Source organism: Rhodoferax sp. ZS1R25 (assembly GCF_056521335.1).
In genome coordinates this window covers 2,193,519-2,251,189 of the sequence record NZ_JBWMAZ010000001.1, presented here as the reverse complement: position 1 = coordinate 2,251,189, position 57,671 = coordinate 2,193,519, and the positions used below count along the sequence as shown (strand labels likewise).

Annotated in this window: 48 protein-coding genes (2 of these 48 cut by a window edge); 19 read left to right on the top strand and 29 right to left on the bottom strand. The window is 60.2% G+C overall.

The features are described 5' to 3' along the window. On the bottom strand, positions 1-1,089 hold the beginning of the coding sequence (dnaE, locus tag AC097R_RS10700; protein WP_479598060.1) for a DNA polymerase III subunit alpha. Its footprint begins 2,478 nt before the window's first position; 1,089 of the gene's 3,567 nt are visible here — the first part of the coding sequence; the start codon lies at positions 1,087-1,089; its stop codon lies beyond the left edge, outside the window. Positions 1,090-1,217: 128 nt separating this feature from the next. Here dnaE and AC097R_RS10695 point away from each other — a divergent pair, with 128 nt between their 5' ends. Both AC097R_RS10695 and AC097R_RS10690 read left to right on the top strand, forming a co-directional pair. Beyond that, positions 1,218-1,634: a hypothetical protein gene (locus AC097R_RS10695; protein ID WP_479598059.1), complete on the top strand. Its 417-nt coding sequence runs from the start codon at positions 1,218-1,220 to the stop codon at positions 1,632-1,634. A 46-nt stretch (positions 1,635-1,680) separates the two neighbouring features. Continuing rightward, complete coding sequence (locus tag AC097R_RS10690) at positions 1,681-2,439, top strand: sulfurtransferase (protein ID WP_479598058.1); 759 nt, start codon at positions 1,681-1,683, stop codon at positions 2,437-2,439. Here the strand turns inward: AC097R_RS10690 and AC097R_RS10685 are convergent. From AC097R_RS10685 to AC097R_RS10665, 5 genes are all read right to left on the bottom strand, one after another. After that, the gene (locus AC097R_RS10685; protein ID WP_479598057.1) at positions 2,436-3,257 is read right to left on the bottom strand and encodes a DUF2145 domain-containing protein; all 822 of its coding nucleotides are present in this window, start codon (positions 3,255-3,257) and stop codon (positions 2,436-2,438) included. The two genes, AC097R_RS10690 and AC097R_RS10685, sit on opposite strands and share 4 nt — an antisense overlap. Beyond that, complete coding sequence (locus AC097R_RS10680) at positions 3,254-3,655, bottom strand: hypothetical protein (RefSeq protein WP_479598056.1); 402 nt, start codon at positions 3,653-3,655, stop codon at positions 3,254-3,256. Before AC097R_RS10680 ends, AC097R_RS10685 begins: the two co-directional genes overlap by 4 nt. A gap of 165 nt (positions 3,656-3,820) precedes the next feature. Continuing rightward, positions 3,821-4,372: a flavodoxin family protein gene (locus tag AC097R_RS10675; RefSeq protein WP_479598055.1), complete on the bottom strand. Its 552-nt coding sequence runs from the start codon at positions 4,370-4,372 to the stop codon at positions 3,821-3,823. 63 nt (positions 4,373-4,435) lie between these two features. Then, positions 4,436-4,846: a DoxX family protein gene (locus tag AC097R_RS10670; protein ID WP_479598054.1), complete on the bottom strand. Its 411-nt coding sequence runs from the start codon at positions 4,844-4,846 to the stop codon at positions 4,436-4,438. A 33-nt stretch (positions 4,847-4,879) separates the two neighbouring features. Then, entirely contained in the window at positions 4,880-5,581 is a 702-nt protein-coding gene (locus AC097R_RS10665) for a pirin family protein (protein ID WP_479598053.1), read from the bottom strand. Positions 5,582-5,700: 119 nt separating this feature from the next. Here AC097R_RS10665 and AC097R_RS10660 point away from each other — a divergent pair, with 119 nt between their 5' ends. From AC097R_RS10660 to gluQRS, 3 genes are read left to right on the top strand one after another with little or no spacing between them, the layout of a single operon-like run. Next, entirely contained in the window at positions 5,701-6,642 is a 942-nt protein-coding gene (locus AC097R_RS10660) for a LysR family transcriptional regulator (RefSeq protein ID WP_479598052.1), read from the top strand. 60 nt (positions 6,643-6,702) lie between these two features. Continuing rightward, positions 6,703-7,746, top strand: coding sequence for an NAD(P)/FAD-dependent oxidoreductase (locus AC097R_RS10655; protein WP_479598051.1), 1,044 nt, complete (start codon positions 6,703-6,705; stop codon positions 7,744-7,746). Beyond that, a complete protein-coding gene (gene gluQRS / locus AC097R_RS10650; protein ID WP_479598050.1) occupies positions 7,743-8,639 on the top strand; it encodes a tRNA glutamyl-Q(34) synthetase GluQRS in 897 nt (298 codons plus the stop codon). Before AC097R_RS10655 ends, gluQRS begins: the two co-directional genes overlap by 4 nt. Here the strand turns inward: gluQRS and AC097R_RS10645 are convergent. The 6 genes from AC097R_RS10645 to AC097R_RS10620 are packed head-to-tail and all read right to left on the bottom strand — an operon-like array spanning position 8,619 to position 13,279. Next, positions 8,619-10,832 carry a diguanylate cyclase domain-containing protein gene (locus AC097R_RS10645; RefSeq protein ID WP_479598049.1) on the bottom strand — a complete coding sequence of 738 codons (2,214 nt, stop codon included), beginning with the start codon at positions 10,830-10,832 and terminating at the stop codon, positions 8,619-8,621. The two genes, gluQRS and AC097R_RS10645, sit on opposite strands and share 21 nt — an antisense overlap. A gap of 7 nt (positions 10,833-10,839) precedes the next feature. Next, positions 10,840-11,403, bottom strand: coding sequence for an NADPH-dependent FMN reductase (locus tag AC097R_RS10640; RefSeq protein ID WP_479598048.1), 564 nt, complete (start codon positions 11,401-11,403; stop codon positions 10,840-10,842). Further along, entirely contained in the window at positions 11,403-12,044 is a 642-nt protein-coding gene (locus AC097R_RS10635; RefSeq protein WP_479598047.1) for a glutathione S-transferase family protein, read from the bottom strand. Before AC097R_RS10635 ends, AC097R_RS10640 begins: the two co-directional genes overlap by 1 nt. Before the next feature lie 14 nt (positions 12,045-12,058). Next, positions 12,059-12,490 (bottom strand): GNAT family N-acetyltransferase, encoded by a 432-nt coding sequence (locus AC097R_RS10630; protein ID WP_479598046.1) that lies wholly within the window; start codon positions 12,488-12,490, stop codon positions 12,059-12,061. A gap of 9 nt (positions 12,491-12,499) precedes the next feature. After that, on the bottom strand, positions 12,500-12,886 hold the full coding sequence (locus AC097R_RS10625) for a VOC family protein (protein WP_479598045.1): 387 nt from the start codon (positions 12,884-12,886) through the stop codon (positions 12,500-12,502). A 24-nt stretch (positions 12,887-12,910) separates the two neighbouring features. After that, positions 12,911-13,279, bottom strand: a complete 369-nt coding sequence (locus tag AC097R_RS10620; RefSeq protein ID WP_479598044.1) for a hypothetical protein — start codon at positions 13,277-13,279, stop codon at positions 12,911-12,913. A 137-nt stretch (positions 13,280-13,416) separates the two neighbouring features. Between AC097R_RS10620 and trmB the strand changes: the two genes are divergently transcribed. The 3 genes from trmB to AC097R_RS10605 all read left to right on the top strand — a co-directional run bounded on the left by trmB (position 13,417) and on the right by AC097R_RS10605 (position 16,856). Continuing rightward, on the top strand, positions 13,417-14,211 hold the full coding sequence (gene trmB, locus AC097R_RS10615; protein WP_479598043.1) for a tRNA (guanosine(46)-N7)-methyltransferase TrmB: 795 nt from the start codon (positions 13,417-13,419) through the stop codon (positions 14,209-14,211). A 10-nt stretch (positions 14,212-14,221) separates the two neighbouring features. Next, the gene (locus AC097R_RS10610; RefSeq protein ID WP_479598042.1) at positions 14,222-15,151 is read left to right on the top strand and encodes a pseudouridine synthase; all 930 of its coding nucleotides are present in this window, start codon (positions 14,222-14,224) and stop codon (positions 15,149-15,151) included. Between the two features lie 112 nt (positions 15,152-15,263). Further along, positions 15,264-16,856 (top strand): EAL domain-containing protein, encoded by a 1,593-nt coding sequence (locus AC097R_RS10605; protein WP_479598041.1) that lies wholly within the window; start codon positions 15,264-15,266, stop codon positions 16,854-16,856. Here AC097R_RS10605 and AC097R_RS10600 read toward each other — a convergent pair. From AC097R_RS10600 to AC097R_RS10585, 4 genes are read right to left on the bottom strand one after another with little or no spacing between them, the layout of a single operon-like run. Then, positions 16,853-17,956 carry a rhomboid family intramembrane serine protease gene (locus AC097R_RS10600; RefSeq protein WP_479598040.1) on the bottom strand — a complete coding sequence of 368 codons (1,104 nt, stop codon included), beginning with the start codon at positions 17,954-17,956 and terminating at the stop codon, positions 16,853-16,855. The genes AC097R_RS10605 and AC097R_RS10600 overlap by 4 nt on opposite strands. Before the next feature lie 13 nt (positions 17,957-17,969). Continuing rightward, positions 17,970-18,977, bottom strand: a complete 1,008-nt coding sequence (locus AC097R_RS10595) for a TIGR03790 family protein (RefSeq protein WP_479598039.1) — start codon at positions 18,975-18,977, stop codon at positions 17,970-17,972. 16 nt (positions 18,978-18,993) lie between these two features. Next, on the bottom strand, positions 18,994-20,736 hold the full coding sequence (pabB, locus tag AC097R_RS10590) for an aminodeoxychorismate synthase component I (protein WP_479598038.1): 1,743 nt from the start codon (positions 20,734-20,736) through the stop codon (positions 18,994-18,996). A gap of 31 nt (positions 20,737-20,767) precedes the next feature. Continuing rightward, the gene (locus AC097R_RS10585; protein WP_479598037.1) at positions 20,768-21,919 is read right to left on the bottom strand and encodes a transglutaminase-like domain-containing protein; all 1,152 of its coding nucleotides are present in this window, start codon (positions 21,917-21,919) and stop codon (positions 20,768-20,770) included. 127 nt (positions 21,920-22,046) lie between these two features. Between AC097R_RS10585 and dinG the strand changes: the two genes are divergently transcribed. Further along, a complete protein-coding gene (gene dinG / locus AC097R_RS10580) occupies positions 22,047-24,203 on the top strand; it encodes an ATP-dependent DNA helicase DinG (protein WP_479598036.1) in 2,157 nt (718 codons plus the stop codon). Between the two features lie 460 nt (positions 24,204-24,663). Beyond that, the gene (locus AC097R_RS10575) at positions 24,664-24,954 is read left to right on the top strand and encodes a hypothetical protein (protein WP_479598035.1); all 291 of its coding nucleotides are present in this window, start codon (positions 24,664-24,666) and stop codon (positions 24,952-24,954) included. Positions 24,955-25,118: 164 nt separating this feature from the next. On the opposite strand, the gene AC097R_RS10570 is transcribed toward AC097R_RS10575, so the two are convergent. Then, positions 25,119-25,607, bottom strand: coding sequence for an Lrp/AsnC family transcriptional regulator (locus AC097R_RS10570; protein WP_479598034.1), 489 nt, complete (start codon positions 25,605-25,607; stop codon positions 25,119-25,121). A 109-nt stretch (positions 25,608-25,716) separates the two neighbouring features. Here AC097R_RS10570 and AC097R_RS10565 point away from each other — a divergent pair, with 109 nt between their 5' ends. Continuing rightward, positions 25,717-26,691: a threonine ammonia-lyase gene (locus AC097R_RS10565; RefSeq protein ID WP_479598033.1), complete on the top strand. Its 975-nt coding sequence runs from the start codon at positions 25,717-25,719 to the stop codon at positions 26,689-26,691. A gap of 117 nt (positions 26,692-26,808) precedes the next feature. Here the strand turns inward: AC097R_RS10565 and AC097R_RS10560 are convergent, their stop codons facing one another. The 7 genes from AC097R_RS10560 to AC097R_RS10530 form a co-directional block, all read right to left on the bottom strand. Further along, positions 26,809-27,663 (bottom strand): DUF6159 family protein, encoded by an 855-nt coding sequence (locus AC097R_RS10560; protein WP_479598032.1) that lies wholly within the window; start codon positions 27,661-27,663, stop codon positions 26,809-26,811. Between the two features lie 110 nt (positions 27,664-27,773). After that, positions 27,774-30,104 (bottom strand): hypothetical protein, encoded by a 2,331-nt coding sequence (locus tag AC097R_RS10555; protein WP_479598031.1) that lies wholly within the window; start codon positions 30,102-30,104, stop codon positions 27,774-27,776. A 101-nt stretch (positions 30,105-30,205) separates the two neighbouring features. Continuing rightward, on the bottom strand, positions 30,206-39,136 hold the full coding sequence (locus tag AC097R_RS10550; protein WP_479598030.1) for a VCBS domain-containing protein: 8,931 nt from the start codon (positions 39,134-39,136) through the stop codon (positions 30,206-30,208). Positions 39,137-39,194: 58 nt separating this feature from the next. After that, the gene (locus tag AC097R_RS10545; RefSeq protein WP_479598029.1) at positions 39,195-39,995 is read right to left on the bottom strand and encodes a hypothetical protein; all 801 of its coding nucleotides are present in this window, start codon (positions 39,993-39,995) and stop codon (positions 39,195-39,197) included. A 182-nt stretch (positions 39,996-40,177) separates the two neighbouring features. Next, the gene (locus AC097R_RS10540) at positions 40,178-40,648 is read right to left on the bottom strand and encodes an N-acetyltransferase family protein (protein ID WP_479598028.1); all 471 of its coding nucleotides are present in this window, start codon (positions 40,646-40,648) and stop codon (positions 40,178-40,180) included. A gap of 40 nt (positions 40,649-40,688) precedes the next feature. Further along, on the bottom strand, positions 40,689-42,122 hold the full coding sequence (locus AC097R_RS10535; RefSeq protein ID WP_479598027.1) for an HlyD family type I secretion periplasmic adaptor subunit: 1,434 nt from the start codon (positions 42,120-42,122) through the stop codon (positions 40,689-40,691). After that, positions 42,119-44,371, bottom strand: coding sequence for a type I secretion system permease/ATPase (locus tag AC097R_RS10530; protein ID WP_479598026.1), 2,253 nt, complete (start codon positions 44,369-44,371; stop codon positions 42,119-42,121). Before AC097R_RS10530 ends, AC097R_RS10535 begins: the two co-directional genes overlap by 4 nt. A 182-nt stretch (positions 44,372-44,553) precedes the next feature. On the opposite strand from AC097R_RS10530, the gene AC097R_RS10525 reads away from it, so the two are divergent. The 3 genes from AC097R_RS10525 (at position 44,554) to AC097R_RS10515 (ending at position 47,796) form a co-directional block, all read left to right on the top strand. Further along, positions 44,554-45,219 carry a response regulator transcription factor gene (locus tag AC097R_RS10525; protein ID WP_479598025.1) on the top strand — a complete coding sequence of 222 codons (666 nt, stop codon included), beginning with the start codon at positions 44,554-44,556 and terminating at the stop codon, positions 45,217-45,219. Continuing rightward, entirely contained in the window at positions 45,216-47,135 is a 1,920-nt protein-coding gene (locus AC097R_RS10520) for a sensor histidine kinase (RefSeq protein ID WP_479598024.1), read from the top strand. Before AC097R_RS10525 ends, AC097R_RS10520 begins: the two co-directional genes overlap by 4 nt. A 247-nt stretch (positions 47,136-47,382) precedes the next feature. Then, positions 47,383-47,796: a hypothetical protein gene (locus AC097R_RS10515; protein WP_479598023.1), complete on the top strand. Its 414-nt coding sequence runs from the start codon at positions 47,383-47,385 to the stop codon at positions 47,794-47,796. A gap of 169 nt (positions 47,797-47,965) precedes the next feature. On the opposite strand, the gene AC097R_RS10510 is transcribed toward AC097R_RS10515, so the two are convergent. Beyond that, a complete protein-coding gene (locus tag AC097R_RS10510; protein ID WP_479598022.1) occupies positions 47,966-48,298 on the bottom strand; it encodes a single-stranded DNA-binding protein in 333 nt (110 codons plus the stop codon). Positions 48,299-48,362: 64 nt separating this feature from the next. On the opposite strand from AC097R_RS10510, the gene bioA reads away from it, so the two are divergent. Genes bioA through AC097R_RS10495 form a run of 3 tightly spaced genes read left to right on the top strand, consistent with a single transcriptional unit; the run spans position 48,363 to position 51,617 of the window. Beyond that, positions 48,363-49,745 (top strand): adenosylmethionine--8-amino-7-oxononanoate transaminase, encoded by a 1,383-nt coding sequence (bioA, locus tag AC097R_RS10505; RefSeq protein ID WP_479598021.1) that lies wholly within the window; start codon positions 48,363-48,365, stop codon positions 49,743-49,745. Next, positions 49,735-50,412 carry a dethiobiotin synthase gene (gene bioD, locus AC097R_RS10500; protein ID WP_479598020.1) on the top strand — a complete coding sequence of 226 codons (678 nt, stop codon included), beginning with the start codon at positions 49,735-49,737 and terminating at the stop codon, positions 50,410-50,412. The genes bioA and bioD overlap by 11 nt, the downstream gene beginning before the upstream one ends. Then, positions 50,409-51,617, top strand: a complete 1,209-nt coding sequence (locus AC097R_RS10495; protein ID WP_479598019.1) for an aminotransferase class I/II-fold pyridoxal phosphate-dependent enzyme — start codon at positions 50,409-50,411, stop codon at positions 51,615-51,617. Before bioD ends, AC097R_RS10495 begins: the two co-directional genes overlap by 4 nt. Here AC097R_RS10495 and bioB read toward each other — a convergent pair. Together bioB and AC097R_RS10485 are read right to left on the bottom strand one after the other, a co-directional pair. After that, complete coding sequence (gene bioB, locus AC097R_RS10490; RefSeq protein ID WP_479598018.1) at positions 51,614-52,645, bottom strand: biotin synthase BioB; 1,032 nt, start codon at positions 52,643-52,645, stop codon at positions 51,614-51,616. The genes AC097R_RS10495 and bioB overlap by 4 nt on opposite strands. Positions 52,646-52,727: 82 nt before the next feature. Next, complete coding sequence (locus tag AC097R_RS10485) at positions 52,728-53,504, bottom strand: ferredoxin--NADP reductase (protein ID WP_479598017.1); 777 nt, start codon at positions 53,502-53,504, stop codon at positions 52,728-52,730. Between the two features lie 135 nt (positions 53,505-53,639). On the opposite strand from AC097R_RS10485, the gene AC097R_RS10480 reads away from it, so the two are divergent. Further along, positions 53,640-54,005, top strand: coding sequence for a thioredoxin family protein (locus tag AC097R_RS10480; protein ID WP_479598016.1), 366 nt, complete (start codon positions 53,640-53,642; stop codon positions 54,003-54,005). Here AC097R_RS10480 and AC097R_RS10475 read toward each other — a convergent pair. After that, positions 53,984-54,538, bottom strand: coding sequence for a TlpA family protein disulfide reductase (locus tag AC097R_RS10475; RefSeq protein WP_479598015.1), 555 nt, complete (start codon positions 54,536-54,538; stop codon positions 53,984-53,986). The two genes, AC097R_RS10480 and AC097R_RS10475, sit on opposite strands and share 22 nt — an antisense overlap. 83 nt (positions 54,539-54,621) lie before the next feature. Further along, on the bottom strand, positions 54,622-57,273 hold the full coding sequence (alaS, locus tag AC097R_RS10470; protein ID WP_479598014.1) for an alanine--tRNA ligase: 2,652 nt from the start codon (positions 57,271-57,273) through the stop codon (positions 54,622-54,624). A 133-nt stretch (positions 57,274-57,406) separates the two neighbouring features. Between alaS and AC097R_RS10465 the strand changes: the two genes are divergently transcribed. After that, on the top strand, positions 57,407-57,671 hold the beginning of the coding sequence (locus AC097R_RS10465) for a GntR family transcriptional regulator (RefSeq protein ID WP_479598013.1). The gene runs 488 nt beyond the window's last position; the window shows 265 of its 753 coding nt (coding positions 1-265); it begins with the start codon at positions 57,407-57,409; its stop codon lies off the right edge, out of view.

Below are 57,671 nucleotides of genomic sequence, written 5' to 3'. Positions count from 1 at the left end.
GCCCGGCCCCACGGGGCAGCCATTGTTCTTGGCCCAGTTGATGAAGTCCCCCACGATCAAAAAGTACCCGGGAAAGCCCATCTTCAGGATGGTGCCGATCTCAAACTCCAGACGCGCCACATAGCGCGGCATCTCGGCCTCGCGCTTGGCCGCGTCGGGGTACAGGTGCGCCATGCGGTCCTTGAGACCCTCAAACGAGGCATAGCGGAAATACTCTTCCGGCGTCATGCGCTGGCCATTGACCAGGGGCGTGGGGAACTCGGGCAAATAGTTCTTGCCCAGCACCAGCGTCAGGCTGCAGCGCTTGGCAATCTCCAGCGTGTTGGCAATGGCCGAGGGAATGTCGGCAAATAACTCCTCCATCTGCGCAGCGCTCTTGAAGTACTGCTCACGCGTGAAGCGGCGCACCCGCTTGGGGTTGCTCAGGATCTCGCCATCGGCAATACAGACACGCGCCTCGTGCGCCTCAAAGTCATCGGGTTCGGTGAACTGGATCGGGTGGGTCGCGACCACGGGCAGCATCATGCGTGCGGCCAGTTGCACCGCGGCGACCACATGGGACTCGTCGTCGGTGCGGCCTGCGCGCTGCAGCTCCAGGTAAAAGCGGTGCGGGAACACGCTGGCCAGTTGCATGGCGGCCTCGTACGCGCGGGCCGTGTCGCCCTGCACCAGCGCCTGGCCCACCGGGCCGGCCTGCGCACCGGCCAGGCAGATCAGGCCTTCGTGCAATTCCTTGAGCCAGGCCATCTTCACCACGGCCTGGTTCTTCACCACGTTTTGCGTAAAGGCGCGCGCAATCAGCTCCGAGATGTTCAGGTAGCCCTGCTTGTTCTGCACCAACAGGATGACGCGGGACACCGCTGTGGGGTCCGTGCCCAGGCCTTCGAGAATGACTTCCGCACCGATCAAAGGCTTGACGCCCTTGCCACGCGCGGCCTTGTAGAACTTGATCGCGCCGAACAGGTTGTTCAGATCGGTGATGGCCAGTGCCGGCTGGCTGTCCTTGGTGGCCACCTTGACCACATCGTCGATGCGGTTGGTGGAGTCGACAACAGAGAACTCGGTGTGAAGGCGCAGGTGGATAAACATGGCTTCATTGTAGTTTTGCAGGCCCACCCATTGGCAGGGCAACCCCCTCTTGCATCCATAATGCGGAACAGGAGACCTCAAATAAATGCGGACCCGAGCCGCTGTTTTCTGTTATCGGAGCAATGTGTATGGCCGCACCCCTTTTCAGGCCCCACGGATCCGCGCAAGTGGAGCTTGCCGACGCCATCCTTACCGTGCACATGCGTGGCGACTGGAACGCAGAAATGCGAAACCAGACCAACCAGGCCATGATGGCGCATGTGCCCACGCTGAATGCCACCGGCCCCTGGGCCATCATCAATTACCTGCACGACACACTGGTCTACAGCGAGGAGATTTACACCAGCACGCGCCAAGCCTATTTGTCGCGTTCGCCAGAATCCAAGCTGGCAGCCATTGCCTTTGTCGTCGGACCGGAAGTAGAAGGCGTAACCCTGATGCGCCCCAAGCTTGAAACCCTGCTGACAGGCATCATCACCTCGCGCGTCTTCACCGACCCGGCAGACGCCCGACAGTGGCTGTTGGCGCAATTGCAAGGCGGCTGAACTCACCGCTGGGCGGCCCACGGTCGGACAAACTTAAAATCGGGGGGTGAACACCATCCTGAACATTTCTAGCTACAAGTTTGTTTCCATCACCGATGCACCCGCATTGCGTGAAGTGCTGCTGGCGCGGGCCACGGCGCTCAAGCTCAAGGGCACCATCCTGCTGGCCGAAGAAGGCATCAACATGTTCCTGGCCGGGCCGGCCGACGATGTACGCGGCTTCGTAGCCCAACTGCACACCGATGCCCGCTTTGCCGACATCGCGCCCAAAGAAAGCTGGTCGGACACGCAGCCGTTCAAAAAGATGCTGGTCAAGGTCAAGGGCGAGATCATCCGCATGAACCACCCCGCCATCCAGCCCGCCCAGGGCCGCGCACCGGCCGTGGCCCCTGCCACCGTGAAGCGCTGGTTGGACCAGGGCCATGACGACGCGGGCCGCCCCGTGGTGACGCTGGACACGCGCAATGACTTTGAGGTGGACGAGGGCACGTTCGACGGCGCCATCGACTGGCGCATCACCAAATTCACCGAGTTTCCTGAGGCGCTGCGCAGCCACCTGGACGACCTGAAAGACAAGACCGTGGTGAGCTTTTGCACGGGCGGTATTCGCTGTGAAAAAGCCGCCATCCTGATGCGCGAAGAAGGGCTGGAGCACGTCTACCAGCTCGAAGGTGGCATCCTCAAGTACTTTGAAGAAACCGATGGCAGCCACTACCGCGGCGGCTGCTTTGTGTTTGACGAGCGACGCGCGCTGGGCGTGGACCTGCAGACCGTGGGTCTGCAGGCCGAAGAGCCCCTCCCCTAGCGCTGCGTCATCAGCGGTTTGTCTACTAGGCCGGCGCGGGACATCCAGGCAAACACCGAATCCACCGTCACGGTTTCAATGCGGTCGGCAAAGCGTTTGTCATTGGGGTGGTCGTCAAAGGCCACATTGGCCTTGGTCATGCGGGCCCCCAGGCGCGTGAGTGCAGTAATGATCAGCGTGCTGGGCTGGTAGCCTTGCTGCTGCAGCCAGCTCTGAGCCTGCGGCCGGTCGGATACCGGAGTCTTGCTGTCGGCCGTTATGGCTAGGGCAAAGGTTTCCAATGCCCACTGGTTGGACTGCTGGTACTTCTGCGACCAGGGATAGCTCACCATGCTGTAGGCCGTGTGGTGCAGTCGCAGCGCGCGCGATTCGTCTAGCAACACCTCCAGTAGGCGCTGCTGCACTGCCTCGGTAGGCACCAGCCACGCAGCTTCGTACTGCCACAGGTCGTCCATGAAAAACTCGCCCAACCCCTGGCGGTAAATCGCCGAGTCGGCGGTACCGCACTGGTTGAGCTTGTGCAGCACGCGCCACACGTGGCCGCCCTGCCCGTCGGGCTGCTGGTAAACAAAGCCCAGGTGCGAATAGCGGATGCCATACTTGCTGAGGTCCTGTCCTGCGCGTGCCATCACCACTACCTTGGCACCACTGGCGTCCAGCGTTTTGAGGGTGCGGTACGCCAAGCCCAGCGAGCGCTCCACTGTTTCGGCCTTCATGTCCTGCGGTTCGTTGCGAGGGCGGCCAGCCTTGGCCGGGGCTAGTACACCGAGCCACAACGCGACCACCACGGCTACGCTACCCGCGGTGCGGCACCTCATCGGCTCACACGCTCGTTATGCAACAGGGCTTTGCCAATTTCATTGGGGATAAAGGCGATCACCGTGCCCGCCACCGAGAGCACCACACCCGCACTGATGACGCTGACCGTGACCGCGGTGCCCACCGCAGTGGATACCCCGCCGGCTACCTTACCCGACACATCCACACTGGTGCGGGCGCCGTCTGACACGCGCTCCAGCAGGTAGACAGTGCCCTTAGCAGAAGCCTCCACGCCCTTGACCACCAACACTGTACCGGCCGCAGACAAGGCAACTGGCACGGCCACACCAGCCCCTGCACTGGCCCCCACCACCGACGCCACAGGCATAGTCGACACGGCGCTCAGTGCCGATGCATCGGTCTGCGCTTGGACATGCAATGGGGCTGAAGACCCCATGTATATTGCGCAAGCCGCTAGCAAAGAGATAGCACGACGGTGTTGCATAAGAGGAAAATTTCGGGTTACCGGCAAAAGTGCCGCAACCATCTTATCAAGCCATATGAGGACACCCAGGCATGTGCCACCGCACCGAGCCTGGGTTTTCAAAGGCGCGAAAGCCGTTTAACCGCGCTTGCCAGCCAGCGCAGCAATGCGCTCGCCGTACTTGCGTCCGGTTTCCAGATCACCGGCGTTCATCTCGTCGGCGCTGGCATCACCCGGGGTTTGGGCAATTGGGCCAGCGTTGGAGGCCAGGTAATTCAGGTCGGCGCGCTGCGAACCCTTGTGGTTGTTGTATGCCATGCCGGTGCCCGCCCACAGGCCACCGTGCTGCATGGCCAAGGTCATGAAGTAGTGCAGTGTGGAGTGCTTGTCGCCGTCCACGTTGGCGCTGTTGGTGAAGCCGCCAAAGATCTTGTCTTTCCAGGCCTGTACATACCAGGGCTTGCTGGAGGCATCGGCAAACTTCTTGAACTGCCAGCTCACGCTGCCCATGTAGGTGGGCGAGCCAAAGATGATTGCGTCGGCCGCGGCCAAAGTGTCCCAAGCGGCTTCGGGCACATTGCCTTCGGCGTCAATGGTGATCAGGTCCGCACCAGCGCCCTGTGCCACCGACTGCGCCAGGCGCTGCGTGTGACCGTAACCCGAATGAAATACCACTGCTACTTTTGCCATCTCAAAGCTCCTAAAGGAAGGTGAAAAACACAGACCCGCGGAGGGCGGGCCTGATGGAAACGATTACTTGCCGCGCTTGGCGTCCAGGCTCAAGGCGCCGGGGCCAAAAGCTGCCACGGCCAGCAGGCCACCAGCAATCGCGATGTTCTTCATGAACATGATCTGGGTGACCATCATCTGGTCTGCGGGGACGGACCAATAGGCATGGAAGAACACACCAGCGGCCAGGGTGAACACCGCCAGCACCAAGGCGGCGATACGGGCCTGGAAGCCCAGCAACAGCGCAATGCCGCCGCCGGCTTCGGCCAGGATGGCGAGCACCGCGCCGACTGCGGGCAGTGGCAGACCGACCGAGCCGATGTAGCCCACGGTGCCGGCAAAGCCTGCAATCTTGCTGATGCCAGCGGGCACAAACAGGGCAGCCAGCAAAATGCGCGCGGCCAGGGCCAGGGGGTTTTGGAATTTGTCGAACATGAGGATCTCCTTCGTTGGTTAAAAAACTAAAAATCAGGCTTCCAGGTCAAACACCAAGACTTCGGCGTTAGCGCCCTGGGCCAGGGTAATACGGCTTTCGCCCTCCAGCAGCGCCGCATCACCTGTGGTGAGTTTGGCACCGTTGACTTCTACCCCGCCGCGCAGCACCTGTACATAGGCTTTGCGGGTGGGGTCCAGGGCCAGTTCGGCGCTCTCTGCACCATCGAACAGACCGCTATACAGCTTGGCATCCGCGTGGATCAGCACGCTGTTATCCGCACCGTCTGGCGACGCCACCAGCCGCAGCTTGCCCTGCTTCTCGGCAAGGTCAAAGCTCTTTTGCTCGTAGCTGGGAGCAATACCGCGCACATTTGGTTCAATCCAAATCTGGAAGAAATGCGTAGTCTCACCTTCGGCGTGGTTGAACTCGCTGTGCTGCACCCCGCTGCCGGCGCTCATGCGTTGCACGTCACCGGGTGGGATGCCCTTGACGTTGCCCATGCTGTCCTTGTGCGCCAGGTTGCCAGACATCACGTAGCTGATGATTTCCATGTCGCGGTGGCCGTGGGTGCCAAAGCCGGTGCCGGGGGCAATGCGGTCTTCATTGATCACCCGCAGGTTGCCCCAGCCCATGTGGGCGGGGTCGTAGTAGCCGGCGAACGAAAAGCTATGGAAAGACTTCAACCAGCCATGGTCGGCGTGGCCACGGTCCTGGGATTTGCGTAAGGTCAACATACGATGTCCTTTCTCTGTGTGTCTTGCTGATAGGTTCAACTTTAGGCCTCGGCGGGGTCTTTTCCATCCATGCTGTTTGATGGCATCATTCAAACCAATTCAACTTAAAGGCAGGCTTCATGCAAAACGCCCGCGACTTCCTGACCCCCGACGCGCTCTCCATGCTGCAGTCCATTGCCGCTGCCGGCAGCTTTGCCGCGGCCGCGCGCGAGATGGGCATGGTGCCCAGCGCCCTGACCTACCGGGTACGCCAGATTGAGGACGCGCTGGACGTGCTGCTGTACGACCGCAGCTCGCGCCAAGCCAAGCTCACTGAGGCAGGGGCCGAACTGCTGCGCGAAGGCGCGCGCCTGCTCGAAGAGATTGACGCCGTAGCGAACCGCGTCAAGCGTGTGGCCACGGGGTGGGAGCCGCAGCTCACCATTGCCATAGACACCGTCATCTCCAAGCCCACCATGATGGAGCTGTGCGAGAGCTTTTTCAGCCAGTCCCCGCCCACGCGCATCCGCATCCGCGAAGAAACGCTGTCGGGCACGTTGGAGGCCCTAACCCGCGGCCAAGCCGACCTGGCCATTGGCGTGGGCCCCGACTCGGCACGCACCGCGGGTGTGCACAGCAAGCCACTGGGTCACATTACCTTTGTCTACGCCGTGGCGCCGCACCACCCACTGGCCAGCGCCCCCGAGCCACTGAGCGACGATGTGATCCAGAAGCACCGCGCCGTGGCCGTGGCCGACTCCATCAGCCGCGGCTCGGGCCAGACCTTCGGCCTGCTCAGCGGGCAAGATGTTTTCACCGTGCCCACCATGCACGCCAAGCTGGATGCGCAGCTACGCGGCCTGGGCGGCGGCAACCTGCCGCGCTGCATGGCCAACAGCTATATCGACACCGGCCGCCTGGTCGTCAAGCGCACGGAACGTGCCCAGCGCCAGGTGCCGCTGCACTACGCCTGGCGCCTGAGCAAAACCACGCAACAGGGCAACGCGCTGCAGTGGTGGCTGAGCCAGCTGGAAAGCCCGGCCACACGCAACGCGCTACTTGAAGAACACCGCAGCGCGTAAGCCAGCGGGGCCCGGCCAGCGTGTATAAAGAGACCACTACAACTAATGGAGACTGCGCCCATGACCACATCGCAACACATCGCTATCGTGGGCGCCGGCATGGCCGGTATCGCTTGCGCACGCACACTGGTGCAAGCAGGCCACCGGGTGACAGTGTTTGACAAAAGCCAGGGTTTGGGCGGACGCATGTCCACACGCAGCAGCGCATTTGGCACCTTTGACCATGGCGCGCAGTACTTCACCGTGCGCGATGCACGCTTTGAGCTGGCCCTGCAGACCACGCCAGGCCTGTGCCGCCCCTGGAGCGCCAACACCGTGCGCGTGCTGGACTCGCACGGCCGCGTAGCCGCTGCTGGCCTGCCAGCGCGCGAATCGCATTGGGTGCCCACCCCGGGCATGAACGCCCTGGTCAGCGCATGGGCCAAGCCCCTCACCGTGGCTGGCAACGTGGAACTGCAGGCCAAGGTCACGGCCATCGAGCCCGATGCCCTGCACAAAAACCAATGGCAGCTGCGCACCACCGGTGCTGACGACAGCAGCCATGTCTATAGCGGCTTTGACGCCGTGGTGCTGGCCATTCCCCACCCCCAGGCACAAGAGCTGCTGTCCTCCACCCCCAAGGGCGTGGCCTTGGCCAAGAAGACAGCCAAGGTGTCGGTGGCGCCCTGCTGGACGCTGATGCTGGCCTACCCCCAGGCTGTGCAGCCGGGTCTGACCACGCTGGGGCCCCAGTGGAACGCCGCGCGCAGCACCCACCACCGCATCGCCTGGCTGGCGCGCGAGTCCAGCAAACCCGGTCGCGGCCGCGTGGAACGTTGGACCGTGCAGGCCAGTGCAGCCTGGTCGCAAGAGCATTTGCAGGACGACGCCCCCCGCGTGCAGGCCAAGCTGATCAAGGCGTTTTCCGAGATCACCGGCATCCGTGCCGAACCGGCCCACGTGGACGTGCACCGCTGGATGTACGCCAAAACCGAAAAGGCCCTGGGCCAAAGCCACCTGTGGGACGCCAAGGCTGGCCTGGGGGTGTGTGGCGACTGGTGCATAGGCCATCGGGTAGAAGATGCGTTTGTGTCAGGCTTGGAGCTGGCACTCGCGATGGCGTGAGCGACCGTTTGATCTACCGGGGGCGCTTTGCGCCCTCCCCCACGGGCCCGCTGCATGCGGGCTCGCTTGTTGCGGCACTGGCCAGTTGGCTGGATGCACGGGCACATGGGGGCGAGTGGCTGGTGCGCATCGAAGATGTAGACACACCGCGTTGTGTGCCCGGCGCTGACCAGACCCTCTTGCAGCAGCTGGCCGCCTGCGGCCTGCACCCGGACGAAGCCCCTGTGTGGCAAAGCCAGCGCAGCCACCTGTACCAGCACGCACTGGACCAACTGGTAGCCGCAGGCCTGGCCTACCCTTGTGCCTGCTCCCGCAAAGACATTGAACTGGCGCTGGCCGCCCAAGGCAGCGGCAAGCCACGCCATGGCGAACTGGTCTACCCCGGCACCTGCCGCGACGGGCTGCACGGCAAAGCGGGCCGTGCTTGGCGCCTGCGCACCGGTGAGGTGATCGACTGGAGCGACCGCCGCCTGGGCCCGCAAAGCCAGGACGTGGCGCAGGAGGTGGGCGACTTCGTGCTCAAACGCGCCGACGGCCTGTGGGCCTACCAGCTGGCCGTGGTGGTGGACGACGCGGCGCAGGGCATCAGCGATGTAGTGCGTGGCGAAGACCTAGCCGACAACACCGCGCGGCAGATTTTGCTGCAGCGTGCGCTGGGCCTGCCCACGCCGCGCTACCTGCACACCCCGCTGGTGCTAGGCCCCAATGGTGAAAAACTCAGTAAACAAAACGGCGCACAGGCGCTGGACACGGCTACCCCACAAGCGGCCTTGTACGCACTGCAGCAGGCAGCGCAAAGGCTGGCATTACCCGCGATCGGCGCCTCTGCCAGCATGGGCGACTGCCTGGCGCAGTGGGTCCAGGCCTGGCGCTCAGTCCAGGTCCGCGGCTAAGGTCTCAGACCAATCCGGCCGGATGTCGGAGCGCCGTTTTTTCATGTGCGCCTTGGACTGGTACATGCGCTGATCGGCCTCGGCAATGCAGTGATCCAGCGAAACGTCTGACCTGTGGCGCATGGCGTGCCCCATGGCGGCGCTGGGTTGGCCCCACTCGCCCGGGGCGGCGGGGTGGCTGGTTTGCGTGCAGCGCTCGCGCAGTCGATCCAGGTCCTGCAGCACCTGGGCTTCCCCGGTGGCGGGCAGCACCATCAAAAACTCATCGCCACCAATGCGGAAGAAATGCCCCTGGGGCCATTGCTGACGAACCAGGTCTGCAAACATCACCAGCAAGGCATCGCCCGCGGCATGGCCGAAGCTGTCGTTCACGCGCTTGAGGTTGTTCAGGTCAGCCACAACGATGGCCTGCGGGTAGGTGGCCGGAATGTCCTGGTCTGCCTTGTGGCTGAAGTAGTTGCGGTTGTGAAAACCCGTCAGGGTGTCGGTGTACAGAAAGTGTTCGCGCTCGGTCAGAAACTGCGTACGCGCCTTCTGCTCGGCCAGCTTGCGCACCACTTTGATGACCACCAGCAAAATGCCCACCAGTGCCACCAGCAGCCCGGCCACCAACAAGATCAATTGCCGGTTCGCCTCGTTGCGCAGGGCGGGAACGCTCTGGATGCCGGCGTACTTCGCGTCCTCAAAACGGATCAGCGGAATCACCTTGTCCATGATGGAGGCCAGCTCGGGCTCGCGGCGGCTGACGCCGAAGTAGACAAAGGAGTCCTTGGAGGTGTTGCCCCGCTTGACCACATCGTTGTAGCCCAGGCCATTGATGTAGAACTCCACCACCGTGGGGTTCTCGATCATGTAGGCCACCTCGCCACTGCGTACCAGGCGCAGCGATTCCATGATGTCGGCGGTGCGCACCATCTGCGTGTTCTTCAGGTTCTTGCGCAGGTATTCCTCGTGCCAGAAGCCGTCGATCACGGCCACCTTCTTCCCGTCCAGGCCATACACGTCCTGCACCGGCGGGCTGCTCTTCAGGCCCACAATGATGTCGCGCTCCGTGCTGATGGCGTGGGGGAAGATGAAGTCTTTCAGGCGGTCTTCCGTCTTGGCCATGTCCAGCACGTCCACGCCGCCGGTGCGCGCCTTCTCCATGATCTCGGCAAACGAACCACTCACCACCTTGAAGCGAATGCCCACCGTATCGCCAATGCGCTTGAGCATCTCGCCGGCAATGCCGCGGTATTCGCCGTTCTCGTAGTAATCAAACGGCAGGTAGTCTTCGGCGACGCCCACCACTGCGGTACCACTCTTTTCCAGCCAGCGCAGCTCCGCCTCGCTGAGCCGCAAGATCTTGCGGTTGTACAGGCGCTGCGCGCTGTCCTTCATCCCGTGGATCGCCGCTTCGCGTTGCGCAATGTAGTGGTCCAGCAGGCCGCCCAGCACCTGCTGGTCCTTGGCCACGGCCATGGTCATGTCGGAGCTGATGGTGCGCAGCTCTGCCACCAGGGCCAGCTTGGGGTGGGCGTACAAAAACTCATACTCCAGCCCGCCGCCCGCCGTTACAAAGCCATCCACCTGGCCACTCTCCAGGGCCAACAGCCCCTTCTCCTGCTCGTCAAATTCGACGGTTCGCACGTGGATATTGGGGAACTCGCGGGGCAGTTGCTCAATAACAAAGTCGTTGCGGATGAAGCCAACCCGCTTGCCATCCAGATCGCCTAGCGTTTGCACGGCCGAGTCATTGCGAGCGAATACGGTGTAGGGGTACTTCCAGACCGGGCGGGTGAACCGCATGATGCGTTCGCGCTCGGGCGTGGGGTTGGCGCCGTAGAGAATGTCGATGTCCCCCGCCACAAACCGGCTGTAGGCATCGTCCCAGCCCTTCACCTGGGCGGGCACCACGCGCAGCCCCAGTTGGTCCTGCATGTCCTTGAGCAGCGCATGCAGCAAGCCGATACGGTTGCCGCGGAACTCAAAGCTGTCCATGCCCGCAAACGGGTCAAAACCCACGGTGTACGTCTTGCCCCGGTGGGCCGCCAGCCACGCCTGCTGCTCCATGCTCAGCTGCAGGCCCTTGGGCGGTGCCGCCTGCGCCAGCCCCGCGACGACGCAAGCCAACACCAACAGCACTCCCAGGCGTAAAGCTGCGCGGCAACACTGGCGCAGGCGATTCAGCAACATGGTGGTGTCTTCCAACATAGAGCAGTTATAGCGGATGCCTGGCCGGTGCGCCTACCGGGTCTGCCCTGCGCGCCACTACCGCATCCGCCAGCGCCAGCACCGCTGCCTGAATCGCCGCAGCAATGGCAGGCGTGGCCACCATCCCGTCTTCGTCCAACTTCGCCCCCACCAAAGGCAGCGTGATGGAGGCCGGCTCCACGATGACCGCGGCCATGGTGGTCAGCACCTCGCGCAACGCGGCGTCGGCATGGCGGGCGCGTGGTGACGCGTTAAGCACAGCCACCGGCTTGTAGGCAAAGGGCTCAAAGCTCACCAGCCAGTCCAGCGCGTTCTTGATGGCGCCCGTCATGCCGTGGGCGTATTCGGGGCTGGCGATCAGCAGCGCATCGGCTTGCGCCACGCGGGCGCGGAACTGTTGCACCACCGCGGGCGGATCATCCTCCAGATCGGGGTTGAACAGCGGCAGCGCACCCAGGCCGGGGCACCACGGGACCTCGATCCCGGCAGGCGCCAGCCGCGCTGCCGCGCGCAGCAGCGCCGAGTTGATAGACACGGCCCGCAGGCTGCCCGATACCGCCAGCAGTTGCATTACCACTTAGGGAGAATGCGATCGCCAGGCATCAGCTCGTACGGCGCCACCCAGCCCGGCAATGCCTTCATGCGCTGCACCCAGGCGCCCACATGGGGGTAGCGCGTGTGCAGGTCCAGGCCGTTTTCTTCCTCGGGGTAGAAGGCGTAGCCGCTGAGCGAAAAGTCGGCAATGGTGGGCGCGTTGCCCACCATGAAAGGCGTCTTGGCCAGGTGCTTGTTGACGATGTCAAACGCCACCTCCAACCGACCTTTGAGCCAAGCCATGACCGCCGGGTCGGGCGCCACGGGGCCAAACGATTTGCTGAAGCGGTAGCTGGCGAAGTAACTCGTGAACTTGTGGTTGTCGAACAGAATCCAGCGCAGCACCTCCAGCTTCTCCTCGGGCGTGGTGCCACCAAAGGCGCCGTGCTTGTCGGCCAAGTAGGTAAGGATGGCTCCGGACTGCGTGATGCGGCGTGCGCCGTCTTCCAGAATCGGCGCCTCACCCATTTCGTTGGTGGACTCGCGCCAGGCGGGGTCGCGCGAGGCGCCGTTCATGAAGTCCAGAAACACCGGCTCGTAGGCCTGGCCCAGGGCGCGCAGAAAGAACGCGACCTTGAAACTGTTGCCCGACTGGGCGAAGCAATGCAATTTGTACATAGGAGAAGTGAAGTTCAGGTTTCGTCGAGATAGCCGCGCTGCGCGGCCAGCGGCTGGTCCGCAAAGATGGCCATGGCCGTGCGCATGCGCCAAAAGCCAAACCGGCGGTAGAAAGGCTCTTTGCCCGGCACCGCATACAGAATGATCTTCTTGTGCCCGCGCGACAACTCTACCAGCCGCGCAACGATCTGCTGGCCCAGCCCCGTGCCCTGGTGGCTCGGCAGAAGGGCCACATCGCACAGGTAGGCGCAGTCCACGCCATCGGCGAGTACCCGCCCTACGCCCACCAGTGCTTCGCCGTCATACACAAAGCAGCGGAACATGCTGTTGCCAAATGTCACCTTCAGATCGGCCGGGGCCTTGTGGCCCAGCGGGGCGGCCAGGTACAGCGCAGATAGCTCTTCCCAGTTGACATCGGCAATGGAATCGGACCAGACAAGGGACACGCGGCGCTCCTAAGGTTGACGGGCGTAACTCACGGTGAGGATCTCCCACTGGTGTCCATCGGGCTCGTTCCAGTAGACCATGCGACCACCGTAGGCCGTGTTGATGCGCTCGTCCATGGGGCCCTGCACCGTGCTGCGAAACGGAATGCCCGCCGCCTGAATGCGCCCCAAGATGGCATCGAACTCCGCCTCCCCCACGCGAAAGCAAAAGTGGTAGATCGGAAACTCTTCGTCGGTTTGGATGAAATCCAGCGTGAGCCCGTCGTTCACAAACACCGGCGAGAACGGGCCCAGACCGGTGGCAGACCAGGGCACGTCCAGCAGCTCGGCCAGGCGCCGGGCGGAGTTGACGGCATCGTGCGAGGGCACGATGGTGTGGTCCAGCTCTATGGACATGGCACGCTCCTCTGAACGTTTACATCACTGGGGGATGACACATTGCACGCTTGCCGCGGGCACGCATGCACCGGAGCAGGTGGCTTTGCCGTAGCGGTCCAGCGCAGCCGCGCCCCTTGGAGACGTGGCGCAGAAAATGTCGCCACGCTCATCGCGCACACAGGCACCAGGCCCGCAGACCACCTCGCCGTAGCGGTCGGCCTGAATGCCCCCACCAGGCGTGGAGCAAATGACATCCCCTGTGCGGTTGAGCAGGCACTTTGCGTCCGGCTGCGGGCAGACCATGCGGCCATCCCGTGCCGGAATGCAGCCGGCATTCGCGTCCTGTGCCCACGCGGCATTGCCGCAGGCCAGCAGCAAACACAAGGTTGCAATGTTGGAAAACAGGGTCATGGGGTTCCTCCGCAAGTCGCATCCAGTGGGCAGGCCACTGCCCTGCTCCACTTTACACACACACCACCCAAGCGCAGCGAAAGGGGTGCCAGCCCCGCCCTCCCTACAATGCACCCCTGACTTTCTTCCTGCCGACCATGACATCGCCTATCCCCGACCTCCCCGAATCTCCAGATACTGCCGCCAACACCAGCAGCAGTGCTGCGGCCAAACCCTTCATGCGCACCATCAAGAGCTTTGTGAAGCGCGCGGGTCGCATGGGCAGTGGGCAGATCAAGGCGGTGGAGGAGCTGGGGCCGAAATTTCTCTTTCCCTACCAGCCAAATGCTATCGATTTCGAAGCTGCTTTCGCAGGCGCGGCGGGGGCTAGCGGCCCAAATGATGCCAAACGCCCGGTGGTACTGGAAATTGGCTTTGGCATGGGCGAAGCCACCGCCCAAATTGCGCTGACCCTGCCCGACACCAATTTTTTGTGCTGCGAAGTGCATGAGGCCGGTGTGGGCGCCCTGCTCAAGCGCATTGGCGAAAACAACATCCCCAACATCCGCATCTGCAACCACGATGCGGTGGAGGTGATCGACCACATGCTGCCCCTGGGCAGCCTGGATGGCGTGCACATCTTCTTCCCCGACCCTTGGCACAAGACCAAGCACAACAAGCGCCGCCTGATCCAGAGCCCGCTGGTGGCCAAGCTGGCCGCGCGCCTGAAGCCCGGTGGCTACCTGCACGCCGCCACCGACTGGGAACCCTATGCCCAGCAGATTTTGGAAGTGCTGAGCGCCGAGCCCAAGCTCAAAAACCGCGCCTTGGCCGCCAACCCTGAGCTAGCTGGCTACGCACCCAAGCCGCACTACCGCCCACTCACCAAGTTCGAGAACCGCGGCATCAAGCTGGGCCACGGCGTGTGGGACGTGGTGTTCGAGCGCATCTAGTTTCACCGGCATGGCGCGCCCCCGGCCCAACGCCCCACCCACGCGCAACGGGGTAGGCGCCAGCAGCGTGGTGCTGCCCGAGGGGCCCTGGCCCACGGTGCTCGAATTTCTGGTGCAGCGCTTCCCCGGTATCACGCATGCCCAATGGCTGGAGCGCCTGCAGGACGGTGACGTGGTGGACGACCAGGGCCTGACGTTGGAGCCGGAAACCCCTTACTCCGCCAAACGCAGGCTCTATTACTACCGCGCACTGGAGGCCGAGCCGCCCATTCCCTTTGACGAAGTGGTGCTGTGGCAGGACGCGCACCTGCTGGTGGTGGACAAGCCGCACTTTCTGCCGGTTATGCCCTCGGGCAAATACCTGCAGGAAACCGTACTTGTGCGCCTGAAGAACCGGCTGGGCCTGCACGACCTGACGCCCATCCACCGCATTGACCGCGACACGGCCGGGCTGGTGCTGTTCTCCATCAACCCCGCCACGCGCGACGCCTACCACGCGCTGTTTCGCGACCGGGTAGTGGCCAAAACCTACGAGTGCATCGCGCCCGCCAACCCCGCCCTGCCCTGGCCCATCCACCGGGAGAGCCGCATCGCCGTGTCGTCCCACTTCATGCAGCAGACCGAAGTGGAGGGCCCGGTGAACGCCATCACCGACATCACGCCGCTGGAAACCCTGGGGCGATGGGCCCGCTACCAGCTGCAGCCGCTGACCGGCCAGCGCCACCAACTGCGCGTGCACATGGCGGCGCTGGGCCTGCCCCTGCTGTTTGACGGCATGTACCCCACGCTCACGCCCGAGGACGCCACCGACTACGCGCGCCCGCTACAGCTGCTGGCCCAGCATATTGCCTTCACCGACCCGCTGAGCGGCGAGGCGCGCAGCTTTGCCAGCCAACGCACACTGCTACCTTTGGAAAATTTACAAGAAATAGGCCTCTAGCCCCCGTGAAATATGTGCAAGCAGCTCCTAAAACAATAGCGACACACAAGCCCCACCGCGGGCAGTACACTGCGGCAGCGCATTGCATGTTCCTTCTGGCTGTGAGGTGCCCTTGAACAAGAAGTTGACCATCACCATGGCAGTCGTCGCTGGCCTGTTGGCCGGGGCGGTGCCCATTGTGGTGTCACTGCACCTCGCCCAGACGCAGAGCCTGCAAGCCGAACAAGAGCACATGCTGGGTTACGCGCGCGACGTGCTGCTACGGTCCGAGCGCACCACGCGCCAGGCCTACAGCGGCATTGACCGCCTAGTGCAAGCCCGTGGCCCAGACCCCTGCTCTCCTTCCCAGATTGCCCTGATGGGTGAGATCGACCTGGTGTCAGCCTCCATCCAGACCATGGCCTATATCGAAGACGGCCGTCTGGTCTGCACCGCGCTGGGCAAGCTGCCTCATAGCCTGCCGATGGAGTCCGAACAAAAGGCCGTCATCAAGGAAGGCGTCACGCTGTACACCAAGGTGAAGCTGCCGTTTGCACCGGGTGTCACCTTCATCGTGCTGGAGCGCGCAGGCTATGCCGCCGTCATCCACGAGGCCATCACGCTGGACATCCCCACCAACCCGGCCAACGTGTCGCTGGCCACCTACTCGCCGCGCGCGCGCAGCATCCGCTCCGCCCGCGGCTTTGTGCGCCAGGAATGGATAGAGCGGCCCCGCCCCGATGGAGAGACCACCTTCATGGCCGATGGCTACCTGGTGGCGCTGGTGGAGTCCAGCCGCTTTTCCACCGTCACCATGGCCGCCGTGCCGCTGACCCAGTTGCATGAGCGCACGGTAGCGGCCGCCAAAAACCTAGTGCCGCTGGGCATTGCTGCAGGGCTGGCGCTGGCGTTTCTGGTGCTGCTGGCCACACGCCAGCAAATGGCCCTGCCCGCGCTCATCCGTGCAGGGCTGAGGCGCAACGAGTTTTTTCTGCTCTACCAACCCATCGTCGATCTGCAGACCCAGCAGTGCGTAGGAGCAGAGGCGCTGGTGCGCTGGCGCCGCAGGGACGGCAGCATCACGCCACCGGACCGCTTCATTCCCGTGGCCGAAGAGTCTGGCCTGATTCAGTCCCTTACCCAGCGCGTGCTCACGCTGTGCGCCCATGACCTCAAAGACCTGCTGCAGCGCCACCCTGGGTTTCATATGGGCGTGAACCTGTCGTCGGCCGATCTGCAGTCGGCCGACACCGTGGTGCACCTGCGTGCGCTGATGCAGTCCACGGGTGCCGGGCCACAGCAGCTGGTGATGGAGGCCACCGAACGCGGGCTGATGAACGCCGAGCAAGTGCGCAGCGTCATCCACGACATCCGCGCGCTGGGCATGGAGGTGGCGGTGGACGACTTTGGCACCGGCTACTCCAGCCTGTCCTACCTGGGCACGTTTGAGCTGGATTACCTGAAGATCGACAAGTCCTTTGTGGACACCCTGGGCACCGACGCAGCCACCAGCCATGTGGCCATGCACATCATCGACATGGCCAAAAGCCTGAACCTCAAAATGATTGCCGAAGGCGTAGAAACCGCAGAACAGGCCGACCTGCTGCGCGCACGCGGCGTGCAGTTCGCCCAAGGCTGGCTGTTTGGCAAACCCATGCCCATGGCCGAACTGGCCAAGCGGTTGACGCAACAGACACCTCCGCCCGCGCCGCCACCCTCCGCTTAGTTCTCTGCCTTCTTGGGCGTTTTTGCCTTCTTCAACGCGTCTGCAATGGCCTGGGGGTCGCCACTGCGCAGCTCTTGCGACAGGGCCCGTGCCGCTTCGGCCCGCTGTGCGGCATACGCCTGCAGGGTTTCCAGCGTTTTGGCAGACGGTGCAGCACCGCCCGGCGTGGCCGCGGCCAGCTCGTCAAAGCTGCGCTGGTAGCCGGCGGCCACCTCCGCGTCAATGCGGCCCGCCAATTGCTCAAACGACTGACCGTTGCCAGACCCACTCTGCAGCAGACTGCCCCAGCGCTGGCTGATGCGCTGGTCTTCCTGCAAAAACTCGGCAATCGATTCGCGCGCCTTGAGTTCCTCGCCAAACAGGTAAGCTGGCGCCGGCAGCTTCCAGACCAACCCGGCTACGACCAGCACCAAGGCAATGGCTGCACCCCATTGCAACCGCCGTGTGGGCGGGCTGTTGGTGGTCCAAGGCTGTGCCAGCAGGCTGCCGATCAGCGCACCCGCCACGAACCCACCGCCGTGCGCGGCGTTGTTGATGCTCGGTATCACCTGCCCCAGGCCCAGCATGACCCCGGAGAACAGCAAGGCACCGCCGAACAGCCATTTGAATTCGGCCGCCTCCACCTGCCTGCGTTCGCGCCACAAGAAGGCGAGCAAAGCCCCGTACAAGCTGAACACGGCGCCCGATGCACCGCCAGACACGGCCTGGTTCCCCTGCACTACCAGGGGCAACAAATTACCCAGAATGCCGCTGCCCAGGTACAGCAACAGCAACCGCCAAGGCCCCAGCAAGCGTTCCATCAGACGGCCCGCGTCCCACAGCGCCCACATGTTGACCGCCAGATGCACCACACCCCGGTGCACAAACATGGCCGTCACCATGCGCCACCACTGCCCGTCCTGCGTCGCCGGCCCAAAGTTGGCGCCCCAGGCCAATTGCACCTCGTTGGGCGAATGCCACCAGCCCGCACCAGCCAGCAACATGGCCAGAAACACCAGCACGTTGACAGCCACCAGGGTGGTCACCATGGGCACCGTGCGCGCAGGGCTGCGCATCAGGTCGGTCAGGGCCTGTGAGCGGGGGGAGGCAGGCTGGGTCATCAATACGGGCCCATCATCGCCCAAACGGGGCCGCCAATGGCTCCCCGACAAACACGCCCTGGGCGGGCCAGGCCACGCTGCGCCAGTAGGCTTCCAGCGCACTGGCACCCTGGGCGTAGTGCGCCAGCAGCAAGGCGGGGTTGGGAAACTTCTGCAGGTGGTTGCAGGGCTCACTCACCGTGCCATAGCTGGCCGTGGCGCCGGCTTCCAGCCAGTCCAGCGCGCTCATCTGGCCCTGCGCGTGGAGCAGCTGCCCACCAAATGACGTGAGGTGGTCCGCCAGTGCGCCGGGCAGCCAGGCGATGCGCGCCATGTGCTCCTCACGCACCGTGCCGGTTTGGTAGACGATGACACGGGGCAAGGGCTCGGCTTGGCTGCTGTCCACCCGATCGATCTGCAGGCCCACGGTGGGCACCACAGCCGCTGCAGGAAACAGCGGTGCGCGTACATTGCGCGCCTTGTCGGGGGTGGACACAAACACCGCATGGGCCAGTGGCACGCCGCGCTTGCCCAGCTGCTGATCGGCGGCCAGGCCACGGTCTATCAGTGCCTTGGCGCTCTCCACGCTTCGGGCAGCCAGCAGCATGGAGGGCCGCAGGCCTTCTTCCGTCTGCGCGGGAGTGAGCACCCGGTTGAACAGCGGTGAGGGCTTGCTCGGGGCACAGCTGTTTTTGCACACCTCGGGGTCAAAGCCCAGGGTGACGGCAGCGGTGATGCCATTGCACTCCACCGCATAGGGCTGGGCCCAGGCCAGTAGCAAGGCCCGCGTCTTGCCACCAAAGGCGGCCTTCAGCTGCGCTTGCAGCGGCTCAAACTCGGCGGCACTGAGCACGGGCTTTACGGGCAGGTCCACAACCACCACCTGGCTGGCGTCCAGGCCCCGCTGGCGCACATAGTAGTCGCCGACCGCCACCGAATACGGGTCGGCCTGGTTGATCACCAGCCCCAGGTCGGCGGACACCAAGCGCTTGGGCCCCTGGCCCACCGCCTGTGCGCATACGCTGGCACCGATCAGCAGCAAGATCGCGCAAAGAGCCTTACGGGGCCACCAGCTCAGCATCCAGCCACCCCCGCAAACTGTTGACAAAGGCCAGGCCCTGCGCACGCTGCAAGTCCTCCACCCGCACCACGGCCTCGGTCAGGCGGCCGCTTTGCAGATGCGCAGCGCGGCCGATGCCGGGCAGCAGACCACTGGAGAGCGGGGGAGTGACCCAGCGGCCCTCCAGCAGCACGGCGATGTTGCCGCGCGTGCACTCAGTCACCTCGCCCTGGGCGTTGAATAGCAGGGTGTCAAACACGGTGGCGTCTGCGGGCGTGAACGCGTCATAGTGGGCGCGGCGTGTGGTTTTGAAGCGCACGAACTCGCCGTGTGCCTCTGCCAGCGGTGTGTTGGCCAGTTGCAGCCGCACGGGCTGCGGCGTATCCGGCATCGCAAAAGCCTGGGCCTGAAAGTGCCCGCTAGCCGGCAACAGCAAGCGCACACGGTGCACGCCCTTGGGGTGCGTGGCCGCCAGGGCTTGCAGCGCCTGCAGCGCACGCGCCCGGTCCCAGGGCGTGGCAAAGTGCTGGGCCCCACCGGCCATGCGGTTCAGGTGCCAATCGACATGGTGCAGCACGCCCTCGCGCAGCGCCAGCGTTTCGAGCAGTTCAAACGGCTGGCTGGCGCGCTCCAGAAACATGCGTTTGCTGCGCCACTCATTCCACTCACCCTCAGCCTGCGCATCAAAGGTAATACCGCTGCCAATGCCACAGCGGGCCGCGTCACCCTGCACGGTGACCGTGCGAATCGCCACGTTGAAGGTGGCGTGGCCGCCTGGCCGCACCACGCCCACGGCGCCGCAGTACACACCGCGCTGCGCGGGCTCCAGTGCCTTGATCATGCGCATGGCCTGCACCTTGGGCGCACCGGTGATGGAGCCACAGGGGAACAGCACCTTGAACACATCGAGCAGCGTGGTGCCAAGGCGCGTCCTCGCTTCCACGTCTGAAGTCATTTGCCATACGGTGGGCAACGCCTCCAGGTGGAACAGGCGTGGCACCTGCACGCTGTGCGGCTGCGCAATGCGTGAAAGGTCGTTGCGGATCAGGTCCACGATCATCACGTTCTCAGCCCGCTCCTTGGGCGTGTTGCGCAGGTTCGCGGCGTTGGCCGCGTCGTCTACGGGTGTGGCGCCGCGCGCCGCCGTGCCCTTCATGGGGCGGCTGAGGATGCGATCGCCATCCCAGTCAAAAAATAGCTCAGGCGAAACCGACAGCACCTGCTCAGAGCCCGCATTGATGAAGGCGCTGTAGGCGCGTGGCTGGGCGCGGCGCAGCGCCTGGAAATAGGCCAGTGCGCTGCCCGCAAACTGCGCTTGCAGCGGCGCGGTGTAGTTGACTTGGTAGAGCTCGCCCGCCGCAATCGCGCGGTGGATCTCGGCCATGTTGTGGTCGAACACCGTGCGCTCCACGCCGGCGTTCCACACAACCTCCGGTTCGGCATCGTGGCCTGTGGGAACTTCTGGCAACGGCTGCGCGTGCACCCCAAACCAGGCCAGCGGACCATCAGCCGCATGCACCTGCAGCGCTGCGTCAAACGCGGGCGCTGCCTCGTAACGTACATAGCCTACGCACCAGCGCCCCTGGCGGCTCAGCGCATCCACCTGGGCCAGCACCGCAGCCACCTCGTCCACCGCATGCGCCACCAGCACCTGATCGGGTTCACCAAACGCCAGCCGCAGCGGTTCTGCGCCGGGGTTGTGCGGGTCACCAAAGTCAATCAGGGCATGAGGATGGGGCATAGGCAAAGTGTGGGGCCAGTCTTCAAACCGCTCAGGCCGCGATTTCCTTGGCGCTGATCTGGTACTTGAAGTCGTCGGGAGCGTACGAGTCCAGGCGACCAGCAGCCGTCTCGGCCGCGGGGTACATGAAGAAGCCCAGCTTGGGCCCCTTGGACTGGGGCAGCACCACATCGTGCGCCACGTTGTAGGCCATCCAGTTACCTTCCCAGCCGCCAAACAGGCCCTTGTTCACCGGGGCTACCAGCGGGTTTTTGGCGGTCTTGATCCACTCGGGGGTTTCCTGGCGCATCACCTTGGCCACGTCGGCCGGATCCATGCCCACCCAGCCATGGCCTTTGAGGTACACCTCGGCACGGCAGTGCTGCGCACCCTTGAGGCTGGCGGAATTGCCGCCCAGCTCGCGGTAGCCAAAGGCGCTGGGCGCCACGCGCAGGCCGTACACATCGCGTGCGGGAATGCCCACGGCGCGGCACAGGCCCACAAAGAGCGCGTTCAGGTCGGCGCACTTGCCGCCCAGGTTGTTGGTTTCGAGCATGGTCTTGATGTCGCCTTCGCCGCAGCCGCGTACCTTGGGTTCGCGGTAGGTGTTGGTGACGATCCAGTCGAACAGCATTTGCACCTTCTCCACGTCGGTCTTCGCGCCGCGCGTGGCTTCTAAGGCCGTGCTGCGCACAATGCCGTCGGTAGGCAGCAGGTCGGTGGGCTGGGTCCAGTATTTCAGCGTGGCGGCGTCTTCGGCCACAGCCCCTTTGCGCGCCCAGTCCTGCTTGCGGTTTTGCGTCTGGATCCGGCTGGTCAGCTCCACATAGGGCTTGGCCTCGTTCTCGGCAAATTCCACATAGAGCATGCGCGCACCGGTGGCATTGTCGTCCTCGATGCGGGCCGTGCCATTGCTGCTGTAACTGCTTTCCAGCGATTTTTGCCAATCGCTGTTGACCGAAGGCATCGGCAACCACAAGCGCGTGCCGCCCTGGGGCTTGGCAATGTCCACGCGGGTGGTGACCTCAAAGGTGCGCCAGGCGCCAGGGATGGGGGAAAACTGGCGCTCGGCCGTGCTGGCCGATTGTGCAAAATTGATAGCAGGCAGCGCAGTGCTGGCGAGGGCTACAGCCGAATTCTTGATAAAAGTACGACGCGAAGCCTCGCGGGAGGCCACAGGGGCAGCAGAAGTGACGGGGGTCATACAGAGATCTCCGGGTGAATGAAAAGGCAGCGCGTACGGCGTAACACAAAGTACCCCGCGGTGGCGCAGGCCCGATTATCCCTGCTGCCTGTATATTCAGCCCTCCTCCGCGCTGAAGGTCCCCCGTTTGTCCGACTTTTCCTCCCTGCCGCCCGCCAGCGCCGCCCTGGCCCAGCACGCCTTGCACGCTTTCGAAAAAGTGGTGGGGAGCACCACGGGCTTTCGCAGCCGGCCCGGCCAACACCAGATGGCCCAGACCGTGGCCGCTACCTTGGCACAAGCAGATATTGGCGAACACCCCAACCCGACCAAGGCCATCGCCGTCATCCAGGCCGGAACCGGCGTGGGCAAGAGCGCGGCCTATGCGTCTACTGCCATCGCCATGGCGTTGGAGCGCAAGACGCGCGTCATCATCAGCACCGCCACCGTGGCACTGCAAGAGCAACTGATGACCAAGGACTTACCGGCCCTGGCACGCAGCATGGACCAGCCTTTTGCCTACGCGCTGGCCAAGGGCCGCGGGCGTTATGTCTGCAAGGTGAAGCTGGAACGACTGGTGGGCAGCGGCGCGGCCGAGGACGACATGTTTGACGACGACATGCCGCAACCCAAGGTGTCTGCGCTGTCGCAAGAGGCCATCGAGGAACGCCGCCAATCCCTCTACGAAAGCATGGCCCACAAGCTGGCCGTAGTGAGCTGGGACGGCGACCGCGACACCCTGGCCGACACGCCAGACCCGCGTGACTGGTCGGCCGTGGCCGCCGAGCGCCACACCTGCACCGCGCGCCACTGCCCGCGCTACAAGGAGTGCAGTTACTACAACGCGCGCACCAAGCTGGCCGAAGCGAATGTCATCGTCGCCAACCACGACCTGGTGCTGGCCAGCCTGGGCATGAAGACCCTGCCCGACCTGGACAACTGCTTGGTGGTGTTTGACGAAGGCCACCACCTGTCCGCCGTCGCCCTGGACCAGTTCTCCAACGCCATGGACCTGAGCAATCTGCGCTGGCTGGACAAACTGCCCAAGGCCATGAACGAGGTGGCTGGCAAGCTGGCCCTGCACATTGGTGAAGACGTGCAAACGGTGACCAGCCAGCTCAAGGGCGCGCTGACCACGCTAGCCCGCCTGGCCATGGACCTGGTGTGGGCCCACACCGGCCAGAACGCGCGCGGCGAAGGCAACGACGGCACGCTGCGGTTTGCCAACGGCGTGCTGCCCGAAGCATTGCATGAACCGGTGACGCAAATCCACGCGCAGGCGAATGGCCTGTCTAAAGCGCTGGAAGCCCTGGGTGTGGATGTGAAGGCCATCGCCAAAGACGATCCCAGCCAAGCCGTGCTGTGCGCCCAGCTCTACGCCCAGTTGGGTGGTCTGGCACCACGTCTGGGCAGCTTGGTGTCCACTGCCAACCTGCTGCTGGAGCATGGCGAGCAGCCGCTGGCCAAATGGCTGCAGGCCGAGAGCGAAAACGGCTACCTGACCGTGACCGCGCACGCCTGCCCCATCGTGCCGGGCGATCTGCTACGCCAGTTTTTGTGGAGCCAAGTACGTGGTGCCATCGTCACCAGTGCCTCACTCACCAGTTGCGGCAGTTTTGACTACTTCCTCAAGGAAGCGGGCTTGTCCAACAAGGCGTATGTGACTGCGCTGGAAGTCGCCAGCCCCTTCAACTACAGCGCCCAGGGCAGCCTGACCGTAGTGCACACCCAGGCTGACCCCAAACACGCTGACGCCTATACGGCCGAGATGGTGCGCGCGCTCATGGACGACATCGAGCAGGTCAATCGCGGTGCGCTGGTGCTGTTCACCAGCCGCGCCCAGATGCGCGCCGCCACCGACGCCCTGCCCGGCCATTTGATGGACATGGTGCTGGTGCAGGGTACCCAGTCGCGCACACGCCTGCTGGCCGCGCACGCCGAACGTGTGGAGAGCGGCATGCCCTCGGTGCTGTTTGGCCTGCAAAGCTTTGGCGAAGGGCTGGACCTGCCCGGTGCGCTGTGTGAAACAGTGTTTATTGCCAAGCTGCCGTTTGCCCCACCCAGCGACCCCGTGGACGAGGCGCGCGCCGAATGGCTGCGCAGCGTGGGGCGTGACCCGTTCAACGAACTGGTGATTCCCGCCACGGGCGTGAAGCTGCTGCAGTGGACAGGCCGCGCCATCCGCACCGAGGAAGACCGCGCACAGGTCATTTGCTATGACAAGCGCCTCACGCAAACCAGCTATGGCAAGCGCATGCTGGCCGGGTTGCCTGCGTACAAACTGGGGATTCGAGGGGTCGGGTGACCGCATTGGGATTGCACAGAAAGAGCAAGGCAGGAGTCGGGCCAAAGCGGGCTTCCAACTGTGTGCGCTACCACACGGTTTTAGTCCATTTTGTGGCATATCTTGCGAGAACGCCGGGATCATCGTGCTTTAGTTCTTCCACTCCACCAACTCGGGAATACGCACCGCCACATCCCCGGACATCGTCCTCAACCATCCTTACTGCAAGCTTGGAGAAAATTGTGAACTTATCCAACCTCTCCATTGGTCGCCGATTCACGTTGGTATTTGCTTCGGTCATTGGTGTCTTCCTGCTAGTGGGCTGCAACCAGGAAAAGTCGCACTGTTCATTGATGGCCTGTTGAATGTGACTGATGCGGACAGGAAGCGCATCGAGTACGTGGTGTTTGGCCGGTGATGTGCCAGAATTTCTTGTGTTCCAAGATGCACGTAGAGGCCCATCGTCAAATGGAGGAAGTTCATGAGTCAAGACTTTGGTCGTGAAGTGCCAGCTCTCCATATGCAAACGGCACATCGAGAGGCAATCAAGTACATGGTCGTCATAGCAGCTGCGGAGGGCCCGATTGCCAAGCTGCTTCTTGCCAACCGAGAGCAGACGGCGGAGTTGGACGCCAATACCGAGGAGGCAACGTCAATGACCAATGGGCTGACTGCTTTGGTCGGCGCTACCGGACCAGAGTGGGACCATGCGCTGTCAGGCCATAGCGCAGCGGAACGCGCCGCCGCGAAGGTCTATACATTTAAGGCGTAAGGTCGTTCCGGTCAGACGGATAGCAGAACGCGGGGAGATATCGCGTGCTGATATGTTCAGCGAATGTGTTGCATCTTTTTGAAATGCAATGAAAGCAACTGTCCAGAACTCTTTCGAACAAGTTATTAGGGGGAGCTGAAAGCTACTGTTTTGACTACAGAAACTCACTTTTGTGTAGACGGGTCGCCCGAGGATTGGATTGCCAGCGGGCCGTGGCGCTTGTGCGCATCTAGCACAATGTGTGTGGTGAAACTGCGTATATTCGGATCATGCAACAGGCACTGGTTGCAAAAGGCATCGTATGCAGCGAGGTCAGTGACGACCACGATCAGCACATAGTCGACGGCCCCAGCCACACCGTAGCATTGCTGCACTTCATCGAGCTTACCCACTTTGTCACGAAAGGCTTGCGTAGCCCGCGCGGATTCATCCAATAAATCAACGTGCACGATGGCAGTTAAGCCCAGCCCAAGCGCTCGGCAATCCAGCTCAGCGGTCTCGGCCACGATCACACCCTCCTCACGCATGCGCTTCAGACGCCGTTGTACGGCTGCTGCAGAAAGACCGACCTTGGCACCAATTTGTTCACCAGGCATACGCGTCTCCCGCTGGTAAAGATCAAGGATTTGGCGATCGAAGGCGTCAAGAGTCATGGTGGTGTGCGGTAAGGCCGCAATGAAGCGGACCAGAATGCGGCGAAACATTGAATTGATTGCAAAGAAATGCGGCTGGGAAAATAGGCCGACTCTACATACTTTGCCCATGACCATTATTCAACAATCCCATCGAATCTCTCTGAACAACATTGCGCGAGCAGCCACCTTGATTGACCCTATTTTTCGTAATAGTCCGCAATTCGAATGCGAGCCGTTAAATGACGTCCTAGGTGCATCGATACTGCTGAAAGTGGAGACTCAGAATCCACTGCGCTCGTTCAAGGGACGTGGTGCTGACTTTTATGTGCAAGAGAACGCAGCCAAGATCGCTGGCCACAAGCTCGTATGCGCCACGGCAGGAAACTGGGGTCAAGCATTGGCCTATGTGTGTCGTGCACGCGGGCTTCCACTGGTGGTGTATTGCGCAACCACAGCCAATGCGCTCAAGGTTGAACGCATGCGCGCCATGGGTGCGGAGGTGCGTCTGTACAGCGAAGACTTTGACGCCGCCAAGGAAGAGGCAAAACGTTTTAGCAAAACCAACGATGCGGTTTTCGTAGAAGATGGTCTTGAAGTGAGCATCTCCGAAGGAGCTGGCACGATCGCCCGAGAACTGTTGCAGACCCAGTCTGCGCGCATCGACACCCTGCTGATTCCACTTGGTAACGGCGCTTTACTCAACGGAATGGCCCGTTGGGTCAAAGCAAATGCGCCACAGGTACGCGTAATAGGCATTTGTGCGGAGGGCGCCGACTCCATGGCAGTTTCATGGCAACAAAGTCGGGTGATTGAGCGCACTTCTGTACATACCATCGCTGATGGCATAGCCGTACGCCGCCCAGTGCCGGAAGCCCTGCAGGATATGAATGGCTTAGTCGACGAGGTGCTATTGGTCAACGAAGATTCCATCAAGCAGGCAATGCGCCAACTGTTTCAGCACGCTGGGTTGCTTGTGGAGCCTGCGGGTGCGGTTGGCGTCGCGGCCGTCCTCGAACACGCAGGCCTACGCTCCCAACGTTTGGCTACGGTGCTATGCGGCAGCAACCTCACTCCAGATCGGATGGAACGCTGGCTCTTTTGACTGGCAACAGACCCTGAATCGATCCGGAAGTTGCAGACACTTTTAAGCATAGCTCCATCGCCGAAAGCGGACTCACGCCAATGCCCACAATTGGCACATAGAAGTCCACAGATAAAGTTATTTTTTTGGCACAAATGCTCCCTGCATGGAAGTGGAGTTGAACCCGTCTGGCATTGGCAGTCCCGTTGCAAAGCGATAAAGGGCGGCAGCATAAATGCCTCCCAGCGCTGTCTGTACCAATGCGGCAAAAATCAGAGCAATCACAGTTGCGAAGACCATGAGCAAGACCAAAGCGCCGCTGCCAATCTTCACAGCAACCAAGGTCAACAATAGGCCAAACACAATAATCAGAAAATGGATCAGCCAAAAGGCGGCGCCGATGCCAGCTTGGCCGATGATGTTTTCACCCCAAGTCTTCTTAAGAATGGTGGCGCTCTCCTTCACGGCCTCCAGCGGACCGGTGTCACGAACGACGAGGACTGGAACGACTAAATAAGTGGCCACCGTCCAGCCTGCGCCCAGAAAGCCAGCAATGATCTTGCCGACAAAGCCGATACGCTCCTGGATAAAACGCAATACAACGCCAACCGTTGCGGCGAGAACGGCGTAGCCCAGAATGCTGCCGAACTTCGAACGCGCCAACCGCAGTCCATCGCTCACCGTTGGTTGCCCACCATCAAAGCGGATCATCGCAGCACCTACCAGGGCCGCATTAAAAAAGAAGATTACAAAATACAAGCTGACGTAGAACAAAAATGCGGTGGCATACGTCAGCGTTGAAATCGTGGATTGCTTGGCATCAGGCATGCCATCCAGAGCGCTGATCCCGAACAAAGGGAGTGCAAAAGAGGCTATGACCAAGATTGCAGCGACGGCTGAAACCAAGGGGAACAGCAGAAGCTGACGATCTTTCTTGAGTACAGCCCAACTGGCCTTGATCAATTGCCAACTGCGTGAAATGCGACTGAACATGCGATTCCTTCAATGGAAAGTAAAAGGAGTCACCCTGGCAGGTGACAAGAGGAAACAATGAAAGCGTTGCCTGATTTTCTAACGCAAATACCCAGAGAAATCGATGGAATCTACCGTCTTTGCCCAGTGAAGTTTCCACTGGCTGGAGTCACTGCAGAGTCCATATATGTCCCGCTGACGGTGACAGCCAATGCATTGAAGGTACCTTGCAGTCCACCCGTTGCCCACGTAACGGTGAAACCACCTGTTGCAGGTGCCCCGATGGACAATGTACAGGCGAAAGTCACAGGTGTCCCACCTCCATTTGCACAGCTGTAGGTGCCATCTGCGTTCAGTGTCAGCGTGGGGCCTGAGCCGGTAGCTGCTAGCGACAAGTCCCATTTGCCTTCGAAGGATCCTGCGGAAGTGGCCACCGGCACATTCACGTCCACGGTGGGGATGCCCAATTGCGTGAACAGCGCGTTGGCAGCCACCAGGTTGAAGCGCGCTGTGTTGCTTGTGGACAGCTTTTCTTGGTAGCCGAAGTAGATTTTTCCTCCACGCTCCACCAGGATCTGCGAATAAGTCATGGGGGCCATCTGTGCAGGAAGCTTGTTGAAGCTCAGCACCCGCGCATCTCCCAATGTCGTGATGGTGTACGACCCTGTCCCAATCACCGTGCAATTGCGCGAAGCACCGGTATCAAAGCGCTCCTTGCAGGCGTAGTAAGTCGTTGGGTTTGTCCCCGTGCCCTTGAAAGCGACGCGGAATCGCGTGTTGCCACTGTAGAAGCCAGGGGCAGTCCCAGTATTCAGCGCCACCGTTCCCAACTTGCCAATGCCGACACTGCTGTTGGACCAAGACTCGTTGGGGACATCCGATGTGTAAGTCGACCCACCATAAGAGAAGCTGGCTTGCGCAAATACGCAAGGGGTTCCCGGATTGGCTTGGATCAGACTCTCTAAGGTGGTGCTATTGGTGCCATTGGTACTGGAATACTCGGCAGAAGTGCAACCCGGTACCGTGCCGGTGTTAACGCTTTGGCTGAACTGGGCGACTACATTGCTCAACCCCACTGGGCTGCTGCTGCCAGGATAATAGGCATACGCCTGCGCTGTCGAGGTTCCCGTCTGGTAATACAGCATGGAGTTGGCTGGGAACGTAGTTGCGCCCAGGACCGTAGCGGCATTCGCAATCGTCACATTGGTATAGCCAGTGTCCCGGATCTTGTTGTAGACGCTGAGCATAGTTTGCCCGGCAATATCAAAGGCCGCGCGGTTGCTCTTTCCAACCTCTCTGCTGTGGCAATAGTTGTAGGTGGTGTTCCCCAAGGCGTCGCGCACTGAGCTAATGTTCTCGTTGTTCACTGGACACGCTACCCAGGCGCTGCCGTCCCAGCTGAGATCGGACTGGCGCGTTGGGTCTTTGCCGAAGCCCCAGCTAGCCAAAGTGCCAGAGCTTGCACGCAGGTGGCGCTCCACATAGCGAACAGTGTTGTTGACGTCGGGCGTGTACTGCGCCATGGACCCAGTCATCGCCCGCACCAGATAATTGGCCGTGTCGGTAAACGAGAAGGAAGACAAGCTGAGTGTGGCGGCTGGTGCACTGACCGTGGGCGGCGTACTCAGGTTGGTCTGGTTATTGATCGCAATGAACGTAGGCATACCCGTCGGGGTTAAGCCTGATGCAGTGATCACATTGTTCATCTGCGTCAACAGCGCGGCTTCTTTGGCCGTGGGATTGGCGGCGCCTGTTACGGACGAATCATTCATCGCTACGACCAAGCTGGGAAGCAAGTCCAGAATCTTCTTCTGAATGGCCGCATCTAACCTGGCCTTGGTGATCGTGCTTCCGTCGGTTGCGGTGGTCCCCAGAACGCTTGCCACGGCTGTGGACTGTTGCTGGGTAGAGATCACCAATGCCCGAGCAATCGTCGCTGGATTTGTGGTTCCGTCGGTAGGCGCCGTAGCTTGGGTGTAATCCTGGAATACAGACGCGCTCACCCCAATCGCGGACTGAATGTTTGCAGCCGCATCGCTCGTGCTTGCGCCCGTACTCACCACGGTCTGTTGGACCAGGGTAGTCAACGGGCTAACCACACTGGGTTGGTCTGCGGGCGCAGTCAAGGTGTAGGCAGTAGCAACCGCTCCAGTATCCGCATCCACTGCATCCGTACCAACGACAGCCAGCACGGGATACTTGCCGGCATCCGCAGAGTCAATGGTGAATGTCACTTTGCCCGCGGCGTTGGTTCTCCCCTGCGGCTCTCCGCTATCGCAAAGGCCATTGCTGTTCTTGTCCAGGCAGACCAGGGCGTTCTGAATCGCTCCGTCAATCACGGTAGTGGAGAAACTGCTGCTCCCCCCACCACCAGAACCACCTCCGCCCCCGCCGCAGGCGGTCAAGATGATGGCAATGCTCCCTGCAAGCCAGGCGACTTGCATTTTCTTTTTAGTTGTCATGCGTTCAGTCCCTGTATCCGGATCGCCAAGGGCGTCCATCAATCGTTCGAATATGAGGCGAAGACAGGTCCAGCTGCAAAGCAGCTGGACCCTCTCACTGCTTAGTGCCAGTTGGCAGCGATCACCGGTGTCAGCGTGGCAGCTGTTGTACCCGTGAGCGTGGTCTGTCCCGCAGCGGGCGGTGCAAAAGCCGCCATAGCGTTGACCAGGTTTTGCACTTGGCTGTCCAACAGCACCTTACCGTCACTGGTCTTGAACTGCTCCACGTGGTACTGACTGCCCGGGTATTGCGCCCCGACATACCAGTTCTTGATAGCGACACTGTCCGTCGTACCAATGACGCTGACATTCAGGTCATTGCCGGTGTGGGTGAACCACAGCTGGCTGGAGCTGATGTTTTCCAGCACCAGGGTGTCCTGACCACCGCTGTCTGTGAGGCGGTCTTGGCCGTCACCGCGGGCAAAGTAGTACTTGTCATCACTCCACTGGTCGGCAATGATGGCGTCATTGCCGAGGCCACCACGCACGGAATCTCCGCCGCCACCAGCATTGATGACGTCATCACCCGCACCCGCATTGATGGTGTCAGCCCCCCAGCCGGTCGAGATGGTGTCGTTACCGGCACCCGAATTCACCACATCGTTTCCGTAACTGGTTGTGATGGTGTCCGCTCCAAAGCCGGTCGTCACCGTGGTGTTGCCACCCGTGGCAACGATGGTGTTGTTGCCGTCGCCAGCATTGATGGTGCTGTTGCCCCAGTCGGTGTTGATGGTGTCGTTGCCGCTACCTGCGGTGATCACGTTGTTGCCGCCTCCGGCATTGATGCGGTTGTTGCCATCCCCAGCATTGATCGTGTCATTACCGTAGCTTGTGGTGATGGTGTCATCACCCGAACCTGCAGTTGCCACCAAGGTGCCATCACCATTGGCCATCACGGTGTTGTTACCTTCACCGGCATTGATGGTGCTGAAGCCCCAGTCAGTGGTGATGTTGTCATCACCCTTGCCAGCCACAATGACGTTGTTACCGCCACCGGCATTGATGCGGTTGTTGCCGTCACCAGCGTAAATGGTGTCGTTGCCATAGCCGGTGGTGATGACATCGTTGCCCGAACCCGCAGTGACATAGGTGTCTCCACCTGTGGAAATCACCGTGTTGTCACCTTCTCCGGCCAACAGCTTGTCGGTGCCACCGTTGCCAATCAGGGTTTCGCTGCGGCGGGTTCCATTGAGCGTGTCATTGGTCCAGCTGCCGGTAATGGTGTTGATGTTGTTGCCCGTACCGGCAAACTCGTCAGCGATGTCCACCGTGAAGCGGGTGGACACACTGGCGCCAGAACGGTCGGTAGCTGTGACCTGGAAATCAAAGCTGCCACCATCTGCACTGCCTGGCATTCCACTGAAGGTACGGGTTGTGGCATTGAAGGTCAGCCAGTTGGGCAATGCCTGGGTGGTAGCGCCTGCGGCATTCACCGCCAATGCGCTGTAAGTCAGCACATCACCGTTGTCCACATCGGCAAAGGTGTTCACTGGCACTGTGAAGCTGAACGCCTGCTTCTCGCGGGCTCCCTGGGCGGCGATGGCGCTGGCCACGGTGGGTGCATCGTTGGTGCCAGTGATGGTGATGCTCAGCTTGGAACTCGCGTTCAAGGGCTGCAACCCGTCGTCCTGTACGGCGTAGCTGAACTGGTCCACCACCGTTTGACCCACGCCCAAGGACTGGACCGACGCCAAGGCGTTGTTAAGTACATAGCTGTAGGCGCCGTTGGCATTGAGGGTCAGAGTACCGTACTGGCCGGTAAACGTACCCACATTGGCGACTTTGAGCACCGTGCCCTGGTCAATATCGACATCATTGGCCAGGACATTGCCTGTGCTTGGCACCGTTGCATCTTCCTGCACAGCACCGCTGTCTGCAAAAGCAACGGGGGCGTCATTGGTACCCATGACGGTCACATTCAGGGTGGCATTGGAAGTCGCGAGGCCATCAGTCGCGGTGTAGTTGAAGCTGTCCACTACCTGCTGCCCCTCGTGCAGGGTCTGCACATTGGCTTGCGCATTCTTGAGGTCGTAGCGGTAACTTCCATTCGCTTGCAAGGTCAGGTCGCCGTAGGTGCCATGCAAGATACCTGCGGTGGCCACAGACAAGGTGTCGCCGATATCCATGTCCGTGTCATTGCCCAACACGTTTCCTGTTGCTGCAATAAACGTGTCTTCGAAGACTTGCGCAACATCGCCCCGCGCCTGCGGACCGTCGTTGGTGCCCTGAATAGTGATGGTCAGAGTTGAGGTGGCTGTCTTGTTATCGACAGCATTGTCTTGGACCGTGTAGCTGAAGGTATCCGTCAACGTGCCATTGCGTCCCAATGCCTGGACTGCGCCCAGGCTATTGTTGACTGCATAGCTATAACTACCGTCCGCATTCAGTTGGAGCTGACCATAGGCTCCATTAAATATGCCGCCATTTGCCACCGTCAGATGCTGGCGGTCGTCGATAGACAGATCTAGGTCGGTGTCATTGGCCAAGACGTTGCCGATACCGGGGGCAATGGCGTCCTCCACAGCGGTTCCTGTGTCAGCCACCGCCGTTGGGGCACGGTTGTCCAGTAGGATTTGAATAAAGTGCGCATCGATAGCGGTAGAGCCATTTTCAAACTGGATCGATTCAATCGCATTGGGGGAGAGTTCACCCCAGGTATTGGTAAACCAGTTTTGCAGCACCAGGGCATCCGTCGTACCTCTGATGGTGACGATCACATCTCGGTTGTGGCGGGTCAGCTCCAGGTCCGCAGCACTCAGGTTGCCGCGCACCAGGATTCGGTCAACAGCACCTTCGCTGTCCAAGACAGTATCACGACCACCGCCACGTTGGAGAACATACGTGTCATTGCCCGCACCGCCTTGTAGGGTGTCCGCACCTGTGCCACCGATCAAAGTATCTGCGCCTGCTCCACCGAAGAGGGTGTTGCCGGCGTTATTGGCGACCAAAGTGTTGCCAGCATCGTTGCCGGTAAGCGTCAGCACTGCGTTTCCAATGCCAACGAGCTTTTCGAGATTGGCTCCAAGGTAGTAGCTGATGCTGGAATTGACGGCGTCGATACCTTGATTGGTCATCTCAACCACGAGGTCTCCGACGTTGTCGACTACATACGTGTCGTTGCCTTCTCCTCCCTCCATCAAATCCGCCCCCAGCCCTCCATCAAGGAAGTCGTTGCCCGAGGCTCCTGCGAGTCTGTTGTTACCCATGTTGCCGACTAGAACATTGTCAAGCTCATTTCCTGTGCCATTGATAGAAGCGTCTCCAACCAAAGTCAGGTTTTCAACATTGCTGCTCAATGTGTACGAAATCGACGCTCTGACGGTGTCATTGCCTTCGCCAGCAAGCTCCGTCACGACATCGCTCAAACTGTCCACTAGGTATGTGTCGTCACCGGCACCTCCAAGCATGGTATCTGCACCAACACCACCATCCAGTGTGTCGTTTCCAGCTCCAGCATTGAGATAGTCGTTACCCTCATCGCCGCTCAGTTGGTCATTGCCATCCATGCCAAACAACGCGTCATTTCCGCTGCCACCAAATATCGTGTCATCGCCTTGATCGCCGCTCAACAAATCATTTCCGACATCACCGGAAATGAGGTCATTTCCGTCGCCGCCAAACACAATGTCGTTGCCTGCCTCACCAAACAGCGCATCTTGACCGTCACCGCCAAGAATCAAGTCGTCACCCATACCTGCGAAAACAACATCATCCCCCGTTCCTGCCAGAACGACATCGTTGTCAGCTCCTGAGTACACGATGTCATTACCATCGCCGGCATCAATGAAGTCGTTGCCACCGTCTTCAAAGATGACATCGTCGCCACCATAGGCTTGAATCACGTTGTTGCCATTCTTGCCAAGGATCAGATCCTTATCCGCAGTGCCGACAATTTCCTCGCCAGATGCTGAAAACTGGGAACGCTGAACAATTTCAGATACCCCACTTGCCGTCGGCATTTGCACGTCCTTTGTGGAATAGGAAAGCGTCACGTCGGCAATGGCCAACGTGCTGCCATCTTGGCGGGTAATGCTGCCCAGGCCATGCACAGTTTGTCCGTTGACTACTGAGAACTGACCATCGCTCTGCAAGCTAATGGCCGTGATGCCCTGTTCACTGAGTGTGTAAAACTCACCCGCGTCCGTGATGCCATTCTGATTAGAGTCCTTCCAGACTCCGAATTTGCCCCAGTCCTTATCTTCTGCGCTCAGCTTCCCATCACCATTGGTATCAAATGCTGCCAAGCCTTCCAGGTCAGTTTGTGCGCCATGCTTGTACTTTGCAAAGCTGATTTCATTGACCTGATCAATGTTGCGGTCACCCTTTTCATCTAGAACCAGGAATGCATCTGCTCCAGAGAACCATGAGGTCTTCTCTTTCCAACCGTCGCCATTGACGTCAAAGAATACGTTGCTATCGTCCACATTGGTGAACTGAAAGCCATCTCCATTCAAATCAATAGCAATCGGCTTCTTGCCTCCGCCTCCTCCGCCCCCCAAACTTGGAGAGTAGGCGCCTTGGTGTACGGCATTCACTGTCACATCTGAATAGGCACCATGGGCGTCGGCAACTCGCACAACGAAGGGATCTGAATTTGTTGTTGGCCCAACTGCACCAAATATTCCGTCGCCATACTGCACACCGGGCGTATTCGGGGCGTACCAGTTGGTATACGTGAAACTTCCATTCGCACCTATCTGTGCTTGGCCTTGCTGCGGCTGCTGAATCACACTGTATGTAAATGGCCCAGTAGGATCATCAATATCAGTTGCCACAACCACCGAATTAGCCATATCAACTGTGGCCGTCGGCGCGTCATTCACATTCTGGATATTGAGATCCACAGTCGCCGTCGCGGTTTGTCCGGTAATGGCTTCTATCTGGTAATCAAAACTGGCTGCACCAAAGTAGTTGGCATCTGAACGGTAATGGATGGAACCATTGCTATCTAGATAACCCGTTCCATGCGTGAAGTTGGATACGCTCGCTAACGACAAATTCTGACCAGTGAAGCCCGCCAGCGTGTCGTTAGCCAAGAGATCGGCGGAGGTGATGATGGTCTCGATGTCCTCAAACGTAGTGACACCATCTCGATTGGCTTCTAGCAAACTGCGATCATCAATATGCGTGACCAGCAAGGAAACATTGCCTTGGCTGGTCTGCACCACAATACCTTCAGGCACCACATTCACGCGAGAGCCTTCGGTATCCGCCAGCAGATCTGGACTGGCCAGCTGTTTGGTGACGCCGTTTTGCTCAAACGTCCCCATCACATAGTTCAGTTTGCTGATACCGAGTGCAGCCAAGCCCTGGGACTCACCCGCTTGAACTTGCCCATCGCCATTGGCGTCTTGCCATACTTTGAGTTCATTCCAAACGGCGTCGTTCGCATCAATCGCTCCGTCGTAGTTGGCGTCTACCCAGTGCAACCCAGCGAGGCCACGTGCACTGATATCCACCGCCCCGTTGCTGAATAGCTCCTTGCCAGAGTCGATCTGAGAGTTCAGGTTGCGATCCAAGACCAGAAATCCATCATTGCCATTGAGCCAAGCGCTGTTCTTGAGAAAGCCGCTGTCATCCACGTCGAATGCAACGGTTTGGTTACCGCCTGTGGTCTGGATGCCATCACCATTCAAATCCAGCGCCACAGGACGCCAATACTGCGTTGCTCCAGTGGCTTTGATAGCCAATAGACCATTGCGCCCAGCACGCTCTTCCTCGGTGAGCCCAGCTTGCGGATCGCCAGTCTGCGTTTGCGTTGCAGCCGTTTGCGCTTCCCACAAAGGTGCTACGGCTCCGCGCGCCAAGGCATCGCGAATGAAGCGCTCGGAGAAGGACTGAGAGCCCACTTCTGAGCCTGGCGCGGCATTGAAGGGACGCCCCGTCAGGTCATACCGAACCTCCGCATTGCGCTGAATACCGGTGATCGGGTCAATTTCATTCAAAGCAAATCCCGACCGATAGCGGTAACTAAAGGACGGCAGCCGGTTGGCAACAACCCCAATGGGACTGCTGGGGTTCTGCGCCTGCTCACGTGCGGCCAATGCATCGAGTTGGGCGATGAACTGGTTCATGTAAGCGTTTACCGTAGTTTCCCCGCCGTTGGCACCCCAAGATTTGGTGGTCAGACTGGAGCCAGTCCAGTTGGCGGAGGCACCGCCCCATGGCTCTGGGGGAGGATCGCTATGACCAAAGAAGCTACTAAAGACCTGGAACGCGGCGTAAGCCCAGCCGATTACGGGCACGGTCATCGATACCGCGGCAATGGCGGCTCCGGTGTAGTCCCCATGTGCCAGATCATTCGCGATTCCCAAGTATGGAACAGCCCGACTGAATTCGAAGGCGACACTGTCCGCACCTCCTTCAAAGGCCGCTGCAATGGCATCCTCCCCCACTTTTTTACTGGCAAAAGTGGCGTAGGCCTGTATACCGAACTGAATCGTCTGAGCAGTGGCGGTGACTGCGCCAAAGTCGTCGCCCGTGTCGAGCGCATGCTGAAGGCTTTGCAGACTTGACAGCCCGGCAACAATGCTAGAAGCCCCATTCAAATTGATGCTGGCCTGCTGCCCGTTGAATGCATTGACACTGTTTGCCAGTTTCAACCCACTCGAAACAATGGGTAATGGTTGCCCAGCTCGAAGTGCATTGATGAGTGCAAGTGCATCAACCAGAGGGCTACCATTGCGAATAACATCAGACCCAGTCACATTAATCGCGTCGATTAATGTACTAATACCGTTTTGGACTGGCTCGGAGGAGACCAATTGGTGATCCCCGTCGTATTTGTTGCGAACAGTGCCCGTTTCCGTAATGACGGTTTCTACGGTGTAGGTTCCTGTTGCATCGGTAACTGTTTCGACAATTTTCTTGCTGCTACGAACCGGTTTACCGTCAATATACTTGTAGTACTCGGTGGTGGTGCCGTTATTTGCGCTGGGGACGGTGATGGAACTTTGATAAGGCACTCCCTCAAAATCAGTCGCCAGCGTTTCTACTCTACCTCCAGGGTAAGTTGTGGTAGCAATTGAACTGCTGTCATCAAAGGTTTGAAGGCTAGTGCTTGAAAGTGTGTCGCCCACACCGTTTCGAACCGTCGTCAACAACGTGTTATCCGGTTGACGCTCCGTCAGACTGGTCTTGGTGATTTGATCGAACCGATCATACTCCACCTCTAACCGATTAGTTTGCAAACCTGAAGAAGTTTCTACTATCGTACTTTGAGTGTGACTACTAAACTCGCCTGTCCCTGTGTATTGCGTCGCATCGACAATTTCCGAACGCTGCCCAGAAAATGGTGAAATGGAAACTGTAGAAACTCGATCCACTACGAGTATTCCATTTTTGAATATTTTCTCAACTCCTACATATCCGCTGGGGACAGCACCTTCATCTGTGAGAACAGTGCTTGGCGTAAGCACAGTTTGGGTAACAGTCCCTTTACCATCATTGATAGTCAAGCGATACCCGCTGCTGAACTGACTCTCAGTCGGTACACCTCCAAAACTAACATTCTGCAACTCTGGTGCAGTTTGATTTTCATCCAATGCAGTCAATTGATATGTCCTGGTTGCATTTTCTGCAGCAAAAATGACCCCGAACTTCTGCTTTCCATCTGGCGAGGTTTCAGTGTATGCCAGTGAGCCATCGCTCAGAAAACTGTATTCACCAGGATTAGCCGCATCTAGCGAGACATTGATCCCATTTATATTTACTAAGGCTGAATCTCCTTCGGCCAGAACAAGAACTGGCATTTCCGATCCATCCTCATTTAGTGCTACAACTTTCCAAGTGCTCTTTGATCCTGGTATCAATTGAATAATGTAGCGTGAACCGCGACCAACACCTTCTGTAAAACCTTGCCAGGCCCCAGTGTTGTCGAGTTGCCAGCCTTGCGCCGTAGCCGGAGCGCCGCCATTTCCACCCGGGACACCATTACTAACGGCCGACTGCAATATGACAATATGGCCCGCGCTATCTACCGCAATAAACCCATTTTTTCCATCGCCTGAAAAAGTGCCAGGAATGCGGTTAGAAATGGCACTAATCGTCGCTGGAGATGCGCCCCCAGCAAACACCGCCCGAAGTGCCAATAACTCCGGGTCTTGGACAATGCTCGGTGCATCTAATGAAGAAATCTGAGCTCGATTCCAAATTGAGGCGAAAAACGGTGATTGTTGAACCGCCAATATTGACTCGCTAGCCGTATAAGCTTCACCAATACCTTTGGAGAGTTCCGGATTACTCACTGCTAGTGCACTTTGACGTGCAGCCAAATAGTCAGCCGCAGATCCAGTGGCATTGCCACGCCCGAGCATCCATTTTGTCGCAAGAGCAACGCTGCTAGGACCGCCTTGATTGATTTCTTTAAGCAACATCACCTCAACCTTTTGTTGGTCAGCAGGTGAGAGGTTTTTAAAATAGGCTGTATTCAGCGCTGGCAAGACACCTGCGACCGCCTGCGTAACGGCACCATTTCCTCCGATGATGGCTGTTTGCTTGGCGTTGTATATGAAGCTACCAACCTCAAGATTGTTATATACCCATCGCTGTCCTGCGTCGGTTGCAAGATAGCTATTTACAATATCTCGATCTTTGATACTAATCCAGTTGCTGGCAACTTCAAGTCCTTGCCCCGCGCTACCGCCTCGTAAGGTCAACGCGGTAGCTAGATTATTAGCACTACCCACATCCAAACTCAAGTTTTGGTTTTGTGCCCAAGCCGCAACTTGTTGTGAGAATCCGGTTGTATTCGTTTGATTTTTGAATGCACCGAAATCGTATTGCATTACCCCCAAACTATAACCCGATTTGTCAACCGGATTTCCTTGCCACCAATTGCCATTAATAAAGCTTGTGCCAGCCGCTTTGTTGGCTACTACAGTCAATGCATAGGGAATACGTCCTCCCTCGGTTCGCATACCCATAACCAAGTAGGCCATATTGCCAAGACGCTGCAAAGTAGCTGTGTTATCTTGTGGATTGATGTATTGCATAAAGAAAAACTCCCTTAAATTTTCGGATAATGTTGCTTACTGTTGTGGAGCACAGCTGTTATTGCAGAGGTTCTGTAGGTACACCTAAGAATTGATGAATAACATCGCGCTCATAGCGTTTGAGTCGATCTAGGTAGCAACGTCCAGCCTTGGTTTTCGTGGCAAATACACGTTTCTCACTTGCCTCCTGGAGCGCTGTATAGCGGGCTTTGTCTGCTCCATCAAGCAACGGACAAGGGTTTTTTCGTAAGAACTCGTCCTTGTATTGCAATAGTTCAAATACATCGATAGCTTTGAAGCCCCCTGGGTTTGAGCCAACGATTTGGCCAGTACGAGCATTCACAAGCAACGTCCGACCATAAAAGGGACTTACGTCTGGAACATTGACAGAAACTGTTTCTTCGTCATTCGTAGAGTCGAGGCTCGCATTTGAGTGGACATACGCTTCGCGCTCAATGCAGCCACGGAATGTTCCATCGTATTGCTTGCGAGCAACTGCGTAGAGTTTGCTCCAACGAGGTTTAAGAGTTTTCGGGTCATAAAGAAAAACTGGAGTATTGACAAGTGGAAAACATGCATCAAGAAGATCTAGTTTTACGGGAAGCCCATCGGGAGAAAAACCAAAATTTTCGAGCCATCCCGTGATATCCCTGAAGTAGTCCGTCCACCCAGGCAACCTCTGTGCTTTAACCCAGCTGTAGTCATGACAACATTCTTGAACAAGCACCCATTGTTCTTTTCCTCGAATTTTATAGCGCTCACCTGAGTTGAGCGGAGGATACTTTTCTCCGCTCAGCAGTTCCTCGCGCTCAAACCTCGCTTCAGTATGAACGCCAATTAGAAAGGGGCTGTCTTTCATAGACGAGAACACCTCTGGTCGCCCATCGGATAGGGTTATCAACGGCTTTCCGGTCGCCTCATCTATCAAATAGTGCGATCTGGAATTGCTGATCCATGTCTCCGCCATACCAGCAGTGGACAAAACAAGCATCACGAAGACACATAAAAAATGCCTCATTGATATTTCCTCATACCTTTAACTTACAATCCCCCAGAAAGGGGTAAAGAGTAATTTCCGCCAGTAATCTGAAACCCCAGTTTCCTAAAAAACTGGTCAGCCTTATCAATATGAACCGCGCTGTTCACACCGATAGCCACTTCGAATGCATTGCGGTTCATCGCCCATTTACGGAACGCCTGCATAAGTTTGACTGCAGCACTACCCCCTCGATGTTCAGGGTGCACCCAAAACAAGATGGACTGGGCCACGGGTTCATCAGAGAAGAAGTAGCTTTCGATGCACCCAATGAGCAATGCATAAGGCTCACGCTTGGCGTTGTCGGCCACAAAGAAGCAATGTGTTCCAGAAGTATTAGCCACTAGGTTCTCCAGATTGATTTTCAATTTTTCTGGGTTGTAGCTAAACCTTTTGAAACGACTTTCTTGTTGGTACACACGACCAATATCCACCAATGTTGGAATGTCTTCTGCTGTTGCAAATCGAATGCTCATAAGTTCACACTTCTAAAAAATGCTGTTTGTCTGGCATATGTCACCGCTCCCTCAAACTCTCACTACCCATCTTCTGCACCGGAGACAGTAAGAATTCGATGATTCTTCTCTTGCCCGTCTTGATCTCCGCAGTAATGTTCATCCCCGGACTGATCGGTATCAGCTTCCCATCCACCAGCATGTCCTTCTTGTTGAGCGTGAGAATGGCCGGGTAGTAGCTTCCCTTCTTCTCATCCGTCACCGCATCCGCTGACACGTTGTCCACGGTGGCCTTGACCGTGCCGTACTTGGTGAAGCTGAACGTCTCAAGCTTGATCTCAGCTCCCTGGCCTCCGTTGACGAAGCCAATGTCCTGGTTGGCAATCGAGACTTCAGCCGTCACCTGGTTGGAATCGGGCACAACCACCATCAGGGCCTGGGCACTGGTAACCACTCCTCCGACGGAATGGACGGCCAGCTGCTGAATAACGCCAGAGACCGGGGCCCTGAGCTGGGTTTGCTTTTGTTTCTGGTCTGCTTTGGAGTTGTCTGCACTTAGCTGGATGCGTTTGGTGTTGGCCTGGGCGTAGCGATCGGCCAGTTGGCGTTGGGTTTCGGCCCTGTATGCGCTCTTGGCTTGTTCGGTTTCTGCTGCTGTGGCCAGTGCTTCACTGAGTTTGGCCTTTTGGGTGGCTAGGTCTTTCTCCAACTCCACGCGTTCCCGGGTCTTGTCCTGGGTGGCATGGCTGGAGATAAAGCCCTGGTCCACCAGCTTGGTGAAGTCCGCCTCCCGGCTTTGGGCCATGGGCAGGGTGGCTTCCAGTTTGGCAATGCTGGCTTTGACGGTGGCGATCTCGGCCTGGCGGCGGTTGCTCTCGGCATCGAGCTTGGAGAGTTTGGCGCTAATGTCTTGCCATTCGGCTTGGAGTTGGGACTTAGTACCGATATCGGCCTGTAGCCCGCTTAACACTTGCGCAAACTGCTTCTCTTTTGATAGCAGTTGCAGCAGGGCTTGGGTGCGTTGTTCTTCGCTGTTGGCGGCTTTGAGCTGTTCCTGCACATTGCTTTGGTCAGCACTGGCCATGGTGGGGTCCAGCTCCACCAGGACTTGGCCGGCTTGGACCTTATCACCGTCTTTGACGAGCACAGCTTTGACGACACTGGCTTCCAGGGGTTGGATGACCTTGGTGCGGTCACTGACGATGATGCGGCCAGGAGCCACGGCCACGATGTCCACCTCACCGAAGCTGGCCCAGACCAGGGCCAGCACAAACAGGATCATCAGACCCCAGGCCAGGCGGCGCGGCGCAGGGTGGACCGGGGTTTCCTGCAGGCTCAGGGCTGCGGGGAGGAAGGCCATTTCATCGGCCATGCGGGCGGGACCGGCCAGTTCGGCACGGTGGGCCCAGGCGGCTTGGAAGATGGCTTTGTAGCGAGAGAGGAGTTCCAGTACTGGGTGGCGTGGGACTGGTACGGGATCCGTTGCGGTATTCATGCCCGTACCCCTTGGGCTGGCCCTGGCTCATCACTCTCTACCTTGATCCCATCCTGCATGGCCCAGAGGTGGGCATACAGGCCTTGGGGCTTCTGGATCAGGGCTTCGTGGGGTCCAGACTCCACGATGTTGCCCTTCTCCATGACGATGATGCGGTGCGAGTTTCTGACGGCCGAGAGGCGGTGGGCAATGATGAGCACGGTTCTGCCCTGGCAGATGTACTGCATGTTCTTCTGGATGATGGCTTCACTCTCGTAGTCCAGCGCACTGGTGGCTTCGTCCAGGATGAGGATGCGGGGGTTGGTGAAGAGGGCCCGGGCGATGGCGACGCGCTGGCGCTGTCCTCCACTGAGGGAACCACCTTGTTCTCCCACTACCGTGTCATAGCCTTCAGGCAGTTCGCTGATGAAGTCATGGGCACCAGCCAGTTGGGCCACCCGCATGACCGCTTCGATGGGAGCTGCAGGGTCGGCAATGGCGATGTTTTCTCGGATGGAGCGGTTGAAGAGCAGGTTTTCTTGGAGGACTACGCCGACTTGTCTGCGGAGTTGGGCCGCGTCGATGAGGCTGATGTCGATGCCGTCGACCAGCAAGCGGCCGCCTTCGGGGCTGTAGAGGCGTTGGACCAGCTTAGTCAGGGTGCTTTTGCCGGAACCGGAGCGGCCGACGATGCCGATGATTTCTCCAGGGCGGATATCCAGGCTGACAGCGTTCAGCACCGGGGTGGCCTCTGGGCGGTAGCGGAAGACGACCTTGTCCAGGGTGATGCGACCTTTGAGAGCGGGGAGCTGGGCGGTGCTGCTGGGAGGGACTTCGGTGCGGGTGTTGAGGATATCGCCCAGGCGGGCTACAGAGATACCGGTCTGCTGGAAGTCGGTCCAGAGCTGGGCCATGCGCATGATGGGCTGGGAGACGCGGCCGGCAAACATATTGAAGGCGACGAACTGGCCCACGGTGAGCTGGTTGTCCATCACCAGCTGGGCGCCCCACCACAGGGTGGCGGCGTTGACCAGCTTGCCAATGAGGTTGACGCCCTCATGGGCCACGCTGGCTAGGTTCTGGGTTTTGAAGGAGGCGGAGACGTAGGCGGCCAGCTGGTTGTCCCAGCGTTTGGCGAAGCTGGGCTCTAGGGCGGTGGCTTTGACGGTCTGGATGCCGGTAACGGTTTCCACCAGCATGGCCTGGTTTTCTGCACCGCGGGCGAACTTGACGTCCAGGCGGGCACGCAGGATGGGGACTACGGCCAGAGACAAACAAAAGTACAAGGGCAGGCTGACCAGCACGATGAGGGTCAGGGGCACGCTGTAGAACAGCATGACGGCGATGAAGACGACCGAGAAGACCACGTCCAGCAAGACGGTCATGGCATTGCCGGTGAGGAAGGAACGGATGTTCTCCAGCTCCCGCACACGGGCGATGGAGTCCCCCACTCGGCGGGCCTGGAAGTAGGACAGGGGGAGCTGGATCAGGTGGCGGAATAGCCGGGCACCGAGTTCCACGTCGATGCGGCTGGTGGTGTGGCTGAAGACATAGGCGCGTAAGGCATTCAAGACCGACTCAAACACCACCACGATCACCAGACCGATGACCAGGACATCCAGGGTGGTCATACCCTTGTGGACCAGGACCTTGTCCATGACCACCTGGAAGAACAAGGGGGAAACCAGGCCAAAGATCTGCAGCATGAACGAAATCAGCAGGACTTCGCTCAGCAGCTTGCGGTACTTGATGAGGCTGGGGATGAACCAGGTGAAGTCGAACTTGGCCAGGGCACCGGTCAGGGACGCGCGGCTGGTAATGAGGATCAGCTCCCCGGTCCATTGGGTGGCGAAGACTTCTGCAGATTCGATGGTGGGGCCAGTAGAAGTGCCAGGAACCGCTGACTTGGAGACATCCTGGAACAGGACACGCTTGCCGTCACTCTGCGCCAGGATGACCACGCGCAGGGAGCCGTCTTCGGTGTGCATCACCGCCAAGGCTGGCAAGGGGACTAAACCCAAGCGAGAGACGGTGGAGCGGCTGAGTTTGGCTTTAAGGCCGAGGTGTTGGGCTCCGCGCAACAGATCAGAGGTGGCAACAGGGTCGGTGCTGGCGATGCCCAGCTGGTGGGCCAGGGTGGCGGGGTCGCAGGCTACTTGGTGGAAGCGGGCTACTGCGCAGAGCGACGACAGAGCGGCGCCAGCCACAGTTGCCCCCTGCACCTCGGTTCCTACGGACTCTGCGTTTGCAGTGATGCCCACTGCAGACATCAGTACTTTTCCTCCAGACGACGACGCACGTTATTTTTCCCTAGGCTTAGACTGGGCTGGATGCTATCGGGCTTGGTCGAATCTGGGTATCCCCAATATTGGGGACAGCACCACACCTAAGTCGCAAGACCGGGGTTTAAGGCTATGCTGTGTCCCCAATAGAAGTAAGGGGAGCGAAAGCCATGTGGCGGGTATTGATAGTCGAGGACGATCCCCTGATGCGGGAATTTTTTGAATCCAGCGTCAGCAAATGCTCGGAACTGGAGTTGGCTGCCGGCTTTGGAACCGTAGCTCAGGCCAAAGCCTGGCTGGACCTCAACGCCAAAGACCTGCATGTGCTGCTAACCGACCTCGGCCTGCCTGATGGATCTGGTCTAGAAGTGATCCGCCATGCGCGCGCACTGAACCCGGATTGCGAGCCCTTGGTCATTTCCATGTTCGGCGATGAAGACAATGTGCTCGCCAGCATTGAGGCTGGTGCTTTGGGCTACATCCACAAAGACAGTACCCCGGACGATATCGCCCACACCATTCTCGAAATGCGCGACGGAGGCTCCCCCATCTCACCGATGATTGCACGTCGTATCCTGGCTAAACACGTCACACGGGGTCGCGCCCCGGTACCTTCAGCTCCCATTCCAACCGTTGCGACACCTGCATTGCTGTCTCCTCGCGAGCAAGAAGTACTAGAGCTGATTTCTCAAGGGAATACCTATGCAGAGATCGCAGAGCTCCACCAATTGAGTACGCATACCGTGCAAACGCATATCAAGCGCCTGTATTCCAAGCTAAGCGTGCACACGCGCGGTGAAGCGGTTTTTGAGGCGACGCGCATGGGATTGCTGTGAAGATTGGTGTGCGCAGCCTGATTGAAGGCTTTGTAATCGGCCTCTTGCTACTCTGCTGCAGTTTTGGGGCACAGGCTCGGGTTCAGGAATTAAAAACGGCGCGTGCATTTTTGCAAGTGGGTTCCGGGATTGCCGAAGCAACGCCTAAGGAGGAAACCCGTGAGGCGGCCCAATTGCCGTTTCATTGGGATCGGAACTTCCCTGGCACTAAGGGGCAGGCAAGTTTTGATATTCCGTTCACCCTAGAGTTTCGCCCGGCTTACCCCTATGCCCTGTACATCCCCAGAATCGGCAACGCCTATGCCATCTGGATCAATGATGTGCTGGTGCAAAGTGATGGTGATCTGGCGGAAGGCAATGGGGACGACTACGCCAAGCTACCGGTGTTTGTCACGATCCCGCCCAGCCAGCTTCGCAACGACAACACGATACACATTCAGATTCGGGTAGACCGGGGCCGCAGAGGAGGACTTTCCTCTGTCGTCATGGGACCCCATCACGAGGTTTACCCCATTTTTTTGAAAGACCATCGTTTGCGGGCCTATGGCTCCCAGACGGTGGCAACGCTTAGCTTGCTGGTAGGCCTTATTGCCATGGCCTTATGGGTCACTCAGGCCAACTTTCAACGCCACGACCATCAGGTGACAGCTAAGTTGGTACACGGGCAAGATCCGCTATATCTCATGGCCGGGCTCGCAGAGCTGTTCTGGGCCTTCAGCGTGAGTGACTTTCTGATTGAGTCACCCGTACTGTCCTGGCCCTGGTGGGGCGTGCTCATGGTCACCGCCACCACCTGCTGGGCATGCCTGATGGCCTTGTTTTGCGCTGAGGTTGCGCACTGGCGTCAATACAAGAGCTTTGTTTGGTTTCAGCGCTGGCTGATCGCTTTAGTGGCAGGCGGCATTGCCGCTCTGGTTGCCGCTCTGCAATTTGGCTATCCCCAAGTGCTCACTGCTTGGTACGTGGTGTTTGGCCTCACCTTTGTCATCTTTATTGCCATCTTTGTAAAAGGCGCCTTCAGAGGTGCAAGTACGGCTCACCGCCTGGTGGCTTTCTCTGCAGTGATCAATGTGGCCATTGGTATCTACGACCTGTATGTACTGCGCTTTAGTACGGACTACCGGGACAACACCTACCTGCGCTATTCGTCTGTTCTCTTTGGAATCACGCTGCTGTACATCGTCATCATGCGGTTTCGCTCGGTCAGCGAACACGCAAAAGATCTGATGAACACCTTGGCAAGCCGTATCTCCCAACGAGAGAGCGAACTTGTTGACACTTACCAGAGGCTGGAAGAATCCACCCGCGCCCAAACCAAGAGCGTAGAGCGAGCCCGGGTGCTACGTGATCTGCATGACGGCGTTGGTTCGCACTTGAGTGTGGCGCTGCGCCAATTGCAAACAGACAAGTACAGTCGCGAGGACGTTCTACATACGGTAAGCGACGCCTTGGACCATCTCAAACTGTCCATTGATGCCATGAACTTACCTGCCGGTGACATCACGGCTGTTTTGGCCAATCTGCGCTATCGCCTGGATCCACGTCTCAAGGAATCGGGCATCACATTGCATTGGCATGTAGGCAAGCTGCCTATCGTCGAGTATTTGAACGAAAAAGCCATGCATCAGCTTCAGTTCATTGTGTATGGAGCTCTCTCCAATGTTCTGCAGCATGCCCATGCGACCGAGATGCACATCCAAGCGAGTCATTCAGAACACTCGATTGGGCTACGGTTGGTGGACAACGGGGTTGGATTTAACCCCAACCAGCATATGCGCAAGGGCCTGCAGTCCATGCATGATCGCGCCAAGGCTATAGGTGCTTCGCTGGCAATTCATAGTGAACCTGGAACGACAATGGTGGAAGTTGATATCCCATTGAATCGGGACGAATGGGTGATGTCGAGTCAGTATTGAGAGACAGAGGACGGCGGCATCCGACCCAAAACGGTCTCTCACCTTGCACTGGGAATCTGCTATTTGCAGTCGTTCAGGTAAAGTCCGTCCCCGCAAGCTGGAGGTTACCCACGTTGAACACTTCGCATCTCAGGGGCGTCGGCTTCCCGGTGGCTCGGTCTGAATAAACGCGAGCGAAAACTTGTGGGGTGACGGCTACCGATGTGAGTGGACCAACGGCGGCTTATTGAATTACAAGGAAAACAACATGTTGTTAACGGATATCGCCGTCGAGCACACACTAGCGCCCCCAAAGGGAGGACTGCGTGTGACGTTGCTGCTGCATCCCTTTACGAATACACAACGAGATTCTCTTGGCAAATTCGAGATTGTTCGTAGCATCCGCGAGCCAGGGGTTAAAGAAGTGAAACGTTCAACATTCGTGTCGTTTCAGCAATTGGTGGAGTTGTACGCGAAAGGTGTACTTGACGAATTCGGATTTTCTGTTCGCATGTGTCCTGCTGATAGCAAGTACACCATTGCGAATCCCGTCAAAAAAATAATCCCAACCAGCATCAGACCAGGCTCACAGTTCGACTTGGCGGTGCAAGGCGTGGACGTTTCAAAACCAGCCAACCGCGAGTTGAGAACAGCGTTGCTTCGCACTAACGTCAAGCTTTGAAGGTATCAGACGAACTTCGCACCTTTAGACAAGAAATCAGGCAGCCGCTTGAAGCGCGCATCGCGCAAGTCGATACGTCATCGAGCAGCCACTAGATGCTGCAGAGCGGGCATTCGCGAACACTCGCAATTGGCCCGAAACGGCGCGGCCAATGAACGGTGAAGCAGAGTCAATCAACCGAACCTTGCAACTGCTGCTTCCTCGCCGCGTGATACGCCGTCAGCACCTGCGTGGTCACCATGTCCAGCGCGGGGCGTGTGTTGCCCTGCTTGTCGGTCCATACCTTGGGCGTCAGCGCACCGGCCAATGCAACCGCATCGCCATCGTCTAGCGCCAGCAACGCGGCGCTGGCCTCGGCCGCAAACGCAATCACGTTGACGATCAGGCTTTCGCCATCACCGGTTGTGGCCTTGACCTTGGCCAGCGCAAAGCTGCTGCCGTTCTTGCCCTGCCGTGTTTCGGCCAGGCCCACCAGGGTGCCTGCAATCAATCCTTCCACCATCGTGTTTCCTCTCGCCCCAGAGGGCAACCACTACAATCGCGCACCTTTTTCAAGTGCGCTTTCCATGACCGACACCAACGCCACCTGGCGAAACCGCAGCCTGCAAGCCGTCTGGCACCCGTGCACGCAAATGAAGCTGCACGGCACACCCGGCACCCCTCGGCAACCGCTGGTCCCGATTGTGCGGGCAGAAGGCGTGTGGCTGGAGGACGCCGAGGGCCAGCGCTACCTGGACGGTATCAGCTCCTGGTGGGTCAACCTGTTTGGCCACAACCACCCCGCCATCCGCGGCGCGCTGGTGGACCAGTTGGAGCGCCTGGACCATGTGATGCTGGCTGGCTTCACCCACCCACCCGTGGTGGAACTGTCAGAGCGGCTGGCGCAGCTCACCGGCCTGGGCCATGCGTTCTACGGCAGCGACGGCGCCTCTGCCACCGAGATTGCGCTCAAGATGAGCGCGCATTACTGGCGCAATGCAGGCCGGGCCGAGAAATGCCAATTTGTGGCGCTGGAGGGCGGCTACCACGGTGAAACTGTGGGCGCACTGGGCGTGACCGACATTCCGCTGTTCCGCACCGCCTATGCGCCCTTGCTGCGCCTGGCAGCCACGGTACCCAGCCCCGACGCACGCCGCGCCACCGCCGGGCAAACGCCGGAGCAAGTGGCAGAGGCTGCTGCTGGCCAACTGGAAGCCTGGCTGCAAGCGCACCACCAGACCACGGCCGCACTCATTGTGGAGCCCCTGATTCAGTGCGCCGCCGGCATGGCCATGCACCACCCGCGCTACCTGCAACGCGTGCGGGCGCTGTGTGACCAGTACGAGGTGCACCTGGTGGCCGACGAGATTGCGGTGGGCTTTGGCCGCACCGGCACGATGTTTGCGCACCAGCAGGCAGGTATTCGGCCAGACTTTATTTGCCTCTCCAAAGGCCTGACAGGCGGCACCCTGCCCTTGTCGGCCGTGCTGACCACCGACACCGTGTACCAAGCCTTTTACGACGAGGACGTGGCACGTGGTTTTTTGCATTCGCACAGCTACACCGGCAACCCATTGGCCTGCCGAGCCGCGCTGGCCACGCTCGACCTGTTCGAGCAGACCGGCATTCTGGAGAAAAACGTGCAGACCTCCGAGCGGCTGTGGGCCCAATTCGCCCCGCTGACCCAGCACCCGCGCGTGCGCCACGCGCGCCGCCTGGGCATGGTGTTCGCGTGGGATGTGCCCAACCGCCTGCCCGACTTTGCCAAGCGCTTTGCCGCCCATGCACTGGCACGTGGTGCCGTACTGCGCCCCATAGGCCACACGGTCTACGCCATGCCACCCTATGTGATCAGCGAGGCTGAAGGCGCGCTGCTGGCCGAGGCGGCGCATGCCGCTCTAGAGGCCACGTTGGCAGAGGAATCTGGGGGAACTGCCCCCTCCACCACCGGAGTCGTCGATGGCGTCTGAACCTGTATGCATCTTTGTCACCGGTACCGACACCGGTGTTGGCAAGACCCTGGTTAGCGCGGCCTTGCTGCACGCCTATCGCCAACGCTACGCGCGCGTGGTGGGCATGAAGCCGGTGGCCGCCGGGCTGGAGCTGCGTGACGGCCAATGGGTCAGCGACGATGTGCAAGCCCTGGCCGCAGCCTCCAGCATCACCGCGCCCGCGCGGCTGGCCAATCCCGTGGCCCTGCGCCATGCCATGTCGCCGCACCTCGCGGCCCGGCTGGAAGACCGCCACGTCACGGTGGCCGAGCTGATGGGCGCCCAGCGCGAATTGGCCACGCTGTGCGACGCCATGGTGGTAGAGGGCTCGGGCGGCTGGCGCGTGCCCATCAACACCACCGAAACCCTGGCCGACTTCGCCATCGCGCTGCAGGCGCCTGTGGTGCTGGTGGTGGGCATTCGCCTGGGCTGCCTGAACCACGCGTTGTTGACCGCCGAAGCCGTGCGCCGCGATGGCCTGACCCTGGCCGGCTGGGTGGCAAACACGCTAACACCCGACATGCCCGCGCTGGCCGAGAACATCGATACCCTGCGCCAGGCCCTGGGCGCACCGCTGCTAGGCGTGGTACCTTGGTCGACCACACCCGATGCCCGCCATATCGCCTTGGAGTTGCCCACACTATGACGGCTAGTTGGCTGGACGAATTTGCGCCGCGCATCGCCGCGCTGGAAGCCCAAACCCTGCTGCGCCGCCGTCGCGTGGTCACCCCACTGGGCGGTGCCCGCCTGACGGTGGATGGCGAGGCCCTGCTGTCGTTTTGCAGCAATGACTACCTGGGCCTGGCCCAGGACCCGCTGCTCCGTACCGCGGTGCACACAGCCGTAGATGCCTATGGCGTGGGCGCCGGCGCCTCGCCCATGGTCAGCGGCTACAGCGCGGCCAACGCAGCGTTGGAAGACGAGCTGGCGCAGGCCGTGGGCCTGCCGCGTGCGCTGTATTTTTATGCCGGCTACTCCACCAACGCCAGCGTGCTGCCCGCCCTGGTGGGGCCGGGCGACGCGCTGTTTTCCGACAGTCTGAACCACGCTTGCCTGATTGATGGGGCACGCCTGTCCAAAGCCAGCATCCACCGCTACGCGCATGCCGACCTGGACGCCTTGGGGCGCCTGCTGGCGGAATCACCGGCGCGCAAGAAGTTGGTGGTCAGCGACGCGGTGTTCAGCATGGACGGGGACCTAGCCGACATCCCTTCCCTGCTGGCGCTGTGCGAGCAGCACGATGCGCTGCTGATGCTGGACGACGCCCACGGACTGGGCGTGCTGGGCCCGCAAGGCCGGGGCACGCTGGCCGCCGCGGGCCTGACCGGGGCACAGTCCTCGCGCCGCGTGCTCTACATGGCCACGCTGGGCAAGGCCCTGGGCGTAGCCGGTGCCTTTGTGGCGGGGGACGCCACGCTGATCGAGTGGCTGCTGCAGACCACGCGCAGCTACACCTATGCCACCGCAGCCCCCGCGCTGCTGGCCGAGGCCGTGCGCGCTGGCCTGCGCTGTGTGTTGGGGGAAGAAGGCGAACGCCGCCGCACGCACTTGCAGGGCCTGATTGCCCAGCTGCAGGCAGGCTTGGCACCCGGTGCGCACGCCACAGTGGACGCGCGCGGCTGGACGCTGATGCCTTCTGACACGCCCATCCAACCGCTGATCATCGGCAGCAATACCGATGCCATGGCGTTGACCCTGCAGCTGCGGGCACAGGGGTTCTGGGTGCCTGCAATACGCCCACCCACGGTACCCGCGGGTACAGCGCGGCTGCGCATTGCGCTGTCAGCCGCGCACACGCAGGACGACGTGCAGCAGCTGCTCAGCGCGCTGTACGCGCTGGCCTCGGCTTAAACCGCAGGAATCGTGGAGCGGGTCTTCAGACCCAGCTTGCTGAGCAGGGTCACGTCGGCGCCCACGTCGGGGTTGCCGGTCACCAGCAGCTTGTCGCCGTAGAAGATGGAATTGGCGCCGGCCATGAAGCACAGGGCTTGCACCGCATCGCCCAGCTGCTGGCGCCCGGCGGACAGCCGTACGCGCGCCTTGGGCATGAGGATGCGGGCCACGGCGATGACGCGCACAAAGTCAAAGGGATCGATGGGGTCGCTGTCGGCCAGCGGGGTGCCGGGCACGCGCACCAGGCTGTTGATGGGCACCGACTCGGGGTACGGTGACAGATTGGCCAGCTGCGCGAGCAGGCCCGCGCGGTGGGCCGGCGTCTCGCCCATGCCCACAATGCCGCCGCAGCAGACGCTGATGCCGGCCGCACGCACATGGCCCAGCGTGTCCAGCCGGTCCTGGTAGGTGCGGGTGTCGACCACCTCGTTGTAGTACTCGGGGGCGGTGTCCAGGTTGTGGTTGTAGTAGTCCAGCCCGGCGTCACGCAACTGGGTGGCGTGGTGGGATTCCAGCATGCCCAGCGTGGCGCAGGTTTGCATGCCCAGGCCCTTGACGGCGCTGACAAGCTCAGCCACTTTTTCCACATCGCGGTCCTTGGGCGCGCGCCAGGCAGCGCCCATGCAGAAGCGCGTGGCACCCGCGTCCTTGGCGGCCTGCGCGGCGCGCAGCACCTCGTCCACTTCCATGAGCTTTTGTGCCTTGACGCCGGTGTCGAACTCGGCCGCCTGTGGGCAATAACCGCAGTTCTCGGGGCAGCCGCCGGTTTTGACGGACAGCAGCGTGGCCAGCTCAATGTCGCCCTCGGGCCAGTGCTGGCGGTGCACGGTTTGCGCCTGGTGCACCAGGTCCAGCAGCGGCGTGTCCAGCAGCGCCTGCACAGCGTCTACGCTCCAGGTGGCCGAGGCACTGTGCCCGCTCTCTGTGCGCTTGGGCTGAAAGTGCAGGGTTTGGGCCGCGGGGGAATGTTCTAGTGTTGTTGTCATGCGTCTCTCTCAAAAAAGTCCAACGAAAGCGGTTGAAAAAAAGCGCCCCTCGGAGCGCTTTTTGTTTGTCCAGCCAAGCCGCTTATTGTTCTACAAAAGCGCGCTCTACGACATAGTCCCCTGGGGTGGTCGTATTGCCTTCCTTGAAACCCTTGGCATCCAAAATCTCGCGCATGTCCTTGTTCAGGCCAGGGCTGCCGCAGATCATGATGCGATCGACGGCCGGATCGAGCGGGGGCAGGCCCAGGTCGGCGGGCAGCTTGTTGGTTTCAATCAGGGTGGTGATGCGGCCCTGGTTCTCAAACGCCTCACGGGTCACCGTGGGGTAGTAGAGCATCTGGTTGCTGACCAACTCGCCCAGGAACTCGTGCTTGGGCAGCTCGTTCTTGAAGTAGTCGTGGTAGGCCAGTTCTTTGACCTCGCGCACCCCGTGCACCACGATCACTTTTTCAAACTTCTCATAGGTCTCAGGGTCGCGCGCCACACTCAAGAACGGCGCCAGGCCCGTGCCGCTGCCCAGCAGGTACAGGTTCTTGCCGGGCAAGAGGTAGTCAATCAGCAGTGTGCCGGTGGGCTTGCGGCCCACCACAATCTTGTCGCCCACCTTGATGTGCTGCAGCTTGGAGGTCAGCGGGCCGTCCTGCACCTTGATGCTCAGAAATTCCAGGTGCTCTTCGTAGTTGGCACTGACGATGGAATAGGCGCGCAACAGTGGCTTGCCGTTCTCCTGGCGCAGACCAATCATGGTGAAGTGACCGTTGGAAAAACGCAGGGCCGGGTCCCGAGTGGTGGTGAAGCTGAACAAACGGTCTGTCCAGTGGTGTACGCTTAAAACTGTTTCTTCCAGAAATGCACTCATGGGGGCCTTGGGTGAGGGTCAGTCAGTGGGAAACGCCTGCGGCCACTTTGGGCTAGGGCGAAACCCTATATTGTAAAACTCCATACCCCCGAGACTTGTTATATCGATATTGATTTGAGTCATTAGCGCGACCCCATGCCGAATACCGCCAATCCGCCCCAAACCACCCCTACCACCCTGCTGGTGGCCTGCCTGTGTGCCCAATGGTGCGGCACCTGCAATGATTACCGCGCCCTGTTTGACCAGATGCAGGCCGAATTTGCCCAGGCGCGCTTTGTCTGGGTGGACATTGAGGACGAGGCGGACTTGGTAGACCCGCTGGAGGTGGAAGACTTTCCCACCCTACTGATTGCCACCGGAGACACGCCCCGCTTCTTTGGCACGGTGATGCCGCATGGGGAAACCCTGCGCCGCCTGCTGCAGTCCACCACCGAGGCGGGCGCCAGCACGGTGGCCGACCCCGAGGTGGCGGCGCTGGTTCAGCGCTTGCGTGCGCGCTGAGGCGCTTGCAGCGCGGCCAGCAGCCGCGCGCCCTCGGGCCCGGCCCAGTCCAGTGCGCCACGCACGGTGCTGTGCACCCGGCCTTGGGGATCGATCAGCACGGTGGAGGGGTAAATCCGAATCCCCCAGGCCTTGGCCACGTCGCCCTGCGCATCACGCACCACGGGCAGTTGTAACCCGGTGCCCTGCACAAAGCGCTGCACCGCGTCGGGCGATTCCTTGAGGTTGATGGTGATGACGGCCAGGCGTTGCGCCTCGCGCTCGGCCAGCGCCTGCAGCGAAGGCATCTCGGCGCGGCAGGGTTCACACCAGCTGGCCCAGAAGTTCAGCAGCACCGCACGGCCGCGCAACGCGGCCAGCGGCCAGTGCACACCGGCTTGGTCTACCAGCGGTAACGTGGGCGCGGCCAAGCCCGGGCGCCAGGGCTGCACGTCAAACCCGGCGGAGGGTTCCGCAGCCTGTGCGCCCCCAGGTGCTGAGACGGTCCAGGCGGACAGCCCGGCGATCAACACAGTACGCCGGGTGGTTTTCATAAGGGATTATGAATAAAACAAGGTGCTAGCCCGCGTGGGATGTGCGCGAGCAGCTCCTCATTTCATAGCATTCCAAACGTGGGTCAGAGCTTGGCCGTTACCCAGGCCTGCACACTGGCCAACGCGCCAGCCAGCTTGGCGGGCTCGGTGCCACCAGCCATGGCCATGTCGGCCTTGCCGCCGCCCTTGCCACCCACTTGCGCGGCGACAAAGTTGGCCAGCTCACCGGCCTTGACCTTGCCCGTGGTGTCGTTGGTCACGCCTGCGGCGATCTGCACCTTGTCGCCATCCACTGCACCCAGCACGATGACGGCGGTCTTGAGTTTGTCCTTGAGCTTGTCCATGGTGTCGCGCAGGGTCTTGGCATCGGCACCGTCCAGCTTGGCGGCCAGCACCTTCACGCCATTGATCTCAACCGCACTACTCACCAGTTCGTCACCCTGGGCCGAGGCCAGCTTGCCCTTCAAGGCGGCCACTTCTTTTTCCAAAGCCTTCACCTGGTCCAGCACCTGGCCCAGGCGGTTGCCCAGCTCGGCCACAGGGGCCTTCAAGGTGGAGGCCGCAGCGTTCACCGTGGTTTCCAGGTCTTGCAGGTAGGCCAAGGCGCCCTGCCCGGTCACGCCTTCGATGCGGCGCACACCAGCGGCCACGCCGCCTTCTGCGACCACCTTGAACAAACCGATATCGCCGGTGCGTTGCACGTGGGTGCCACCGCACAGTTCGGTGGTGCTGCCGATGTCGAGCACGCGGACCACCTCGCCATACTTCTCGCCGAACAGCATCATGGCGCCGGTTTGTTTCGCGGCCTCAATGTCCATCAGGCGTGCCTGGGTGGCGGCGTTGCTGAGGATTTCCGCGTTCACGATCGCTTCAATCTGCTGCACCTGCGCGTCGGTGACGGGTGCGTTGTGCGCAAAGTCAAAGCGGGTGCGCTCGGCGTTCACCAAGCTGCCCTTTTGCTGCACGTGGTCGCCCAGCACTTCGCGCAGGGCTTTGTGCAGCAAGTGGGTGACCGAATGGTTACGCTGGGTCGCGGCGCGCTGCGCAGCATCCACATGGGCAGTGACGGCGTCGCCCACCTTCAGGCTGCCGGTCTTCAACGTGCCGTGGTGGCCAAACACATCGGCCTTGATCTTTTGCGTGTCGCCCACTTCAAACAGGCCCGCATCCGAGAACACCGCGCCTTCGTCGCCCACCTGGCCGCCGCTCTCAGAGTAGAACGGGGTAGCGTCCAGCACCAGCACGCCTTCTTGACCCGCTTTCAGCTCGCTAACCGGCGTACCGTCTGCGTAGAGCGCTACGATTTTGCTAGCCTGTGTGAGCTGGTCGTACCCTACAAAGGTGTTGCCCGCACCGGTGTATTCCAGCGCCTTGTCCATCTTGAACTTGCCGGCCGCGCGGCCTTTGGCCTTTTGCTGTTCCATCGCGGCCTTGAAGCCCGCTTCGTCCACGTCCACACCGTTTTCGCGGCACACATCGGCCGACAGGTCGAGCGGGAAGCCATAGGTGTCGTGCAACTTGAAGGCCACTTCGCCGGGCAGCACTTTCACGCCGCCAGCCAGGGCCTCGTCCAGGATCTGCATGCCGGTGGCCAGGGTTTCAAAGAAACGTTCTTCTTCCACGCGCAGCACTTCGGTGATGCGGGCTTCTTGGTTGGCCAGATGGGGATACGCCGCGCCCATGACCTGCACTAGGTCTTTGACCAGTTTGTGGAAAAACGGGGTCTTCTGGCCGAGCTTGTAGCCATGGCGGATGGCACGACGCACGATGCGGCGCTGCACATAGCCGCGGCCTTCGTTGCTGGGGATGACGCCATCGCTCACCAAAAATGCTGTGGCACGGATGTGGTCGGCAATCACGCGCAGGGACTTGTTGCCCAGGTCGGTGCAGCCCGTTTCGCGGGACGCGGCCTTGATCAGCGTATCGAACAGGTCGATCTCGTAGTTGCTGTGCACGTGCTGCAGGATGGCGGCCAGGCGCTCCAGGCCCATGCCGGTGTCCACACAGGGCGCGGGCAGCGGCGTCACGGCGCCGGTCTCGTCCATGTTGAACTGCATGAACACGTTGTTCCAGATTTCGATGAAGCGGTCACCGTCTTCATCCGGGCTGCCGGGGGGCCCACCGGGGATGTGGTCGCCGTGGTCGTAAAAGATTTCCGAGCAAGGACCGCAAGGGCCGGTGTCGGCCATCATCCAGAAGTTGTCGCTCTTGTAGCGGCCGCCCTTGTTGTCGCCAATGCGGATGATGCGTCCCTCTTGCTTCACGCGTTCGGGCGTCCAGCCAGACTTGACAAAAATATCTTCCCAGATGGCGTAGGCCTCGTCGTCTTCCTGGTAGACCGTGGCGTACAGCTTGTCGGCGGGAAGCTTGTACACCGTGGTTAGCAGCTCCCAAGCCCAGTTCAGGCTCTCTTTCTTGAAGTAGTCACCAAAGCTCCAGTTGCCCAGCATCTCAAAGAAGGTGTGGTGGCGCGCGGTGTAACCCACGTTTTCCAAGTCGTTGTGCTTGCCGCCAGCGCGCAGGCAGGCCTGTACGGATGCGGCGCGCACATAGGAGCGCTTGTCGGTACCCAGAAACACGTCCTTGAACTGCACCATGCCAGAGTTGGTGAACATCAGCGTGGGGTCGTTGCCGGGAACCAGCGGGCTCGACGCCACCACGGTGTGGCCCTTGGAGGCAAAGAAGTCGAGGAAGGTTTTGCGAATGTCGGAAACACTCATTACAGGCTGGGTCATGTCTGGTTTACTTCGCGCGTGGGGTCAATAGAGCCTTGTATTATCGCCGCCCCGCGCCAGCCACCGGCCCGCGCCCCGCAAGGCCTCGGCCAAGGGTAAATACCAGCACGGCCGGCCTTGATTCGTTACTAACATGTCAGTCATGACACAGGCTGCAGCCACCGCCCCCGACGACACCACCAGCCAGCGGGCGCGCGCCTACCAGGGCTTTACCCAGCAAATCTTCACGGGCGGCATCCGCGCCGGGCAGTTCATCTCGCAGCGCGAGCTCATGGTGCTGCTGGACATGCCGCTGGGCGCCGTGCGCGAGATGATTCCGCGCCTGGAAGCCGCCGGCCTGGTGAAAACCGTGCCGCAGCGCGGGCTGCAGGTGGCGCATGTGGACCTCAAGCTGATCC

Bases quoted from the DNA above. Each gene is read 5' to 3' on its own strand.
- AC097R_RS10625 (WP_479598045.1), bottom strand. From the start codon at position 12,886: ATGTCCATAGAGCTGGACCACACCATCGTGCCCTCGCACGATGCCGTC.
- bioA (WP_479598021.1), top strand. From the start codon at position 48,363: ATGACCGACACCAACGCCACCTGGCGAAACCGCAGCCTGCAAGCCGTC.
- AC097R_RS10475 (WP_479598015.1), bottom strand. From the start codon at position 54,538: ATGAAAACCACCCGGCGTACTGTGTTGATCGCCGGGCTGTCCGCCTGG.
- AC097R_RS10545 (WP_479598029.1), bottom strand. From the start codon at position 39,995: ATGAAAGACAGCCCCTTTCTAATTGGCGTTCATACTGAAGCGAGGTTT.
- bioB (WP_479598018.1), bottom strand. From the start codon at position 52,645: ATGACAACAACACTAGAACATTCCCCCGCGGCCCAAACCCTGCACTTT.
- AC097R_RS10670 (WP_479598054.1), bottom strand. From the start codon at position 4,846: ATGTTCGACAAATTCCAAAACCCCCTGGCCCTGGCCGCGCGCATTTTG.
- AC097R_RS10485 (WP_479598017.1), bottom strand. From the start codon at position 53,504: ATGAGTGCATTTCTGGAAGAAACAGTTTTAAGCGTACACCACTGGACA.
- AC097R_RS10575 (WP_479598035.1), top strand. From the start codon at position 24,664: ATGAGTCAAGACTTTGGTCGTGAAGTGCCAGCTCTCCATATGCAAACG.
- AC097R_RS10655 (WP_479598051.1), top strand. From the start codon at position 6,703: ATGACCACATCGCAACACATCGCTATCGTGGGCGCCGGCATGGCCGGT.
- trmB (WP_479598043.1), top strand. From the start codon at position 13,417: ATGACATCGCCTATCCCCGACCTCCCCGAATCTCCAGATACTGCCGCC.
- bioD (WP_479598020.1), top strand. From the start codon at position 49,735: ATGGCGTCTGAACCTGTATGCATCTTTGTCACCGGTACCGACACCGGT.
- alaS (WP_479598014.1), bottom strand. From the start codon at position 57,273: ATGACCCAGCCTGTAATGAGTGTTTCCGACATTCGCAAAACCTTCCTC.
- AC097R_RS10635 (WP_479598047.1), bottom strand. From the start codon at position 12,044: ATGTACAAATTGCATTGCTTCGCCCAGTCGGGCAACAGTTTCAAGGTC.
- AC097R_RS10480 (WP_479598016.1), top strand. From the start codon at position 53,640: ATGCCGAATACCGCCAATCCGCCCCAAACCACCCCTACCACCCTGCTG.
- AC097R_RS10555 (WP_479598031.1), bottom strand. From the start codon at position 30,104: ATGACAACTAAAAAGAAAATGCAAGTCGCCTGGCTTGCAGGGAGCATT.
- AC097R_RS10560 (WP_479598032.1), bottom strand. From the start codon at position 27,663: ATGTTCAGTCGCATTTCACGCAGTTGGCAATTGATCAAGGCCAGTTGG.
- AC097R_RS10680 (WP_479598056.1), bottom strand. From the start codon at position 3,655: ATGGGGTCTTCAGCCCCATTGCATGTCCAAGCGCAGACCGATGCATCG.
- AC097R_RS10695 (WP_479598059.1), top strand. From the start codon at position 1,218: ATGGCCGCACCCCTTTTCAGGCCCCACGGATCCGCGCAAGTGGAGCTT.
- AC097R_RS10530 (WP_479598026.1), bottom strand. From the start codon at position 44,371: ATGTCTGCAGTGGGCATCACTGCAAACGCAGAGTCCGTAGGAACCGAG.
- AC097R_RS10525 (WP_479598025.1), top strand. From the start codon at position 44,554: ATGTGGCGGGTATTGATAGTCGAGGACGATCCCCTGATGCGGGAATTT.
- pabB (WP_479598038.1), bottom strand. From the start codon at position 20,736: ATGCCCCATCCTCATGCCCTGATTGACTTTGGTGACCCGCACAACCCC.
- AC097R_RS10510 (WP_479598022.1), bottom strand. From the start codon at position 48,298: ATGGTGGAAGGATTGATTGCAGGCACCCTGGTGGGCCTGGCCGAAACA.
- AC097R_RS10535 (WP_479598027.1), bottom strand. From the start codon at position 42,122: ATGAATACCGCAACGGATCCCGTACCAGTCCCACGCCACCCAGTACTG.
- AC097R_RS10570 (WP_479598034.1), bottom strand. From the start codon at position 25,607: ATGACTCTTGACGCCTTCGATCGCCAAATCCTTGATCTTTACCAGCGG.
- AC097R_RS10640 (WP_479598048.1), bottom strand. From the start codon at position 11,403: ATGCAACTGCTGGCGGTATCGGGCAGCCTGCGGGCCGTGTCTATCAAC.
- AC097R_RS10540 (WP_479598028.1), bottom strand. From the start codon at position 40,648: ATGAGCATTCGATTTGCAACAGCAGAAGACATTCCAACATTGGTGGAT.
- AC097R_RS10565 (WP_479598033.1), top strand. From the start codon at position 25,717: ATGACCATTATTCAACAATCCCATCGAATCTCTCTGAACAACATTGCG.
- AC097R_RS10495 (WP_479598019.1), top strand. From the start codon at position 50,409: ATGACGGCTAGTTGGCTGGACGAATTTGCGCCGCGCATCGCCGCGCTG.
- AC097R_RS10660 (WP_479598052.1), top strand. From the start codon at position 5,701: ATGCAAAACGCCCGCGACTTCCTGACCCCCGACGCGCTCTCCATGCTG.
- AC097R_RS10685 (WP_479598057.1), bottom strand. From the start codon at position 3,257: ATGAGGTGCCGCACCGCGGGTAGCGTAGCCGTGGTGGTCGCGTTGTGG.
- AC097R_RS10585 (WP_479598037.1), bottom strand. From the start codon at position 21,919: ATGACCCCCGTCACTTCTGCTGCCCCTGTGGCCTCCCGCGAGGCTTCG.
- AC097R_RS10675 (WP_479598055.1), bottom strand. From the start codon at position 4,372: ATGGCAAAAGTAGCAGTGGTATTTCATTCGGGTTACGGTCACACGCAG.
- AC097R_RS10610 (WP_479598042.1), top strand. From the start codon at position 14,222: ATGGCGCGCCCCCGGCCCAACGCCCCACCCACGCGCAACGGGGTAGGC.
- AC097R_RS10645 (WP_479598049.1), bottom strand. From the start codon at position 10,832: ATGTTGGAAGACACCACCATGTTGCTGAATCGCCTGCGCCAGTGTTGC.
- AC097R_RS10515 (WP_479598023.1), top strand. From the start codon at position 47,383: ATGTTGTTAACGGATATCGCCGTCGAGCACACACTAGCGCCCCCAAAG.
- AC097R_RS10550 (WP_479598030.1), bottom strand. From the start codon at position 39,136: ATGCAATACATCAATCCACAAGATAACACAGCTACTTTGCAGCGTCTT.
- AC097R_RS10620 (WP_479598044.1), bottom strand. From the start codon at position 13,279: ATGACCCTGTTTTCCAACATTGCAACCTTGTGTTTGCTGCTGGCCTGC.
- AC097R_RS10600 (WP_479598040.1), bottom strand. From the start codon at position 17,956: ATGACCCAGCCTGCCTCCCCCCGCTCACAGGCCCTGACCGACCTGATG.
- AC097R_RS10665 (WP_479598053.1), bottom strand. From the start codon at position 5,581: ATGTTGACCTTACGCAAATCCCAGGACCGTGGCCACGCCGACCATGGC.